The following is a 57,671-nucleotide window of genomic DNA, read 5'->3' as shown; positions in this document are numbered from 1 at the left end:
CCGATGGTAGTAATGAAGTGAATCTCAACTATACCCTACCTTTGACTCCTGAAGAAACAACCTTGGCTTTCAACTACGGGAGGGGTTGGAGCAATGTCATTGAAAAACCTTATGACAGGCTAGATATTTCTTCTAATTCTGAGAATTACCAACTGACACTGCGCCATCCAGTGTTTCGCAATCCTCGCCAAGAATTGGCCTTGGCAGTAGCCTTATCTTATCAACAAACTCAAACTTCTATCGGACTTGATAATATCGGCCCTTTTCCAATTTCACCAGGAGCCGATGATGACGGACGGACTCGTATTTCTGCACTGCGCTTTTTTCAGGAATGGACTGATCGTGGCGATCGCTCTGTTTTTGCACTGCGATCGCAGTTCAGTCTAGGACTTGATGTTTTGGGAGCCACAATTAATAACTATGAACCCGACAGCCGCTTTTTCGCTTGGAGAGGACAGGCTCAATGGGTACGTCTTTTAGCCAAAGATAAAAATACTTTGTTAGTACTTCGAGGGGACTTGCAATTAGCAGATCGACGACTTGTATCTCTAGAGCAATTTCGTCTTGGTGGTCAAGCAAGTGTTAGAGGCTTTCGTCAAGATGCTTTACTTGCAGATAACGGATTTTTTGGTTCTGCAGAAATCCGCTTACCAATTAAAACCTTTCCGGAAATTCAAGGCTTATTACAAATAATACCTTTTGTGGATGTAGGTACAGCCTGGAACAACTTTGAGGGTGAGGGTTCAGATCCCAAGCCAAATCCCCTGGGGTCGGCGGGTTTAGGTTTGCGTTTTCAGATGGGCGATCGCCTGGATGCCCGCTTAGATTGGGGTATCCCTCTAGTATCTGTTGATTCTGATAAAAAAGCTTTGCAAGAAGAAGGGATTTATTTTTCTTTACTATGGAGCCTCTTTTAATATTGAATTGAGTTAAGTATTTATTGCTAGAGCAGATGAGAAAGAGGACTAATCAACTAAATTGAACATAATATATCGTTTTCTTATGCAAAAGTTATACCAAAAAAGAATTTTCATAGTCTTATTAGCCCTTCTAGGACTACTTTCAGCCTTTATTATTCCTGGATTGACATCTTCAAAAGTGATAGGTATTCAATCACAAATAGTACAACATAAAAATCAGGAATTAAGTTGTTCAAAAACATGCTCTTTAGAATTCAGGTGCGGAGGACGTTGATCTGACGATGTTTGTAATAGTGGCTGCCACTTAAGAAGATAAGTACGCAAAGGACGCAAGGCATTATTCAACACTGCGATAGCTGATCGCAACTACTATCATAGTGAGCCAGTGGAACAGCCACAAAACTCTAATTCATCAATGTTTTTTTACTCTGCAATTCACTTGATGACTGTGCTTCATAAGTTTTCAGCCATTGCTCAATTAACTCTATTATGACTTGACTCATCTTCAGCCCTCGTAAAACGCAGGGTGCATGGAAGCGTTTCTTCAGTCCGTCTGCAATCCTAATGTGCATAGCTGCTACATAGAATGGTTTGATGAATGGTACTATTTACAATCTGTACAAAACTACAGATGCACAGAAGCGGATTTTAGAAAATCTTACCAGTTCAGCTAAATATTTGATCGCTTTTTTATCCTCTGTAAAAATAAAAAAAAGCTTTTATTGTAAATGCCTCTCCAATAGAAGATTTCGAGTTGGAGCTATACATCAATTTTATTTATTAAAATTTTTTACATGAATTGCGCTCGCTTCTTTTATGTTTAGCAAATCAGAAGCGAGCGCACTCAAAACCTGAGTTACATCTTACCATTTATCCAAGCGGTTGATTCTCATCACATTGACGTGAATACTGGAATTCCAACTCATTTTGCCGCTCCCTACCTCCTTTATACGCAACCGGACAAAACTTAGTGTTAGCGCTCATACAATCCATGTGTGGCGTTTTAGCACACACCACAAGTAGTCCACCCAGAACAAACAACAATCCACAAATTGCCAGCGTATTAACCCAATAAATTTCTAGCGCTCCGTGAACTACTATCTCTCGCAGTAGAGATACAATTGTTACCTCAACTGCCACTCCCACAGAGATACTATGTTCTTGCAAGTAGACCATTAATAGTCGGAATAACTCGACTAAAATCAACACAAATAGTATTTTTGCAGTCACATGTTTATAGTCTAGTGGCTGCGTGAGGGCGATAGCTATCCCCCACAATTGGATCAGCATGACGGCAAACAATCCCAAACACAAGACAATCACAATTAAGTCTTGGAAGGCTTCCATGTTGCGAACAATTGAGTGCCGATCAAGCCAGCGATCGCTAAATAAAAATCGACTCTTCAGGCGCTTTTGCATGTACGTTTTATTCCAATCGGGACTAGTTCAGACAACACCAGCGAGTCAACCCAATACTTTTATGTTATGCAATATTAAGATTTTGCGCCTCAGCGAGGTTGGTAATTTAAATTTTGTGCTTGTTGCAACAATTGCTCGGCATTTTTCGCCCACTGGGGATTCCCCTGAGCTTTGTATAAATCTCTAGCAAATTGCAATACTTGTACTGCATTTCCATATTGCTGTAACTGCATAAAAACTAACCCTGCACCATAATAAGCGTTGGGATAGTTAGAGTTAGCTTCGGCTGATTTTCTAAAAGCCTCTAAGGACTCCTCTAATTTGTGTTGAATAAACCAAATTGAACCGAGATTATAGTAAGCTTCTGGATACTTCGGATTAATTTTTACTGCCTTACGAAAGGCATCTTTTGCTTGATCTACTTTACCTTGTTGGAGATAACACATCCCCAGATGATAAGGAGGTTCTGGTGCATTTTTGCTATATTCTATGGCTTTTTTAAAAGATGCGATCGCTCGTTCACAATCTCGTTGCTGTTCTCGTACCAACCCCAAATTATAATGGGCAAATCCTAGTTTAGAATCAAGTTCTAACGCCCGTTGCAAATAATCGTTAGCTAACTCTAAATTATTACCTTCTAACAACGCACCACCTAAATTAGCAAAAGCTGGAGCAAATTTGGGATCGGCTTGGGTTGCTCGATAAAATGCATCCGCAGAGGGTTGTAATTTTCCCGTTTGTCGCAATGCTAGCCCTAGATTATAGTGTGCTGGTGCCAATGTCGGATCTAATTTAGTTGCCTGTTTAAAGGCGGCGATCGCATCTTGGACTTTTCCCGCCTGAATTGCCTGTAAACCTTGGTTTAACCAGTCTATGGCAGTTTTAGCATGAGATTGTGCCAACCTTGAGGCGACAGGAAGAGATAGAGAAAGAGAGGGGGAGGAAATAGTCACAACCAACAAAGTCAAACTTACTAACCCTGCTATGCGATATTTAAAGAATAATAATCCCATTAATTTTCTGACTCGGAACACTTTCAGTTAAATTTACTTCCTAAAAAGTTTTTACAAAAATTTTTAATTCGACATGAAAGTTTGTGATACTTAACTTTTCTTAAGCTAAATCTTACGACAGGCTACAATTTATTTAAATTTCGATTAAAAAGAGGATAATAACTAATTAAAGAAGGGGTAATTTTGACTCCAGAGAACCATTTTGTTATCCCTGATATATACAGCAGAATAATGCGGTTATAAAAGACTTACCGCAAGGGAGGTTTTATGAACGAAAAAGTAAAATTGGGTTTGCGGAATATTGCAATTGTCGGGACTTATTTAAGTGGAAAAACCACTTTACTAGAAAGTTTGTTATTTGTCACAGGGGGAATTTCTCGCAAAGGCAATGTTAAGGACAGCAATACAGTGGGAGATAGTGCTGCTGAGTCCCGCGATCGCCAGATGAGTGTAGAAGTAAGCGCCGCTAGCACTGAGTATAACGGCATTCGCTTCACTTTTATTGACTGTCCCGGAAGTGTAGAATTTGCCCAAGAAAGTTATAATGCTTTAATGGGAGTCGATGCGGCGATTGTAGTTTGCGAACCCATACGCGAGCGAGTCCTGACCTTTGCCCCTCTATTTAAATTCCTAGACGATTGGGAAATTCCCCACCTCGTCTTTGTCAACAAAATGGATCGGGCAAATATTCACGTTTTAGAAACCTTGCACGCCCTGAAAGCAGTATCTAGCCGTCCTTTGGTAGCGCATCAATATCCGATCATGAACGGGGAACAACTCACCGGTTTTATTGATATGGTTAGCGAACAGGCATATCAATATCATCCAGGCGCACCTGCTGACCCCATTCCTTTCCCGGAAAGTTTAAAAGAAGAAGAACATACAGCACGAGCCCAAATGCTCGAAGCCTTAGCAAATTTTGACGACCATTTACTCGAAGAACTTTTACAAGACATTGAGCCACCCCAAGAGGAAATCCTCAAAGATTTAAAAATGGAATTAGGGGCAGATTTGGTAGTGCCCGTTTTCTTTGGTGTGGCAGAACAAGATTATGGTGTTAGACCTCTATTAGAAGCCTTGTTACGGGAAGCCCCAGAACCAGAAACCACAGCAGAACGTCGCTTAAAAAACATAAAAGGTGATACACCTCTAGCGCAGGTATTAAAAACTTACTACACTCCCCAAGGTGGCAAACTCTCTCTGGTGCGTGTGTGGCGGGGCACATTAACTGATGGTATTGTTCTCAATGGCATTCGGACTGGTGGAATTTACCGCCTGATGGGACAACAACAGCAGTTCGTTAACCAAGTTAGTCCTGGTGAAATTGTTGCATTGAGCCGTTTAGAAGGAATCAAGACAGGCGATACAATCTCTATAGAACAGGAGTCGGCAATAAAATTACCCAAAGCTGTACAGTTGGAACCTGTGTATGCTTTGGCCATTACACCAGAAAAGCGCAACGATGAAGTTAAACTCAGCAGTGCGATTACCAAGCTATTAGAAGAAGACTCCTCACTTGCTTGGGAACAACACGGCGATACTCACGAAGTAATTCTTTGGGGTCAAGGCGAAATTCATTTGCAAGTCACCCTAGACAGACTGCGCCGCAAATATAACTTGCCGATGACAACCCACTCACCGCAAGTGCCTTACAAAGAAACCATCCGCAAAACAGTGGCTTCAGTTCATGGGCGCTACAAGCATCAAAGCGGTGGTCATGGACAGTTTGGTGACGTTTTTCTCGAAATTAAGCCTTTACCACGCGGTACAGGCTTTAACTTTAATGAAACTATTGTCGGGGGCGTGGTTCCTAAACAGTACATTTATGGCGTAGAAATGGGCGTGCGGGAATTTCTGACACATGGGCCTTTGGGCTTCCCAATAGTGGATTTGGCGGTAACTCTGACTAATGGTTCATATCACAACGTTGATAGTTCCGAACAAGCCTTTAAGCAAGCTGCTCGATTGGCAATGCAAACGGGAATACCCCAAGCGGAACCTACGCTGTTAGAACCAATTCTGCGGGTGGATGTTACTACACCTAGCGAATTTACCTCCAAAGTACTGCAACTGCTGAGTGGTAGACGGGGACAAATTTTAGGCTATGAGGGCAGAAATGATTGGCAAGGCTGGGATAATGTCTCTGCATACTTGCCACAAGCAGAGATGCAAAACTTTATTGTAGAGCTGCGATCGCTCACTCTTGGCGTTGGTTCCTTCCACTGGGAATATGACCATCTCCAAGAGGTGCCAGAAAAGCTTGCCGAACGTGTTATTCAAAGTAATGGTAACGGCAAATAATTTTAGATTTTGAATTTTAGATTTTGGTGAAGCAGCGCGGTCTTGGGGGTTTCCCCCATGAGCGACTGCTGAACCCGAAGGGATTAATCTGAAATCAACACTAGCCCGGAATTTTAAGTTTCGGGCTAATAACTAAAGTCAAATTTAATAGAGGTCTTCACGCTGCCAATCTCGACCTCCAAGTTGAGCAGGTCGAGTTTTGATTTGGTTAATAAATTCTCTTTCTGCTTCCCACATTGCAAGATTCGTTTGGGGTGCAGTTATTTCACCAATATGAAGGTCAATGGCTTGGCGAATAATCTCTATTTCACTTACACCCGTTTGTTGGGCGATCGCTTTTATCAGAAGCTCTTTACGTGGTTCCATGAACCTATCCCACTAATAATATTTGTGCTACAAAGCTTAAGCTTATTGAGAACGGAAAACGAAAAATTAAGGTTTTCAAGCACATTTTACGAAAAGAAGTAGGGATTTTTACAATAGTGGGATAGGTTCATATAAAGGCGGGGTTCTATGGGATCAATTTTTCTAAAATTTTTTCTAGAAAAGACTCTGCTTCTTTTAATAAAGAGCGATGTAGTTTACGAAAGTGTTCTTCTTTAATAGGTATATGATTTAGACCAAGCCATTTGAATTTATCTGACAAATCTTTCCAAGACTTTTTAATATCTGTTTCTTTTCCATGATCTGCATCATGACGTAGCCACTTGTTTCTTAAATGCTTGATACACCAAATAAAATCACAATCTACCTTTTCATCTAGTACACCACCGTGTTTAGTTAAAAAGCGTAAGTTATCTTTTCCTGCTGCCTCATAAAAAGTAAAGTAGAAATAATCTATAAAGTCTCCAAAACTACGTTTATCTTGAGGTATTATCCAAGGTAAATTTGTACAAGCATCTAAAAGTTTAGTTGTGGGTTTGAACATTTCTTTCTGTTCTTTAGTCTGCATTACCTCATTACATTGAAGAATTAAGTCCCAAATTCGTTTTACCTCTGCACATGCCTGAGCAGCAGGAGAAAGTAGTATTAGAGATCCTTCGTCCTCTTCTTCACATGATTCTACAATTGTTATTAATTCATCTTGTTGAACAATCGGTAGTAATAAATCTATCTCACAGAAAGCTAATTCATCATCTGCTGGTACTGTAATAATATTAATTAAAGTTTCAGTAGTAGTTAGTAATTGATCTTCTGCTAAATGTAAAGAAGTCTCTAAAGCCCGATAAACTTTTTCACTTGTACTTTGCTCAAGACGTTGATAGGTCTTTTCTACAAAATCTGTATAAACCCTTGAAGGTTTTAATAAATTTTGTACTAAAGCTGGATTTTTACTAAATAGATTGAGTTCTTGAATTTGACGTGTAACTTCTGTGAAACTCTTATCCCATACCCTTGACGCAAGTGCGATTTCCTTTAATTCACGAGACGTCTTAAAAATTTCCAGACTGGGCTGAACCAGTTTTTGCCAAGTAGAAATTTGTTTATTTAAATTTGTATACAATTTGTCTTGTGCAAATTCATATTCCTCTACTGGCCTAAGTCTTGATTTACCAGATAAATTTTCTAATAACTCAGAAGAGTGGGAGAATAGCCTTGATTTACCAGAAAGATTTTCTAATAACTCAGAAGAGTGGGAGAATAGCCTTGATTTACCAGATAGGTTTTCTAACAACTTAGAGTGGGAGAATAGTATTGCTTTGCCAGTAAAGCTCTCTTCTATCCCGCTAGTTTGCTCAGATATTTTTGAAAAAATAGATGTGTAAGAGCTATTTAAACTTCCAAGATTTTGTAATAGTTTTTTAAAGGAGCTATCGTTAAATTTTTCAAATGACATATAATTTTTCTATATAGTTTTGACAATATTTATTATAGTCTAAGAAATAGGAAGCTACAATAGCTTAATATTGGCTTTTGCAAGCTTAAACATGAAATTTTAATGGTAAATAATGGTAACACTTCAATTACGACAATTAAGTGTTCCGCCAGGACATAGAGTAATACTCCACGATGTTAGCTGGCAAGAATTTGAGGCGATTTTAGAAGAACTTGGCGACCATCGAGCCGCTCGATTGGCTTACAGCCACGGAACCTTGGAGATGAGAATGCCATTACCGAAGCATGAGAAAGCCAAAGTCATCATTGGGGATTTGGTGAAAATTCTGCTGGAGGAGTTAGAAATTGACTGTGAAACATTTGGCTCAACCATCTTTAAACGTGAAGATATGGCTTTTGGTGTAGAGCCTGATGATTCTTTTTACATTCAAAATCATGCTCAAATGATTGGTAAAGAGCGAATAGACTTGAGAATTGATCCGCCGCCTGATTTAGCAATTAAAGTTGATGTTACTTCCAAAACTCAACTAGATGCTTACGAACCATTAGGAGTTCCTGAACTGTGGCGATATGAAGATGGCAAGCTAGAAATTAATATTCTTCGGAATGGCAAATATATTAAATCTGAAATTAGCACTACTTTTCCCAACTTGGCCATTATTGAAGTAATTCCCCGGTTTGTCGAACAGAGCCGAACTTTAGGTAGAAGTCCAACGCTGAGAGCATTTCGTCAATGGCTTGGTTCAATATAAATCTACTTGCGAATTTTGCTCAACACAATTTAAATTATACATGATGTATAGATTATTTTTTAGTGGCGATCGCTCACCTCTGATATATTTTATATGTCAGCTCTGTAGGTTTCTAGTGGTCTGTCCCATTATTTTTGATGGGCTGCAAGATCCCCGACTTATTGAAGAAGTCGGGGATCTGACCACCGCTAATCACTTAGAACTAATGACATGAACCACTAGCTTCATGCGCTCACAGTTTAGCTTGTCTTTGGAAGCATTTACAGTTGTTTGAGCCTGCTTAACCATCTTCTATAAATTGTGTGAAATAGTGTTAGTTTCATAAAAGCATTTGGGAATTATGTGATTAAGTATATTCGTCTTAACCACACAGAAAAACTCATGGGCTTTATAGTCTCTCTTCTAACTAGCCTGATTGCAATTATCGTTTATCTCAATACAGGTAGGATATCTGGTGAAAGGTCACGTTTAGCAATACGCACATATTATGATATTGATTGGCAGTATTGCAGTACTGAATTCTATTTCTAGGCTTTTGGTGATTGTCCCACCCGGCAATGTCGGCGTCGTCAACTTATTTGGTGAGGTTTCCGAAACTCCTCTTAATTCTGGTGTTCACTTGCTTAACCCCTTTAGCAAGGTACTGAATTTTTCCACTCGCCTTAAGGATGTTAAGGAAAATGTAGATGCAACATCCCAAGAAGGTTTGAGCCTAAATCTTGATGTCAGTCTTCAGTACAAGCTCGATCCACAGAAGGCAGCTACAGTATATAAAACAATTGGAACTGATGAAACACAACTGGTGATTTCCAGATTCCGCTCTACTGTCCGCGCCATCACGGCAAACTACCCAGCCAGTGCTATTTACTCTACCAAACGCCAAGAAATCGCCCAAAAAATTGACCAACAACTCACCCAGGAGATACCCGCTTTGGGTTTCATCGTTGAGGAAGCTCTTTTACGAAACATTAAAATGCCTGATACTCTACAAGCTGCAATTCAAAACAAACTCAAGACAGAGCAAGAAAATCAGCAGATGAAATTTGTTTTAGAGAAAGAGCGTCAAGAGGCAGAACGAAAGCGTATCGAAGCGCGAGGCATAGCTGATTCCCAAAAAATTATCTCTGGTGGACTTACCAACCAACTGCTACAATTACGAGCGATTGTAGCCACAGAAAAGCTAGCTCAATCTAATAATTCTAAGCTTGTAATTATTGGTTCTGAAAAAGGCGGAGTGCCGATTCTGATCCAGCCAGAAACAGGAACCTCAAAGCCCTAAAGTTTTCTTGTCACCGATCGCTAAGATGTTTTCTAGATAAGGTAAAATTTTTACTATAAAAACCAAATTTTCGCTTAACAAGTGTCCTGGCGATCGCAACTGACTAATTGGTTGATTCATCTTCAGTTTCTCCATCAGCTTCTACTGTTTTTATCGCAGCATTCAGACGATAACCAGCTTCTTGGATATAGTATCCAGCAGCGCCAAGGTCTTCAAAGACATCATTAAATTGAGGATGATCTATTGTAAAAATCGCTCCTAACCTCTCACCAATTTGCTCAAGCTCTTGTTGAATTGCAAGTAGTTGTTGAGTATCGTTCATACTGTAACTCCGTGCTTTGAATATTCACCACAAAGACAACTGCCCTGGCGAAATATTTAATTTTTCACCCCTATGGTAATAAAGATGGCACTTTGGTTATAGTTAGCTAGTGGTAGTGCTGACGCGACTATTGATTTCCTAATAATAATAACTATTGGTGGTATTTTTTTGAGCATTACCAACTATGCCTAATATATTCAACCGAGAAATTTTCAGGTTATCTAAAGCTGCTTTTAGCATTGAGGAATTTGTTTTTTGAATCCTGACTACTATCAAAAGCCCATCAGTGTGGGGTACTATCAGGCTAGCGTCGGCTAATCCTACAAAAGGGGGGACATCATAAATCACTAGGTCAAAACTGTTATGTAAATCCGCCATTAGTTGCTTCATTTTTTGAGATGAGAGCAACTTTGTCGGATCGGGTGGTATTGGTCCAGAGGTGATTACAGATAATTGGTTCATCGAAGGTAGATGTCGGATTACTTCTCCCACTGGCAAGTTTGTAGAAATTAAATTACTTAATCCCCATAGATTATTTAAATCTGATAGGGTGTGAATTGTGGGTTTACGAAGATCAGCATCTACCAGTAGAACTCGTTGCCCCATTGCTGTAGCTATTTGAGCTAGATGCAAGGCAACCGTAGACTTCCCATCACCACTCATAGCTGAACTAATAACTATAGAGCGCATCGGGCGATCGGAACTGAGTAGTTGAATATTGGTATAAAGTACCCGTAGCGCTTCTGAAAAGTGGGTAGAAGAGTCACCATACTCTTTATCTGGTAAAACAGCCAACCCAGCAATTGTCTGAGAAGAAGAGTTTTGGATATTTGCTAAGGGACTTTTTTGATTAAAAGTGCGGTTTTTCTTAGTGTCAATTTGCTTTTCAAAAGGAATATTTCCTAACAATGGTTGTTTGAGCTTCTTTTTCAGTTCATCAACAGTATGGTAGGTATTATCTAGCTTTTCTACAAGTAAGACAACACCAATTGCTGCGAGGATGCTTGCAACCAATCCCAGTATAAAATTGCGTTGGGTAGAAAAAGCATCAATGGGAATATCTGGGGTAGTTGGTCTTTGAAGTAATTGCCAGCCAATATCCGCTTGGGATATTTCAATTTGGAGATTTTCGTGGGTTGATAGAAACCGATTTAAACTTTCAGTAGCAATTTGTAATTTGCGCTGTAATTCAGTGTACTGTCGTGCTAAAACTGGCAGTTGGTTGCGTCGTTGTGCAAAGTTCCGTTCTATTTTGGCAAGTTCTTGGCTTTGTACTTCTAAGGTCTGAAACTGTGTCGCTACTTCGGCAAACTTTACACTCAATAAGCGCTCTGACTCTTGACGTAACAAAGGTAAAAGACTAGCTCGTTTCTCTTTCAATGTTTGCATGCTGGGATTGTCTTCTTGCAAACGAGTTGATTCTGTAGCAATCTGAACATCAAGTTGGCGTATTTGAATAATTAATTGTTGATATAAAGAAGCATAATTCAATATTGTCGTTGCTCCATTTCTTCCTTGTAGGATAGCAAAATTAGCACGAACTTGGGCTAACTGTAAATCAATTGCTTGTTTTTGTCGAGAGAATTCAGCCGTTTGTAAAGCAATTTGCGTTACTTGGGTTTCTGGGTCATTAAAATTGTACTTTTGCCGAAAAAGTTGTAATTCTTTTTGGATCTGATCGACGCGATTTTGGATAAATGGCAGTTGTTTTTCAACAAACTGAAGCCCCTGACGTAACTTGGTTTGCCTCCTTACTTGACTATAGTCTAAGTAATTCTGTGCTATTCGCTCTAATACAACTTGAATCTGCTTTAGATTGCTACTTTGATAACGAACTTCTATAATCTTGGTTTCTCCTAACCGATTAATCTTCAGAGATTTTAGAAGAGAATAATAGTCGATTTCTGGATAGTAGACTTGCAACTGTTTAAGAGTGCTTTTCATCAGTTCAGGACTCTTAAGAACCTGAATTTGGCTTTCATAATCTAGACTAGACTTCTGTGAGTTCAAGTCTTTGACAACATCCACAACTTTGGGGTCATCATTTACAGGTTCTACTAATAGTTGAAAACTGCCTTCATATTCTGGAGACTTCTGTTTTATCACCAAGTTAATCACTACAAGTGTCATCACAGCAATCGTTACACTTGTCATGAGTAGCGATCGTCGCCGTAAAATACTTAGAAATTCTTGAAAGCTCCAGTCCTCTTCTTGTTCTTCAGCCCAGCGAACAGGTTGATTTTGAGGAAATGAAGCCACAGAGTTATGACTGCCATTAGAACTTGAATTTTGAGAAGGATAATTCTCTATCATGTGTTTAATAGTTGGTAATGCACTGAACAGAAGCAGTAGAAAAGCTTTTGAAAGTTTCGGTTAGCTAGTTGGAATATAAGTAATAATATATACTGAATACAATATGTGTTTGATATTCTCTTTGATCAAAGCTCGGTATTTGTTATTGAGTGTACTACTTAGTATATAAGTCTTAAATATGACTATGTGTATCTGCTCGGTATCTGCTTGCTCAAAGTATAACAATAGAATTTCAACATTGACAAAAAATACCAAATATCCAATACGAGTTTTATCGATTCAAACTTGATTTTTTGACGTTTTTTCAGCGATAACAGGCTTGGACTCTGCCTGAGCGACTGATCAAAGGATGATTGAGAAAAGCCTGAAACGCCCTGTTTTCGTTGTAAACAGTACAAAAATACTATCAAGTTTAGACAGTACATAAGTCTAAAAAATGTTATTTTTATAAAAATTAGGCTAGGATATCTTTTTAAATATAAAGTTTTGATGAGGTTTTGGTCTACCAAATTGAAACATGATAAGGTGGGGCGTAACAGATATTACACGTAAAAAATCAAACTCGATGATATATCTTTAAATCTATTTAAGGATGTTTCAACAGTGAGTTGTGTATCATTATGGTTCTAGTTTAAGTAGTTTTTCGTATAAAAGCCTTGCCACAGGGTGCGTAGTGTCCTAAGAAGAATTTAGAAGTCAGGAGTCAGAATGAAGACGTTCGCGGACTGATTACCGCTGCGTTATCAGTGGGGGATTCAAGCCCACCACTTTATTGTTGACCACTAAATATACAGATTTAGTGGCGGTCTTAAACCCCTTTATTCAGACGCTTGCGGTATCCGCCAGTCGGACAAAATTCAGGGCTTTGTTGTGATGAATGACGCCTTTATTCTTTGTTGGTAAAGCATCTCAGTCCTAAAGAGAGATTAGGTTTTTTGCTTTAACTCGTTCCCCTCAGGCAGACTTTAATATATAGCTTGAATCTTTCAAACATTGAAGGAATAAACAAGCATTTTTCTACTCTAGACTAGGAGCATAGCTGATGAGACTTAATGAACTTAATGAATGGATTAATCAACAATTATTGCCATCGATTTCTCCTGAGTTAGATGCAAGGAATAAAGCTTCTGTAAAAACTCAAAAATCAATTAAATTATCTGTGCTGACCCAATTTTTTCCCCCCGATTATGCTGCTACAGGGCAGTTGATCGAAGAACTAGTGAAACAGTTAAGGAAACAAGGCGTGGATATTGAAGTCTTTACAAGTCAGCCAGGATATGCATTTAGCTCTCATACGGCACCAGCAGTTGAATGGGCCGACCAAATCAGAATTCAGCGATCGCGCACTGCCCAAATTTGGCCGGGAAGAATTCGTGGTAAAGCTGTTAATGGGGTACTATATACTTTACGTGCTATGCTCTATCTACTCAGAGCTTGGCGTCGCAACAATATATTACTAATAACTACAGCTCCCCCATTTTTGCCAGTTATCGGATATCTGGGTTATTTATTGTTCCGATTGCCCTATGTGTGTGTACTCTACGATCTATACCCTGACATTGCGATCGCATTAGGCGTAGTTTCCAAGCGTCACTGGCTAGTACGCTTGTGGCGTGGGATCAACAAACAGGTTTGGTTAAAGGCTAAGGGGATTATAGTACTTAGTCCGGTGATGAAACAACAGTTAGTAGCGCATTGTCCGGAAGTAGCTGATAAGATTTCTATAATTCATAGTTGGGCTAACCCAGAAGCGATCGTGCCGATTGCCAAACAAGAAAACTGGTTTGCTTGGAAGTATAATTTAGTTAACAAATTTACCGTACTTTATTCTGGCAATATGGGTCGCTGCCATGACATCGACACCATGTTAGAAGCTGCAAAGCAACTACAAGATGAGCCAATTCAGTTTGTCTGCATTGGTGGTGGTGCCAAACGCGAAGAATTAATCACGGAAGTAAATCGGTTAGGGCTGAACAATTTTACGTTTTTACCTTATCAAGATCAACAAGTGTTACCCTATTCTTTAACAGCTTGCGATCTATCACTAGTGAGTGTGGATGCAACTACAGAGGGTTTAATTGTTCCCAGCAAATTTTATTCAGCTTTAGCCTCTGGGCGACCAATAGCAGTAATTTGCTCACAGATTTCATATCTCAGGGAACTGATGGCTGAAGCCAAATGTGGTGGGACATTTGACAATGGGGATAGTCAAGGTCTAGCGCAATTTATTCGCTTTCTGAATCGAGATCCACAAATAGGAGAGCAGATGGGCAAAGCAGGTCGCCAGTATTTGCGATCGTCGCACTTTACACCGAAAGTTATCTCTCAACAATACTTAGATATTTTGCGGCAGGCACTATTGTCTGATGAGATAATAACCATATCTCAAAGCGATGTCTAGTAAGTATATTGGAATTAATTGAATATTTTTGGAGTATTTTTTTAGGAGTTGGACTTCGATGGTCTTATTGATCTCAGTCCCTCCAACATAGCCTTCCTTGCTCATAGTTGTTGTCTATACAGGAGGTGAAATTGCAGAAAAGGTGTGACCGAAATCGGAAACGTTCCCAGCGACGGGCTATTTATTGCCCCATTCATCGCTGCTATATCGATAGCGTCAGTCAGAAATATAAAATGTTTGCAGACCAAGCAGGTCAATTACAGCAACGAGGCATGAGTCGGCGGAATGCGTTGATGTTAGTAGCGAACCAAACCGCAGTGCCTATAGAAGGGGAATGGTTAGAAGCTTTTTGGTGTGACGAGTGTCAGCAAACAACTTGGTATCATATCCACAAGTGTAGCGATCGCAGTTATGAAATTTCGGTAGCACCACAAGAACTATGGCAGCAAGTAAGCGGAGTGATTGATGCTTTGGGGAATCCTTCTGTTGGGGAGTTTACGCGTAAGAGTGCCAGACAGGTTGGTTATCAAGGTGTTAAAGGTTTCCAGTTTGTGAGTTAAGTGTTATTTTGTAGACTTCCTGATTTCCGGGATTATATTCGCCCAATAGTTTTAAAATATTCTCTAAAATAAGCTGATGAAGAAAGCTCTCATTTGTGAAATATCGGGTCAGGATGGAGCTTACCTGGCACAGTTACTTCTTAATCAAGGCTATACCATCTGTGGTACTTCACGAGATGCCCAGATTTCTTCTTTCAAAAATTTGCTTCACTTAGCTATCCGTGACCAGATAAAGTTAGAGTCAATGGCCTTGAATGACTTTCGGAGTGTATTGCAAGTGCTGACAAAAATCCAGCCAGATGAAATCTACAATTTGGCAGGACAAAGTTCAGTTGGTTTGTCTTTTGAACAACCAGTAGAAACTTTAGAAAGTATCACTACTGGTACTCTGAATTTATTAGAAGCTATTCGCTTTTTAGGTATGCCAATCAAACTCTATAATGCTGGTTCTAGTGAATGTTTTGGGGATACTGGCCAAACTGCTGCTGATGAAACAACGCCATTCCGCCCCAGAAGCCCCTATGCTGTGGCTAAAGCTGCTGCTTTTTGGGAAGTTGCTAACTACCGAGAAGCTTATGGTTTGTTTGCCTGTTCTGGGATTTTATTTAATCATGAATCTCCCTTGCGACCAGAAAGATTTGTGACTCAAAAGATTGTTGCGGCTGCTTGTCGCATTGCTCAAGGTAGTAATGAAAAGCTCTATTTAGGCAATATACAGATTCAGCGTGACTGGGGTTGGGCACCAGAATATGTTGAGGCGATGTATTTGATGCTGCAACAGGAACAGCCGGATGATTATGTAATTGCTACGGGAGAAAGTAGTTCGTTAGAGGAATTTGTAGCAGCAGCATTTGCATCAGTGGATTTAGATTGGCGTGAACATGTCGTTATAGATAATAGCCTACTGCGACCTACAGATTTGGCAGTGGGTAGGGGTAATCCAGCTAAGGCAAATAACAAGTTGGGTTGGCAGGCGAAATATAAGATGAAGGATGTGGTGCGGATGATGGTGGAAGCAAGGCGAGTTAATTAAAGCAAATTTCCAATATTTAACAACTTATATTACTGGTATTGCTAAATGAGTTTACCATCCTTTTTTTACAGACGTTTAGCTCGTTGGATTACTTGCGAGTTTAATTTGCAAAATCAATCCAAAGTTACACTTAAAAATAAATATGAAGTAGCTAGCTTTAAAGATGTTTTTTGTCATCCATTTTACTGGCAAGTATTTCAATGGGTTAATATCTCTCCAAAATTAGTAGTGGACTGTGGTGCACATTGCGGCCATTTCAGTATTTTGGCAGACATTTGTTTTCAGAGTAAGTTTGGTACTTCAGATACTAAATATATTCTTATTGAACCCAATCCATATCTTTTACCAATTGTTCAAAAAAATATATCAAATGCTGGTCTAAGCCACCGAGTTGAACTTAAGCAAGGTCTTCTAGGAGAAAAAGATGGTAGCGCAACACTTTGGATTAAGCCACAGAATTATTTGGCTACGAATATGCAGTACAGCCAAGGAACAAAACCTTTCAATATTTCTTTCATTGATTTACAAGAAGTAGTGGGTAAAAGAGTGATTGACCTAATGAAGATAGATATTGAGGGAGGTGAGTTTGCCTTTGTACGTTCCCATCTAGATATCTTCAAGCAGGTAAATTTAATTTTTATGGAATTGCATAATGCTCCTGAAGAACTTCATTATGAAATCTTCGATTCTTTGAAGTCAGTAGGACTAAACTTGGCATCTGAGCCTATAGAGGCTAATGGACAGAAGCTTCTAGTCTTGCAACGCTTATAGCTAAAAAATTTCAGACTTTAGGCACAAGCTATCTAACTCCCTAGAGCAAACAAAAAAAATTATTGAACTTTACAAATAAAATATCGCTAGCAAGCAATGCTGCAAAATAAAGCTATCAGTATACTTGTAAAATTAACTATTACTCAGCGATATCTGGCAATTATATCTTTGATATTAGCATTGTTTACCTCTGTTTTAGAGGGAATTTCTACTCCTCTTGTAATGCTAATTCTTCAAGAATTGGGGGGTGGTTTATCTAATAGCGGTCAATCACCAAGAATTGTCAAAAACATAGTTGAGCTATATGCCATTTTTCCTAAAAGTTGGCATCTGCCAATATTGGTCATTAGTTTACTAAGCTTAACAATTATTAAAAATATATTTTTATATTTTTCAAATATTAATATTAATAATTTACAACTCAAAATTGGATTTTTACTTCGTAAACTTTGCATTGAACGCTTTTTAAAACTAGAAGTATCATTTTATAATCGATCAAATATAGGTACTTTATTAAGTTACGTAAATGAACAAGCCCAACGTAGTGAAATTTTATCTTCTCAACTGATAGAAATCATTAGAGAAATACTAATGATTTTTATACTTTTAACTGTATTAATTGCATTATCACCTGTATTAACAATAATTAGTGTAATCAGTTTATTATTAATATCTTTGCTGCTAAAAATAGTGCTAAGTTCTGTTAGAATTTATGGACGCGAAGCGGCTAAATCTATTGACAAATTTTCTTCATTTATTACAGAATTGCTAAGTGGAATTCGAGTAATTAAATCGTTTAATTTAGAATTTCGTGAGCTAGAACGTGCTGATAAATATCTAACAAACCGCTATGTGGCAGAGCTAGGAGCTTTGAAATATAATTCAGCAATAGTTCCTCTAACTGAAACAGCAGGAATTATCCTACTGTTGTTGCTTCTCGGTGTAGGTTCAAGCGTAGTTTCTGCCACAGGAAGTGGGGGTTTACCCTTATTGTTAGCCTATATCTATACCTTATTGCGAATGATACCGCGAATTAATCATCTTAATGGTTTACGCTCCCAACTAGCATTATTATCAGGTAGTTTAGAAGTAATTCATGATTTTTTGTCATCTACAGAGGAACTACATTTACCAGATGGTCAGAAGCCATACAGAGGTTTGATATCTGGAATAAATTTTGAAAATGTTATTTTTACTTTTGCTGCTAATTCAGAACCAACCCTGAAAAGTATAACTTTTCAAGTGAAAAAAGGCACAATAACCGCCATTATTGGTTCATCAGGTAGTGGCAAATCAACCCTAGCCGATTTAGTGATGAGATTTCATGATCCTGATTCTGGCAGTATCAAAATTGATGGAATTGATTTACGAGAATATCAAATTGCTTCTTGGCGAAACTCTATTGCAATGGTCAGTCAGGAAACATTCTTATTTCATACTTCAATTCGGCAAAATATTGCCTATGGTTGTCCAGATGCAACGGAGTTTCAAATTATTGAAGCTGCCAAAAAAGCTTATGCTTATGAGTTTATTGAAGAATTGCCAGAAGCTTTTGATACTATTGTGGGAGATCGTGGTGCAAGGCTATCTGGTGGACAAAGGCAGAGAATAGCGATCGCTAGGGCAATTTTGCGGGACCCGGATATCTTAATTCTGGATGAAGCAACTAGTGCATTAGATTCAAATTCTGAGCGGATTGTTCAGAGAGCGATTGAAGAAGTAAGCCGCGATCGCACCGTGATTGTAATTGCTCATCGCCTTTCTACCATTGAGAAAGCAGACAAGATTGTTGTTATGTATAAGGGTAGAGTCGCAGAGCAAGGAACGCATGAAGAACTACTAGCACTTCAGGGTGAGTATTGGTCTTTGTATAAATCTCAAGTATCTGTTAGAGAGCAAATTATTCAATCAAGTTGAAATCAAAAGTTTCTATGACATTTACTAGCCAGTCTTACAAAGCACGCTTAAACTCCATTGATGCTTTAAGAGGTTTAGCCGCCCTCACACTTGTTTTCTACCATGCTCGACCTATGTTTTGGGTTGGTTTCGGGAAGATATGGAAGCAATAAGGAAATAAATTTTGGGGTTGTGGACTAGGAAGTTTATTTACTAAAGTGGGTCTTTTCTCTTACTCGCTATACGCTATACATCGACCTATTTTATTATTTATTAAAGTCTCTGTAGCCCCTTTGTTAGAAAATTTTATAACCTTGATACCTGCGTTAAGTGCATCTTCACTGGCAGTATTAGTGGCGTGGTTTTTCTTTCTATTAATTGAAAAAAGAACTTTAAAACCGATTGGAGAAATGAAAGTAAAAAACTAAACAAAAGCTTAATTAATGAAAAATTTATTATTAACATAATTATATAAAATATGAAGATTTTGCTTGCTGGAAATCTTATAGGACAAGGCGGTATACAAAATCATCTTAGATGGCTATCTATAGCATTAGGAGAAGAAGGAATAGAGGTATTAGTTATTTCTTTCAATCCTCAGCAAAGCTCAATTGGTGATTCGCAGGATTTATACAAACCAACAAGTTCAAATATACAAGTCATCTACTGCAATTCTTCAAAATGGAGAAGACTATTAGAAATTACAGCTATTATTAACAAATTTTCCCCTGATGCTTATTTAGCAGTAGGTACAGGGTGGAATCTTTTTGTTCAGCCTCTTTTATCTGGAGTAAAAACAAGAAGGATATTTCATGAAGTCATGTCTGGTGTTTCTAATGGATGGCACGATTCTCGCTGGATTGTACGGTGGTGCTTTGATGAAGTTATAGGACAATCACCCACTGTTGCTAAAACTTTTACGGAATTCTTTGGCTGGAAGAAACCAGTCTCAGCAATACCCGCCATGCCAGAACCACTGGAGTTAACGGCATCTTTCCCTCAGGTTGTATCTAAAAAGGTTGAATTAGGTAAAGCTAAAGCTGCCCTTTTTAGTCGTTTAGTACCCCATAAGCAAGCCTTTTGGTTAGTGCAACAATGGGATTTACTCAAAGAAGTTTTAGGTGAGTTACATATTCACGGTAGTGGACCCGAAGAAGCACTGATTCGAGAATATATTGCTTCGCAAAATATAGGCGATCGCGTTAAGTGTTTTGGTCGCTATCCTGAGGGGCAAGCTTATGTTGACCTTCTTAGCAGCTATGATCTGACTTTGCTACCTACAGTTGGGGCTGAGGGAGCGCCCTTAGTTCTGTTAGAATCAATGGCTTGTGGAGTGCCTTTTGTAGCCTATGGAGTTGGTGGAATTCCTGGTTATGGAGTTGATAATCCGAATGTTTTAATAGTTGCGCCTGAACGTTGGAGAACAGATCAGGCAAGAGTTTATGCAGATATTGAGAATAAAGACAAATCATCTGAAGAAGGAAATCAATCTCCTGGCAAAATGCCCGTATTCGTCTCTGCTGTCAAACAGATGGCACATAAACTAGCCAAAAGTGAAATTAATCAAGCTCAGTTACAACAATTTTATCTAGAGCGATATTCTTATTCAGTATTAAAAAAGCTTTGGATCTCTTACTTATGCAATCAGTAATACAATCTATTTATCAATCTAAGGTTGGGCAAAATAAAGATAAGTTCACAGTAGCTCAACTAGGTGCTAGAGGGCACTACGCTATTCCACGTCTTTTAGATGAAGCCGGACAGTTAGAACACTTTTATACTGATATATGTGCTGTTAAAGGTTTTCCTAAATATTTGCGTTTGATTCCCCCAAAATTTCAGAGTAAGTCTTTAGCAAGGCTTACCGGTCGAATTCCCTATGGAATTAACCCCAACCTAATTACAGCTTTTTCTGGTTTTGGTTTTGAATATATTTCTCGCTTACGCAAAGCTAGTTCTGCCTTTGAGATTACAAAAACATTTTTATGGGCTGGAAAAACTTTTGGGCAGCTTGTTCTGCGTCAAGCATTACGTGGCAATGGCGTGTATGTTTTCAATACAGCAGGGCTGGAACTTCTACAGGCGGCAAAACAAACCGGATTGAAAACAGTGATGGAACAAACTATCGCCCCTTACCAAATAGAATACCAGCTTCTGCAAGAAGAACAAGCTTTGCATCCTGGTTGGGAAGAACCCCTACAGAAAAATGAATATCTAGCAGAGTATATTGAACGAGAACAACAAGAGTGGTCACTGGCTGATGTAATTCTATGCGGTTCAGACTTTGTGCGTGATACTATTCAAGAATGCCAAGGACCAAAAGAGCGCTGTGTCGTTCTTCCCTATGGTATTGATGCCAGTTTTCAGCTTTCTGCTAAAACCCCACACCAAGGATTGTTGCGAGTATTAACTATAGGTTCTGTAGGATTGCGTAAAGGAATACCTTACGTACTGGAAGCTGCTAAACAATTGAAAGGGAAAGCCATATTTCGTGTGGTGGGTCCAGTTCAAGTTTTGCCTGATGCAGTAGCAGCTTTGCACGAGAACCTGGAATTGGTGGGGCAAGTTCCCCGCTCTCAAATTATGGCTCATTATGATTGGGCAGACGTGTTTTTACTCCCTTCCATTTGCGAAGGTTCTGCTATTGCAACCTATGAGGCTTTAGCTTGCAGCTTACCTGTGATTGCAACACCAAACACTGGCTCCATCGTAGAAGATGGCATTAATGGATTTATCGTACCAATACGCGATGTAGATGCCATTGTTATGAAATTAGAGTCACTTTGTACTCAACCTGAATTACTAGTAACAATGAGCAAAATGGCTTTAGAAAAATCCATATTTAGTCACTTCACTCAGTATAAACAGCGACTACTTGAAATTGTTTAAAAAATTCATAATGGTCTTCAACATCAGGACTGGCATCTTTCTGATACCACCTTACAAAATGAAGTAAATTGTATGCTACCAAAAGCCACAATTGTGTTTACAACTCATAACCGACGTGAGTTTTTGCATCAGGCAATCAATGCAGCTCAGAATCAAAGTGTCACGGTGAAGATTTTAATTATGGATGATGCTTCTAATGATGGTACTCAGGAAATGATGTCTAAAGAATTTCCTGAAATTGAATATCATCGTTCCTCTGAAAACAGAGGCCCTTGTTATCACCGTAACCGAGGTGTAGAACTAGCTAACACTGAAGTAATTTTTCCCCTGGATGATGATTCTATTCTTCAATCTCCCTACACTGTTGAGCAAACCCTAGCAGAATTTGATCATAGTCGTATTGGAGCCGTTGCTATTCCCTTTTGCAACATTCTCCAAACTGAAAAAGTAAATACTCAGGCTCCAGATAAGTCTCAGGTGTATCTGACTCATGCTTTCGTTGCAGCTGCTCACGCTGTACTGAAATCAGCTTTCTTAAAAGCTGGGGGATACCGGGAGTTTTTCTTTTATATGGGAGAAGAAGGAGATTTATGTATTCGCCTCTTACAAAATAATTTCTTTGTCCGCTTAGGAACATCTGATCCTATTCATCATTTTCAACCTCCTAATAGAGTTTCGGTTAAAGCAGATATATTTGGCCGACAAAACGATATTCTTTTCCTTTATTGCAACGCATCATCACAGTATCTTTTATCCTATCTGCTGGGTACATCGGTTAAAGGAATACTTTATGGTATTAAGGTTAAACGCCCAATCAATATGCTCAAGGGATTGGTGCAAGGCTTTAAATTAGCTTTGACTGATTATACTATGCGCTCTCCTGTTAATTCAGACTGCTTCCAACTTTATAGGATGCTTAAACGGAGAGAATGTGTACCTTTAGTAGACGTCGAACATTATGTGCAATAAATTATGGAATTTTACGCTTTACTACCTGTACGTGACGAAGCAGATATTATTAAGCAGTGTTTAGAAAATCTGCTTAAATGGGCTGATGCTATCTATGTGTTTGATACTGGTAGCATTGATAATACATGGGAAATTGTTTTAGATGTTGCCTCCCATGACCAGCGTGTTAAGCCAATTCGTAAAGAACCAGTATATTTTTCTGAAAATAAATTGCGTGGCTATATGTTTCATATTGCTCGTGAGCAAATGCGAGATAGTGATTGGTTTCTAAGAGTTGATGCTGATGAATTTCACCACATTCCACCCCCTGAGTTTGTGAAAACTTACCTGCGCCTCAATGAAACAATTGTTTATCATCAATACTATGATTTTCAGTTCACTGAAACTGAATTAGCAGCATGGAAACAAGGTGAAGAAACTATTAATGATCGCCAACGCCCAATTGCGGAACGTCGGCGCTATTTTACACCTAGTTACTATAGCGAACCTCGCTTATGTCGCTATCGCAGCACTATGAAATGGCCTGAAACCTGCTCTTTTCCAATTAATGCAGGTTTTATAGCGAGGGAAAGACTACCAATTCGGCACTATCCGCATCGTGATCCGGTTCAGCTAGACCGTCGCTATCGTTTGCGATCAATTATGATGGCTGATCCAAATAATCGCAAGAATTGGTCAAGACCAGAGCAGCATCATTGGTCAGAAACTGATTGGCATAAGTTTATTGTTAGCAATGATGACCCTGAATTGCAATACTGGAAACCAGGGACAAATTTACCACGCTACCAGTTCACAAATCACTTAAGACCACCGCATATTCGGTTTGTACAGCGATTGGTTCATGCTTCACTTCTGCCGATTTTAGACCTTACTCGTCCCGCGTTTTCTGATTATACTCAACCACAACCCATTTCAGATGAAATCAATCAATTACTTATAAAAGCATTGAGTAACTTTACTTAGATTAAATATTTATATAATACCCCTAATAATGATAAAAAATAATATTTTTTATCTTAGTACTATCAGGGCAAACGCATCTAAAGTAGAATAATGCTTTCATACCAAGGATTTAGTTGTTTCATGATTTAGGCTATTTTTTCATTAATATCCTTATATAACAAGAGTTTCAGAAATTACGTGCGTTTGCTCTTTTACTATAGAACCATAAAAAACATGAAAAACTTTTTAAAAAATACTAAAACCATTCTCTCAAATCCAGAAATAGCTACTTTATATTCTAAATGGTCATTACAAAAGTTAATTGGATTAGATCCAAAAATTAAGATTCCTTCTGGGGGGTTATTAGGTAATTTGCGTCATTTTAGTAAATTTTATTATGTTAATAGTAGTATTAATAATATGACGTTGAAGCGTGAACAAAAACTTGTCCAGTCTCTTATACCTGATGGAGGTTGTGCTTTTGATATAAGAGCAAACGTAGGAGTTTTTAGCATTATGATGGCACTAAGTTGTAACAACATCGACATCCATGCCTTTGAACCAATTCCATCTATATTCTCTATTTTGCAGTCTAATATTCAAGACAATCATTTAGAAAATAATATTATTCAAAATAAATTAGCAGCATCAAATGTTTGTGGTTATATCAACTTGACTGATAGATTGGATAGTCCATGCCAAAACAAAATCCAAATTTCAGAAAATTACCAAAGTGGTAATGTATTCTCTGATTGTATAACAATTGATGTTTATTGTTATCAAAAGAATGTAGACTTTATCCATTTTGTAAAGATTGATGTTGAAGGAGCAGAATTGCTAGTTCTCCAAGGTGCTCAGACAATGCTGCTCAATAAAAAAATTGGTGCTTTACTTATAGAAGTGATTCCTCAAGCTGTGATAGATATGGGATTAAGCCTGGAAGACTTGGTAAATTATATTAATGGTATGGGCTATAAATGTTTTAAAGTTAATGAGGATGGAACAAAAGGTAAATCTTTTTCTCTTGAAGATTTGAGGCAATTTAAACTAGAAGAAAACGTACTACTGCTTCCTAGCAACTAGAGTATAAAACCTTTATTGGCGAAAGTAGATAGATTATGGGAATTCAAAAAAATATTCAGACATTCATTAGTAATCCAGGTATTCAAAAGAGATACCTAATCTGGCAAGCTACTCGATTAACCACAGGACATTTGCCATATATAGAGTTACCAAAAGGACAACGGCTATTTCCGGCAGATCGCTTCAACGACTTTCATGCTATTGCTACTCAGCATCCTGACATAAATGAATTTAACTTAGTAGACACTTTGCTATCCACATCAAGTAAAGGTGTGTTTGTTGATGTTGGAGCTAATGTAGGAGCTATGACACTTCTTGCTCATAGTACGGGACGTGTAGATACTATCTTGGCATTTGAACCTACTCACCGCTATTGTTCTGCTTGGCACTATAATGTCGCATATAACGGTATCAAAAATGCAACTTTAATCCAGACTGCTGTTGGAGATCGTATTGGCGAGGTAGATTTCAGGGTTGATCCTACTATGCCTCTTAATAACAAGATTAACAAAGGGCAAGTACACTTCAGTTCTCAAACCCAAAAAGTCAAAATTGTGACATTAGATTCTGTCTGCAACGCTCTTAATATAGACCGGATTACTTTGCTGAAAATTGATGTAGAAGGGGCAGAACCTTTAGTTATTAGAGGTGCAAAGCAATTATTAAAGGAGAGACGAATTCAGAATATACTTCTAGAATTTATTGTGGAGTTTATAGAAGATATGGATGAAGATCCATACAGCTTTGTTCAAATGCTCAATGAATTAGACTTTGATCTGTATGAGATTAATCCGAACGGTACACTAGGACAGACTTTGGATTACAAGGAAGTTGTAGATGCTCGTAGGGTATTACCAGATGCACCACTACGCCCATTTCATGGAATTAATTTAGTTGCACAATTGCAAACTTAACTTTTGAAATGAAAGTAAACCAATCGACAGAATACGAAACCCAAAATAGCAAAGTTTAAATTTTGTGGTTAAAAGACAAATATCAATCGAAATTACCAATACTTTTGAGAAAACATAAAGCCAAAAACTTTTGATTATGTGCTTTGTTTTTTTCAATTTAATAATTGCCCAATCATCTCAACATACCAAGGTAAATCAAAGCTATGCTATCAGCAAACCAACTCAAGAAGACTCTCAAGCGCATTCTGCCCGCTCCTCTGGTTGATATCGTGCAGTCTGCGCGTGCCCACCGCCACCCCCCTAATCCGCTTATGCTAAAAGCTAAGGATGATTTCGAGGCTCTTAACCGTGATTTACGCGCCGAGCAAATCGCCATGCGCCCAGACTTGATTTGGACTGTTGATCCTCAATCAAAAGACCCCTTTAGTTGGTTCTGCTACCGCTCTCCAGAAATGGTTAGTGAACTGGACTTTTTCCTTAAACTCCGTGTCAGCCGGAGTCGCTTCATCGACATTGGCGCGAACCATGGAGTTTATTCCTTGGCTTTTACTTTCGGTCGCCCTGGCACGAAAGCATTGGCACTCGATCCGTCGCCATTGGCTTTTCCTATACTCCAGCGTAATATTCAGTTGAACCCGGAGTGCGATATTACTCCTTTACAGATTGCCGCAGGTAGTGCTCCTGGCGACTTAAGAATGAAGCTGAACTGGCATCATTTAGAAGTTATCGCCGATCAAACCGCCGCAGAATCGGAGCAGGTGAAGATAGTGCCCGTTCGCACCGTAGATAGTTTATGTGAAGAATTGAACTTTCATCCCGACCTAATCAAGGTTGACGTTGAAGGACATGAGTTAGCTTGCCTACAGGGCATGGATAAGATTCTGCGACACCAAAGAACAGAGTTCTTTTTGGAGATTCACCCAGAGTTGATTGAACCGCTCGGATACCGATTAGATGATATCACAACCTATCTGCGCGGACTCGACTACAAATTCTGGAGTTTGGGAGGTGAGCAACGCAGCGCGTCTTGGATCAACGATCAAATTCATACCTTCTGGTTACTTTGCCGCCCAAGCAATTAACTAAGCTGAAAAACATCTAATTTTTTGTTCTTCATCGAATAGGAATTATGTTAGCCAATCTTGTGAGAAAAATTGTTCCAGAGAACTGGCGTCCAATTGGTTATTTAACCCATTTAACCCAAGCTAAGACTACTTATAAAGTGCAAGCTGGTCCCTTTGCTGGTATGCGATACATTGAAAAATCTATTGGGAGTGCTTATATCCCTAAGTTACTTGGCATCTATGAAAGGGAACTCAACCCTTTTATAGAAAAGGCTTGCCAGTTAGATGTTCAAAAGATAATCGATATTGGTGGGGGAGAAGGTTACTATGCAGTAGGAATGGCTTTGAAAAATCCATCAACACAAATTATTGTTTACGAAATGGAAGGCAAGGGACAGGATGCGATCGCTCAAATGGCAAAACTAAACTCTGTTTTTGACCAAATTAAAATTTGTGGTAAATGTGAACTAGAAGACTTAAAACAGGAGCTTTTAGGAAACAGTAAAAATTTAGTTATTTGTGATGTTGAAGGCTATGAGCTAAATCTACTTGATCCTGATAAAGTACCATCTTTGAAAAATACCTTTATTTTGGTTGAGTTACACGATTTTATTACTAGAGGTTTGGCTGAAGAAATCTACTCTAGATTTGAATCTACTCATCACATAGAGCGAATATGGCAAAAAGATCGATATAAAAATGATTTTCCTTACCATACCTTTTACACTCAACTTTTACCTAGTTCATACATTGACTGGGCAGTTAGTGAATGGCGACCAGAGCCGATGTCGTGGTTTTGGATGGAACCTTTAAAATAAAAATAATCAAATGAACATGACTATATAAAAATTAACTCATATTCCTGCACTAGATGGTCTAAGAGGAATTGCTGCATTAATGGTGATGTTTTTTCATTTCAACTGGCAGCCTCTAGGTATTTCAATGATAAATAAAATTGTAGTTTTTGGTCAAACAGGTGTAGAACTTTTTTTCGTACTTTCTGGTTTTTTGATCACTAGAATTCTAATATCTACAAAAAGTCAAAAAAAATATTTTACTAATTTTTATATCAGACGGGCATTAAGAATTTTTCCTTTATATTATGGATTCTTGATAGCAACGTACTTTATTTTACCACTATTGAAAATAGGTGATATACCACCGTTTAGTCATCAGATATGGTATTACCTATATATGCAAAATATTCCAGGTACATTTACGACTTTACAGAGTAATGGGCCTGGCGATTTTTGGTCGCTAGCAGTTGAAGAACACTTTTATCTTTTTTGGCCATTGTTGGTATATTTTTTATCAAGAAGGCATTTAATATGGGCATCGCTTGGAATTATTTTATTATCAATAGTCATTCGCATCATTCTGGTTAATTTTGATATAGGCGTGTTTTACTTCACTCCATGCAGATTTGATGCCTTAGCTATTGGTTCATTACTTGCGTATCTTGAATATAGGAATAAGCTTTTTGTGTACAGAAAATATTTCTTAAATGTTGGAATTTTTTCTTTTGTCTTACTATTGATTAGCTGGCTGTTTACTGGTGGTCAACATATGGATTCAGTACAGGTTATCAAATTTACGATTATAGCTGTCTTTTATGGTTGTGTTGTCGGCTATTTATCAATCCAAAATCATCAGAATTTTATGTCTCGAATTGTAGAAAATCGGTTTTTAGTATTTACGGGGAAAATAAGTTATGGACTCTACGTTTTTCATCCATTAATTTATAGTTTTACAGAGAAAAATGACTCTATTCATCCCATTGCTAATTTATTAATTTCTCTTTCTTTAACTTATTTGGTTGCATTTATTAGTTATGAAAAGTATGAAAAGTTATTTTTGAATTTCAAAAAATATTTTGAATACAAATAAATTATATCTAAATTAGATTTCTATGAACAAAACAATAAAAGTTTATCTTGCCTGCACAGGTGTAGGTATCATCAACCGAGGTATCGAAACCTTTGCCCGTGAATGTTTTAATGGGCTACATAGTACTGAAGGACTGCAAATTGAACTATTCAAGGGTGCAGGAGATGAAAAACTAGATGAACATCGATTGTGGAATTTGCCTCGCAATGGAAAACTAGCACCTTTTTTAGGCAAGTTTATCCGACGCAATCGCTATGTAGTTGAACAGTTATCTTCTTTTATTCCGTTTGTTTCCCATATTAAAAAGGGGAAGCCAGATATCATCTTCTACAGCGATTCTAACCTTGGTTTTCAACTCTACTGGTGGCGTAAGCAAATTGGTATACCTTATCAGTTGCTCTTTTCTAATGGAGGCCCTTGTAATCCACCTTTTACTAGAACTGACTATGTTCAACAAGTAGCACCATTTTACAGAGAACTGGCATTAAAAGCTGGAGAACCACCCTCAAAGCATTTTCTTGTTCCTTACGGCATTAACGTACCAGATGGAGATCCTTTGCTCAATCATGAAGAACGACAAAATATTAAACAACAGCTAGGCTTACCTAGCGATCGCCCAATTGCTATCAGTGTAGGTTGGATTAGTGCTACACATAAGCGTATGGACTATGTAGTCGATGAAGTAGCTGCTTTACCAGAACCTCGACCGTACTTAGTCATGTTAGGATACATGGACGCTAATAGCCCTCCCATTATTGATTTAGCATCTCAAAAGTTAGGCAAAGATGGGTTTACTGCTCGCTCAGTACCTTACGAGCAAGTTGCTAAATATTACCAAGCTGCTGATATATTTGTACTTGGTTCCCTCAAAGAAGGATTTGGAAGGGTCTATCTAGAGGCTATGATTCACGGTCTTCCCTGTATTGTGAATGATCACCCAGTAATGAGGTATGTTTTAGCAGAACAAGGAATATTTGCCGACTTGTCAAAGTCTGGTGCTATGAGTCAGGCTTTAGCTGATTTATTAGAGCGATCGCAATCAGTGGACAACAGAATTGAGCGCAGAGAGTTTGTACGTAAAAATTTTTCCTGGCAAAGTCTTGCTCCAAGTTACTTACAAATGTTTCATGACTGTCTCGCACATAACATTAATGTATAAACTTGATTTTATATCTACTTATTCATAAATCATTATGTATAAGACATGAGCAATTTATCTAACGTATTTTCTACTAGCCATAGCATATTTTATGATTGAAGTATATCGATATTTACTAATTATTATCTGTATATGCTTATTAGGTTGGGGAGTGATTCGCATAGAGCGAATCTACCAATATCCGTTTTTCATGGGCAGTATGTTTATTTCGTTTCTTCTGCCTCAAGTATTTGCATTAATTAATCATCCTGGTTTGGTAAGCCAAGACGCCCTAGAAAGGGTTTTGTTGATGTCATGTCTCTGTGCTGCTGCCTGTTGGATAGGGTATATAATAAAACCCAATACAAAATGGTTGAAGAAATTAGACGTTATGATCGATCAGAGGAAGTTGTTTAGAGCAGGAATAGCCCTTATGTTTCAGGGCTACTTGTTTAATTTTTTACTATCTATTACAACTATCCAAAGAAGTGATGTTGGTACGTGGACAGGTCCAGCTACTATATACGTCTTTTTCGCTCAAGTTATCAACATCGCTTTCGGAATTTTTCTTTTACAGACATTAAAACATCCCAAAGTTATTAATCTGATTTTGACAATTATTGCTGGCTGGCCTGTAGTGCAACCAATTTTTCAGGGACGACGGCAACCTACGATGACATTCATAATTATTGTAGGTCTTTCATTCTGGCTGGTTTTGCGCTATGTACCCCCAAGATTGGCAGTTATCACAGCTGTAGTGCTTCTAGCTTTTATCATTCCTGTAGTTGGTGCGTTACGGAGTCATTTTTGGGATTTAGTTTTTAGCGGGAAGTGGAAAGAAATATCATTTGCCTCTCAAAGAGCATTTGAAACACTGCAAACAGGTGACATATTGGAATTGAGGAATGCTGCATTATTAGCTGATGCGACCGAAAAGACAGGTTTATATGGATATGGAAGTGGTTGGTGGGATAGTATCGTATTTCAATATGTCCCTGGACAAATTCTAGGTTATGACTTTAAACAGTTTCTACAATTTCATTTAATAACAAGGGAGAAATTAGAAAATTTATATGGTTATACAATTCCCAACGGTAGTACGACTACTGGCATTGGAGATTCATTTACAGAATTTGGCTACTTAGGCTGCTTTTCTTTTGCTCTGATTGCATATTTATTTAAAAATCTTTGGATATCTGCTGTTTACCAAAAAAGCATTTTTAGTAGCCTACTTTATATAGGTCTAGCTAGTCCAGCAATGCTAGGATTAACACACGGCATAGGAAGATTTCTGCAAGAAGCAATATTTCAATTTATTTTTGTAAGTTTAACAGTTTATTATTGTAGAACCAAGTATAAATATTCACCATAAACTCACAAGTAGGAAATAATACTTGATAAATTATGGATATTACCATTGGAATTTTATTTTCTAACTATGGACCTTATCACATTGCTAGAATCGAGGGATTACTCGATTGCGCTCATAAGCTGCAAAACCAGGTAGTGGCTATAGAATTAGCACGTTCTGAAGACGAATATCCTTGGGAAATAAAAGTTGATAATCTACATTTCTCATTAATTTCAGTGAGTCAAGAGCAAGCTCTTGAAAAAACTAATAATTTTCAATTAGTGCAAAAGCTCAATTCTATTCTTAAAGAAGTAAATCCTAGTGTTATAGCAATTGCTGGTTATTTTAGACCTGCAATGCTTTTCGCACTAGCTTGGTGTTTATGGCATCGTAAGCCTGCTATTCTCCTATCAGAAACTACTGAAAATGATGCCCCTCGTTCCTGGTGGCGAGAGGTATTAAAAAGTATTATTATTACAAAATATAAATCTGCTCTGGTAGGAGGACAACCACATAAGAGATATTTAGTTAAATTAGGTATGCCCATAGAAGCAATCTTTATAGGATATGATGTAGTAGGAAATGAAGCCTTTCATCCAGACAGAATTAAACCTCTTCCTAGACCAATCAATAATCCTTACTTTTTAGCGGTTAATCGCTTCATTCCCAAAAAAAACCTTTCATTTCTCATCTCATCCTATGTAAATTATCATCAAATAATGGGTGATAATGCCTGGGATTTGGTTATATGTGGTGAGGGACAGATGCGGCTAAATCTTAAACAACAAATTCTCGAAGTTGGCTTAAAAAAGCATATTCATCTTCCTGGCTTTCTTCAGCAAGATGAACTCTTTCCCTATTTTGCTCATGCAACTTGCTTCATCCATGCAAGTATTCAAGAACAATGGGGATTAGTCGTTAACGAAGCAATGGCAGCAGGTTTACCTGTTATTGTTTCTAACCGTTGTGGTTGTTATGAAGATTTAGTTCTGGAAAGCATTAATGGGTTTGGTTTCGACCCTGAAAATCAGCAAGAATTGACACAACTCATGGTCAAAATTAGTTCAGGTGAACTGGACTTACAAGCAATGGGTCAAGCTTCCTTGGAACATATTCAAAAGTTCTCTCCAGATTATTTCGCTCAGGGCTTAATGCAGGCAGTTGAATACGCCTTACCAAATGGCTAATTCCTTATGAAAATACTAATAGTAATTCCTGCTCTAGGATCAGTTTATGGTGGTCCATCTAAAAGCGTAGTTGAACTAGCTCAGGCACTTGGTACTTTTGGTCTAAGTGTTGATCTGGTGACAACCAATGCCAATGGATCTACCAGCATAGATCTTCCACTTTATGTATGGCTCTCCAAAAAATTTTATCGAATTCAATACTTTCCCTACTGGGCTTTGAGTGACTACAAAATTAGTTTTTCTTTAACTATATGGCTATTCCAGCATGTAGCCGACTATGATTTAGTCCATACCAATGCTATTTTTTCCTATCCTATTTTGGCTGCTTATTGGGCTTGTCAGCAGCAGCGAGTTCCTTACGTTGTCACTCCCAGAGGGATGTTAGAACCTTGGGCGCTATCTTACAAACCTGGGAAAAAGCGTTTATATTACACCCTATTTGAAAAGTTAGCTCTTCAACGTGCTAGTGCTATTCAAATGCTGGCCTCAACTGAGGCAGAGGGTACTAAATCCCTTAATATCAAAACACCTCTGATTATTGTTCCTAATGGAATTAACTATCAAGAATTTGAAAATATACCAAACACAGAACTTTTTTATCAACAGTTTCCTTGCACTCGTAACAAAACACTAATTTTATTTTTGGGTCGCATTGATCCTAAAAAAGGATTGGATTTATTAGCCACTGCTTTTGCTAAAGCACATAAAGAATTTCCTGAAATTCACCTAGTTATTGCAGGACCGGACAACATAGGATTCCTAGCGACTGTTCAAAACTACTTTATGACAGCAGGATGTAGCGATGCTATCACATTCACTGGAATGCTCACAGGAGCAATGAAATACGCAGCTTTAGCAGCTGCTAATATCTATGTTGCTCCTTCCTATTCCGAAGGGTTTAGTATGTCGGTACTAGAGGGAATGGCGGCGGGATTACCCTGTGTGATTACTACTGGCTGTAATTTTCCTGAAGCGGCGGCGGCAGGGGTAGCTAGTGTTGTTGATATTAATAGTGATCAAATAGCCAATGCATTGATTGAGTTTCTGAAGCAACCTCTGCAAGCAAAAGATATGGGCGATCGCGCCCGTCAATTTATATTAGAAAATTATACTTGGGATAGTGTAGCCTTAAAATTGATTTCAGTATATCAAGATATTATAATAAAAAGGCATCAAAACCCCGTGTCTTTAGAGTTGGGAGGGTAAATATAGGAGTACTAGACACCTTTACGATCGCCTATAACCATGACAGATGGGGGCTAATCCAGAGGATATTTAGATAATCGCTCTTCTCAATTTATATTAAAAATTTTAGGATAGCATCAAAATTGATTTCAGTAATAACAGCCGTAATAAATTGCAAAATAGGGGATTATTTATGATTTAATCTACTAGCAAATACGAGTACTCTTATTCCGATACTAAACCAGGACACCATCATAGCTATCTCATTAAACCTCTAATGGAGATGATATCTAAATGTGTTAATATTTTTGAACATCAAGCAAAACTGCGGATATTAGATATTGGCTGGATCGAGAGCATATTCAAAAACTCTCTCCTGACTATTATGCTCAAGGACTAATGCAAGCAGTTGAATATGCTTTAGCAGTTCATGAAAATGCGAAAAAATAACAATGAAAATTTTAATGGTTATCGCTGCATTAGGAAATGTCTATGGTGGACCTACAAAAATTGTTCTTGATTTAGCAGAATCAGTTGTAAAATTAGGTGTCAGCGTTGATATCGTAGCTACTAATGCTAATGGTTATACAACTCTAGATGTACCTTTAAATAAATGGATTACGGAAAATAATTATAGATTACAGTATTTTTCCTATTTTAATTTTTTAGATTACAAGTTCACTGGATCAATGACAAAATGGTTATTTTATAATGTATCTGACTATGACATAGTACATACTAATGCCATCTTTTCTTATCCAGTTCTAGCTGCTCATTTGGCTTGTCAATTTCGCATAGTTCCATATATTGCAACTCCTCACGGAATGATGGAACCTTGGGCATTAGCTTATAAAGCTTGGAAGAAAAAATTTTACTTTACTTTTTTTGAAAAGCCATCATTACAAAAAGCTAATGCTATTCAAATGACAGCTTCTACTGAAGCTAGACAAATAAACACACTTGATTTAAAAACGCCTTTAGTTTTTGTTCCTAATGGTATCAATAGCACAGATTTTGAATCTCCACCTAGTGCGGAGCTTTTTTATGAACAGTTTCCCAATAGTCGCAATAAAACACTAATTATATTTCTAGGTCGCATTGATCCAAAAAAGGGATTGGATTTATTAGCCTCTGCTTTTGCTAAAGCACACGAAAAATTTCCTGAAACTCACCTAATTGTTGCTGGGCCAGACAATACAGGATTTTTACCCACTGCTGGAAGTTATTTTAGCAAAGCAGGCTGTAAGAATGCTGTCACCTTTACTGGAATGCTCACAGGTGCTATGAAATATGCAGCTTTAGCAGCCGCTAACATCTATGTTGCTCCTTCCTATTCTGAAGGATTTAGTATGTCAGTATTAGAGGGGATGGCGGCGGGATTACCTTGTGTGATTACTACTGGCTGTAATTTCCCTGAAGCGGCGGCGGCGGGGGTAGCTAGTGTTGTTGATATTAATGCTGACCAGATAGCTAATGCATTGATTGAGCTTCTGAAACAACCTCTGCAAGCAAAAGATATGGGCGATCGCGCCCGTCAATTTATATTAGAAAATTATACTTGGGATAGTGTAGCCTTTAAATTGATTTCAGTATATCAAGACATTATAAGTAAAACGCATGAAAACCCCGTGTCTTTAGAGAAGGGAGTGTCATGATAGGAGTACTAGACACCTTTCGCGATCGCTTATAACCATGACACCACCACAAGTTCAGGCGCGAAATACCTTACCCCCTAATTTATATTAAAAATTTTATTAAAAATTTTGGAATAGTATAGCCTCAGAAATTATCTCAGTAATAAATTTAAAAGAGGGCATTACTTATGATTTTATCTACTGAAAAATACGAGTACTCTTATTCCGATAGTAAACCAGGACACCATCATAGCTATCTCATTAAACCTCTAATGGAGATGATAATATCTGAATCTGTTGATATTCTTGAACATAAAACAAAACTGCGGATCTTAGATATTGGCTGCGGTAATGGCAGTTTGAGCAACTTAATTGCACACCAAGGCTATGAGGTTGTTGGTATTGAAGAATCTGAGTCAGGTGTTAAATTAGCTAATCAGACTTTCCCAAACTGCCGCTTTATTGAAGGCACTATCTACAATCTACCCTATGCACAACTGGGAGAAAAGTTCGATATTGTTATTGCGGCTGAGGTAATTGAGCATTTATTTTATCCCAAAGAATTGCTTAGAAATGCCAAAAAATGCCTGAAGCAAAATGGTCGTTTAATTATTACTACCCCTTATCATGGCTATCTCAAAAATCTCATGCTTGCTGTTTCCGGAAAAATGGATAAGCACTTTACTACTCTCTGGGATGGAGGTCACATAAAGTTTTTTTCTGTAGCAACTATGACTGCTTTACTCGAAACAGAGGATTATACAAACATCAAATTTAAGTTTGCAGGTAGATTTCCTTATCTTTGGAAATCTATGTTATGTTCTAGCACCCTAGTTTAATCAAAAATAATTTATTTAAATTTACTAATCAATGCTAGAAGAAATTACCCCTCTTATCCTTACCTACAACGAAGATCCCAATATTAATCGCACCCTTCAGTGTCTTGCATGGGCAAAGAAAATTATTGTCATTGACAGTTACAGCACAGATGAAACTTTAAAAATTTTGTATTCCTATCCTCAAATAGAAGTCTTTCAAAAAAAGTTTGATTCCTTTGCTTCTCAGTGTAACTATGGATTAGGGAAAATCTCATCTGAATGGGTACTATCCCTAGATTCAGATTATGTTTTAACTGATGAACTAATTCATGAAATTAATGCATTACAAGCTGAGACTGATACAAATAGCTACAGTGTTAGATTCAAGTACTGTGTCTTCGGTAAGCCTCTGCGTCGCACTCTACTTCCACCCCGAACAGTTCTTTACAAACGAGAAAAAGCGATTTACAAAGATGACGGACACGCTCATCGGGTTTGGGTAAAGGGTAACTCTGCAACCCTTACTGCCTATATTCACCACGACGATCGCAAACCTCTAAGCCGCTGGTTATGGGCACAAGATCGCTACATGGTGATTGAAGCTAAAAAACTACTAGAAACTCCAGAAAGTGAACTCAGCTTAGGCGATCGCATCCGCAGACAAAAAATATTTGCACCTTTGATAATTTTATTTTATTGCTTGATTATCAAAGGCGGTATTCTAGATGGTTGGCATGGTTGGTACTATGCCTTTCAGCGTGTTCTGGCAGAAATACTCTTGAGCATTCGACTTATAGAAGCTGAGAAATTTAAAACCTAGTTATTGCATTATTTAGTTCTCAACCTAATTCATAGAAAATTGTATCTATGCTTGGCGTTGAGCAACGCACAGTGAACTACTCAGACTTGCCTACCCCATGCATCTAGATCAATACACAGTCGGAAATTACACTCCAGGCGCAACATATTGGAAGCAACTTTTTTGGTATTTTCTTGGGTCGCCCTTAGTTGAAAGTTATTGGCTACCATTTTCAGCTTTTAAGATTTGGGTACTCCGCAGTTTTGGAGCTAAAATCGGTCAAGCTGTCCGCATTAAACCTGGAGTGCGGGTAAAATTTCCCTGGCGGTTATACATTGGTGATTTTGTTTGGATTGGGGAAAGTGTATGGATAGATAACCTCGCTTTTGTAACCATCGAAAGCCATGTTTGCCTATCTCAAATGGTCTATCTCTGCACTGGAAATCATGACTGGAATCATCCCGATTTTAAATTGATTGATGCTCCAATCCATATTCAAGAGAGTAGTTGGATTGCTGCCAAGTCGGTAATTGGCCCAGGAGTTACTGTTGGTCGGGGAGCAGTACTGACTTTAGGTGGTGTGACTGGAAGCTCACTAGAGCCGATGACTATTTATGCAGGTAATCCGGCTCAACCCATCAAGCAGAGAAAGCTTTGATATCCAATTTTTGCGATCGCATCTCATAGTTTAGTTTACTACAAATTGGGGTAGACCTACACACACTCCACATTTAGTAATTAGTCATTCAAAGGACGCTTTGGCTTAATATCTAAATTTCTGCTTGCAGCAACGGCTATTAAATTGGGAGCATCTCAGTTTTGCAAATACACCATAAGAGAAATAAGATTCCTGCTCCCTCTCCTTACTAAGGAGAGGGCTGGGGTGAGGTTTAGGCTTTCTACGAAAGTGAGATCCCCCCTATTGGATTTCCTGAAATTTCTCAATTGTGAGATATTTTTCTTCATCAGCTATCTGACTGTTGTAATCGATATCAATTTGCGTTGGATAGCCAAATCTAGCACTGTACCGTACATTCAGGCTGAAGGCTTGACGGTTGATAGCATCTTGAATCACATCAAATAGCTTAGGAATTGTGTTGTAGTTTTGAAAGAATTCTGGATTAACTGGTTTACCTGTAGCTACAGAAGTGATGGAAGTTGTTTGACCATTACGTACTTTAATGACTACTGGTCCCCTAGCGTCGGCTATACAAAAGCAACTATTGCTCAAAGTATAGTCATAGTTGGAAATATTTTGCCGATTCCAGAAACGACGATTAAATTCTAATCGCTTTTCTAATCGCTTTAAATTCAAGTTATTACTCGCTGGCGATTCTGCTATCTCTATGGGAGATTTGGACATTACTGGTAGGTTCAGACCAAAAGATAGCAATAATCCGGCACTGATAATAATAGGTAAACGCATATCAATCCATTTTATTTTAAAAATATTATATCTAATAATTTCTCTAAGTGAGTCGGCGCAAATATTTCAAGCTATGTTAAGAAATTTAAATGTAGGGTGTTTTAGCTGAAAACCTAACACAGCCTATCTTGACTTTATATTTGTTTACATAAATTGATTTTTTCTTGCCGACTGACTTATGTCGTAAAATCCTGACTGTAAAAAACAAATTTTTTATTTCAAGCATGAATGAACCACAAACTTGGTATATTGTCAAGCGTTCTGCTGGGAATTGCAAAATTGTCCCCAGCGACAAAGTTGGAGACGATAATCTAGAGATTATAGAACAGTGGGGGCCTTTTAGTTCGCCAGAAGATGCGATCGCTCGGCGTGTCGGACTTATTAGGGCTGGAAAGTGCCAACCAGTTTAAGTTAGGAGTCATTCAATTTGGGATTTTAGATTTTGGATTGAAGGAAAAATCTAAAATTGGCAGAGTTAGAAATTGTCAATGATGGTTTTTATTCCTAACTCCTCACTATTAACTCCTAACTTTATTCCTAACTCTTCATTTTTCTGCTGTGGGCGTGGCCTTAGCAGTAATTTGTTTACCTATGACTTCCACTGCTTTAGCGAATTGGGGGTCTGCTAGGGTAGCGAGTTTTTCACGTCCATGAAGCCACAACTCCTCGATTTGCGCTTTGGTCAAATCCACCTTCACATCTGGCTCAATGCCTTTATGATTGATATCTCTACCGCTGGGGGTATAGTAATGAGCAATTGTCACCGCCAATCCTGAACCATCTTCCAGGGGACGCACCGATTGCACCAGTCCCTTACCAAAGGTTTGAGTACCAACCAAAGTAGCACGCTTATTATCCTGCAAAGCCCCTGAGAGGATTTCACTTGCACTGGCTGAACCTTTATCTACCAGCACCACCAACGGTTTATTTGTCAAGGCTCGTCCGTTTGCTTCTTCCTTTTCTCCCTCTCCTTGGCGTTCAACGGTGGAGACAATCTTACCTTTATCTATCCACATCCGGGCAATATCCACACTTGAGAAGAGTAAGCCGCCTGGATTACCACGCAGATCCAGAATATATCCAGCTACCCGTTTGGTTTCTAAATTTTTGATGGCGATTTGCATTTCTTTACCAGCATTGGCGCTGAACTGGTTCAAGCGAATGTAGCCAAGATTCCCTGCTGGAGTTTGCTTCTGGGAAAACTTAACTGCATGGATTTCAATCCGCGCCCGTTTGATGTCAAACTGTTTTATCTGAGCGTCGCGCCTAATTGTCAGGCTGACTTGGGTTCCTGCTTGACCCCTAATCAAGGATACTGCCTGATTGCTATCCATCCCCTTAGTATCTTTGCCGTCGATTTTGAGGATGATATCTTTCGCCAAAACACCAGCTTTAAAGGCTGGTGTATCTTCAATTGGCGCAATTACAACCAGTTGCTTCGTTTTTTCATCCTGACTAATCGTGATCCCAATACCTATTAGTTCTCCAGAGGTGTCCACTTGCATATTCTTAAATTCCTCTGGGTCCATAAACCGGGTGTATGGGTCTTGTAGCTTTTTGAGCATTTCCCGAATGGACTTATACGCTTCCTGCGGATTACTGTAGGACTTACTCAAGTACTCTTTACGAACAGCCTGCCAATCTAGCTGATTAAAAGTACCGTCTACATATTGGCGGTCAATTGTTTGCCAAACTTCATCTACCAATTCTTTGGGACTTGCTTTAAATAAAGCCTGACCTCGCGAGTGAATGCCAAGGCTAATAACAGCGATCGTGGAGAGTGTCACTGCCGTAGCACCCAAAACAAGCCTACTTTTTGTAATCACCATAATCACAGCTGGGTCAGAGGGAATATATATATATCAGTATGCTCAATCTAACACAGGCTACCACTGTACAGACCAAATATATATCCTTAATTTAAACAAAATACTTGACAATTTAGCGAATTTGGGAATGGGGAATGGGGCATTGGCCAATTCAATTTTGGATTTTGGATTGACGATAGCGGAGCGTTAGCGAGTCCGCGTTAGCGAGTATTCGAGCGTCGCGTCTTTTGGATTAAATTTCAATCTAAAATCTAAAATCTAAAATCTAAAATTCCTACTCCCCACTCCCCTAGCCCCTTTATGGTTCTACCCAGCGTTCATCTGCCTTAATCAGGTTAATTAATTCCTCTACACCTTTATCTTCTAGGACTTTTTTAATTTCCTCTCTGCCACGATACAAAGAAATGTAACCAGGTGTTTTGCCAACATAACCATAGTCGGCATCCGCCATTTCTCCCGGACCATTGACAATGCAACCCATAACCGCTATGTCAAGACCAGTTAAGTGTTTAGTGGCTTCGCGGACTTTGTGCAGCACTTCCTCTAGGTTAAACAAAGTGCGTCCACAGGAAGGACAAGCGACGTATTCCACCATCGTTTTTCGCAATCCCAAAGCTTGGAGAATGCTGTAACAGACGGGAATTTCTTTTTCTGGTGCTTCTGTAAGTGAGACGCGAATTGTATCCCCAATGCCATCAGCAAGTAAGGTAGCAATACCAGCCGTGGATTTAATTCGCCCGTATTCACCATCACCGGCTTCGGTAACGCCTAAATGTAGCGGATAATCCATACCTAGATCATCCATGCGCTTGGCTATCAGGCGATAGGCGGCTAGCATCACTGGCACTCGTGAGGCTTTCATGGAAATAACCAAGTTGCGGAAATCCAAAGATTCACAGATGCGAATGAATTCTATGGCAGATTCTACCATTCCTTCGGGGGTGTCACCGTAGGTAAATAGCATCCTTTCAGCGAGGGAACCGTGATTTACCCCAATTCGCATCGATTTTCCTTGATCTCGCAAAGAAACTACTAGAGGTTCTAAGGTTTCGCGGATTTTATCGCCAATTTCGTCAAATTCGGTTTTAGTATACTCGGTTCGATTGACGTTTGGCTTTTCAAACACATACAAGCCTGGATTAATCCGCACTTTTTCTATGTGCTTGGCGACTTCCACAGCGATTTTTAGCCCGTTGTGATGGACATCAGCCACAATTGGCACGTCTTGGTAAGTTTTAATTAATTTTTGTTTAATTTCTGCTAATGCTTTAGCATGAGCCATACTCGGCACTGTGACGCGGACAATTTCGCAGCCAATTTCGTGCAGACGACGAATACCAGCCACGGAACCATCAATATCAAGAGTGTCTTCGTTAATCATTGACTGCACCACAACGGGGTAGACGCCGCCAATGGTGACATTTCCCACCTTTACGGGACGGGTTTTACGCCGCTTGATAGTTGTATCAAAGGTAGGTTGACTTAATGTTGTATTTGAAGTTTCTAGTGTGGGCAGAGTTTGCATAACCTGATTAGGTAAATTTGCTGTAGCTAAAATATCAGATTTAATAAATCTCTGTCTCTCAGATTGCCACAGCTAGGGCTTTTTTGGACGATTAAGTAGAAAAAAAATGGAGAATAAGACAGCAGAAGAAATTAACGGTTTTTTCTCATCTCTTAAAATGTGTAGCTGAGTAGCGTAGGCATAGCCCGCCGCAGGCATAGCCCTATTACTGAGTTATAAAGAATACTACTACTATCACAGTAGTTCTATGACCCAACCTGCAATATCTGTAATTCACTCGATTCCTGATGGTGCGGTTTTAATTACAACTATACTCTGTGAGTATCCAATTCCTAAGCCTCATAGATGTAAGTGATGGCAATTAATACAAATAGTGAATAAATTATTGATCGTCATCATCAAAAGTTAATTCGTCATTATCTAAATCTAATATATAATCAATCTCTTCAGGATCTTCAACCTCACGTAGTTGATTTTCTTCAATTCTCTTTTCTGGCATCATAGTGTTGCATAAGATAGCGCCCTGCAAGTCTGTATATCTCAAATAAGTATCTCGCAAGTCTGTATTTGTGAGGTTAGCATTCCTTAAATCCGTGTGTATTAAGTTAGCACCTCTTAAATGACTGCCACTCAGATTTACGCGTTCCAAGTCAAGATTGCTGAGATTACAACCGCTAAAATCTAGTCCACTTAAGTCAGCACCGGGATATATGCGAATTACACCTGGCGGATCATTTGCTGCTGTGTCTTTAAAACCATCAGAATTGTAGTAAATAGCGTCAGTTAAATTTGCTTCACAGTTATTTATTTCATTGGTATCGTCAACATATAAAACAGTACGCTTAAGATAAACTTTTTTCAAGTAATGCTTAAATTTGACTACAAACCAACTATCAATATTTGCTTTTTCCCAGTTAGTATCACTGAGATTTACACTCTGTAAAGCGATTTCTGTTAATAGAGCCTGACTCAAATCAGCACCAGTTAAATTAGAACCTTCAAAAGATGACTGAAATGCATTCATGCCTCTCAAGTTAACACCTGTTAAATTGCATCCATCAATTCGAGTATGATCTAGGTTTACTCCACTCAGGTTAGCTTCTTGCAAGTTGCTAGAAATGATGTCAGCATAGCCTAAATCGACATTACTTAAATTTGCCTTGCTGAGGTTGACACCATACAACTCAACACCTTTTAGTTTGACACCACTTAGGTCAACTCCTGAAAAGTCTCTCTCACCTGCGGCATAGTGTTTGAGTAATTCATCTCGGTTCATAAGAGCGATCGCTAAATTTGTGTTTTCATAATACAAATATACTATAAGGAAAGAGCATGAGGAGCGATTGCACCTAACACCAGCTAAATTAGACTTATCACCAAATGCTTTAATTACTATGCTAGAAAAAACATCTACATTCCAGAAAGCCATAATCGATTACTTTCATTGACTTTACGGCAGTCAGTGTTAATGCTGACTGTTTTTTTCTGGTCTTTTAGTCCAAAGTCCAGTAATAAAATTTGGGGATTGAAATTATAGATGTTATTAAAGAATAAAAGCGACTGTAATTATGAACACCCAAATAACACCCCAACTATCTATTCCTCCGCACTTTAACTCCGCTAAGGTGAGCGAAGTCTGGCGCGTACCTTACCAAGAACGTGCCGCCGAAGCTGAAATCTGGGCAAAACAACACGATATCAAACCTGCATCTTTAGATAAAACCAGCATTTGCTTACTATTAATTGATGTCCAAAATACCTTCTGCATTCCTGGATTTGAATTATTTGTAGGTGGAAAATCCGGTACTGCGGCGGTGGATGATAACGTCAAATTGTGTGATTTTATCTATCGCAACTTGGGAGTAATTACAAAAATTGTACCTACTTTAGACACCCACACAGCAACACAAATCTTCCATCCAATCTTTTGGGTGAACGCCGCCGGAGAACATCCTACCCCAGCAGCGACTAGCATCACCTCAGGAGATATTGAACAAGGTATTTGGAAAGTTAACCCAGCAGTTGCTAATAGTGTTACTAATGGGGATTATGAATTATTAGAAAAACACGCTTATTATTACGTTAAGCAACTAAGTCAAGACGGTAAATATCCCCTCACTGTTTGGCCTTATCATTCTATGTTGGGTGGTATTGGTCATGCTTTAGTTCCATCAGTAGAAGAAGCGATATTTTTCCACTGCATTGCGCGTCAGAGTCAGACACAATTTGAAATCAAAGGTGAAAATCCCTTAACAGAAAACTATTCCATATTACGTCCAGAAATGTTGGAAGATTTTGAGAAACGTCCACTTGCTCAAAAAAATATGCGCCTGATAAAACAACTTTTAGAATTTGATGCTGTCATTATCGGCGGTCAAGCTAAAAGTCACTGTGTCGCCTGGACAATTGACGATTTATTAACAGAAATTAAACAGGTAGATGCTGCCCTTGCTAAAAAAGTTTATCTGCTAGAAGATTGCACTTCACCTGTTGTTGTTCCCGGTGTTGTGGACTACACAGAACAGGCAGATGCGGCATTTACAAGGTTTGCAGAGGCAGGAATGCATATTGTAAAGTCTAGCGAACACATAGCATTTTTTTAACGCATAGGCGCTTCGCCTTCCCGCAGGGTAGGAACGCAGAGGAAAGCGCAAAGGCTCGCGGAGGGAATCTCTGTCTTCTTCTGCGAAACCTTTGCGATCCTATGCGTTTTAAAACGAACCTCATTTTTTCAAATAACCCTTTGGATCTTCGGCTACCCAACCCAGAGATGAGCTAGAACGCACTTCAAAATGGAGATGGGGTTGAGTGGAACTTGGTTGTCCACTGGTACCTACAGTTCCCAATATGTCTCCTTTTTTCAGTTGCTGACCAACACTAACTTTGATACTGTCAAGTTGAGCATAACGGCTTTGGAGTCCGCCACTGTGGTTGATGATGACCAACTTTCCATAAGTACCTTGGTCATTAGCAAAGGCTACAGTTCCAGGCGCGATCGCTAGCACATCATTACCCACTGGTGCTAATAAGTCAACACCACTATGAAAGAAAACTTGACCTGTTGCCGGATTAATTTGCCAGCCGTAAGCTAATCCGATTGTTGCCACTTGTGCCAAAGGATATCCAGACAGGGATGCACGGTTTGGCGTACCTGTATTAGTAGGTAAAGGGGACTTAGTTACAACACCATTCGGCGACCAATTTACCCCCGGAAGAAACACAATTCTAGGGTCTTGTTGGCAGCCATTCACCTCAAAAAGGCTATCAGCACGAACTTTGTATTTTGCCGCCACTTGTCGCCAAGTTTCACCGCGAGGCACTTCGACTACAACCCCATTGTAGGGAGGAATTTGAAGTACACTACCAACCGTGGCGTTCGCACCGTTCTGCAAAGCTGGATTCATGCCAATAATAGTTGTAGGTATGAGATTGTAGCGCTGCGCTATGCTCTCCAAAGTTTCGCCACGAACAACTTTATGGCGTTGGAAGCGAGATAAGGCTGGAGTTGGGCAACCACTGACAACAGCCTTGGCGCTGTTGGTGTTTGGCAGTATGCTTACTAGGCCCAAGGCGCTAATTAAGCTACAGAGAAACAGTTGACGAAAAGGTAAAGTCATGTATGTACGTCAAGAGCGCATTAACTTTAGATTTTAGATGGGAAGAGTGGGGAGTGGGGGAGATGACGGAGATGAGGGAGACAAGGGGGACAAGGAGAATAACCAATGCCCAATGCCCAATCCCCAATCCCCAATTTCTAGTAAATTGATCTGTCCACTTGCCGTTCGCTTGACTACACTTAGAAATTAGCAACTGCATTGCTGTCCTTAAGCAAAATGATTATGAAGTTATCTTTAAAGCAAGTGGCGGTTTATGTGTTTTTACTGGTGTTCGGCGGTGGTGCAGGTTTGTTTGGCAGTCGCTATCTGCTGCCACAAAATTCCTCATTCCAACAGTTAAAAAATGTAACAATGGCTTCGCCTCCAGAATCCATAGTTCCGAATTCTCCTAACGGAACGATTGGGGCTACTGGGGGCGATAATGTGAATTTTATTGCGACGGCTGTGCAAAAAGTTGGCCCGGCTGTGGTGCGAATTAATGCCACTCGCAAAGTCGCCAATCCCATCTCTGACGCTTTAAAAAATCCCCTCTTGCGGCGATTCTTTGGAGAGGATGAGGAACCAATTCCGCAAGAACGCATTGAGCGCGGTACAGGATCGGGATTTATTTTGAGCGAAGATGGAGAATTACTCACTAACGCTCATGTGGTAGCCGACACGGATACAGTACAAGTCACCCTCAAGGATGGTCGCAGTCTAGAAGGCAAGGTGGTAGGAGTTGATTCTATAACAGATGTGGCGGTGGTGAAAATAAAAGCGAATCATTTACCAACAGTGAAACTGGGCAATTCGCAAAACTTGGTGCAGGGACAATGGGCGATCGCTATTGGCAATCCTCTGGGTTTAGATAATACTGTCACTATTGGCATCATCAGCGCCACCGATCGCACCAGCGCTCAAGTTGGTGTCCCAGATAAGCGAGTCACCTTTATCCAAACTGATGCCGCAATTAACCCTGGTAATTCCGGGGGACCTTTGTTAAACGCCCAAGGCGAAGTGATTGGTGTTAACACTGCCATCCGCGCTGATGCTCAAGGACTTGGTTTCGCCATCCCCATTGAAACCGCCGCCCGCATCGCCAATGAACTTTTTACCAAAGGGCATGTAGAACATCCCTTCTTGGGTATTGAAATGGCAGACCTTTCTCCCATCAGAAAACAGCAGATTAATCAAGAAAATCAGCTCAACATTCAGCAGGATGCTGGGATTGTCATTAGAGGAGTTACGGACAATTCTCCAGCCAAGCAAGTAGCACTTCTTCCTGGAGACGTGATTCAAAAAGTTAACGGTAAACCTGTCAAAACCTCAGCCCAAGTGCAGAAGTTGGTAGAGGCCAGCAAAGTTGGGGACATATTAGCGATCGAAGTCAACCGCAGCAATAAAATTCAAACCTTCAAAGTGCAATTAGGAGCTTATCCTGAAAGGAAGTAGTCAAAATAATTCATAATTAATAATTCATAATTACAAGACGCGAGCGGACACGGCTTAGGTACGCTATCAGTGGTAGCTCTGTACTCTCCACTGTCTTGTTGACCACTAAATCAAAAATTTAGTGTTGGCTCTGTAGCCGTTCTCTAATTATGAATTAGTAATTATTTGGTCAATAGTCCGAGAATGTTTGACTACTGACTATTGATTATTGACCATTAGACAAATGCTCTAACTGCATTCTTTGTTCCATCTGGCGCAGAAAATACCCCGTCATCATGGCCGACGCTAGAAGCCCAGCTAAGTTCTCCCGATCTGTTGTGATTTGGACGTTGAAATTCTCCGCAGGCAGCATTCCCACTAGCCCTTGGACATTTTGCGAGATGATTTGTTTAATTTCCGGGCTAGCGGACTGAGCAATCCTAGCTAAAACATCAGGAGACTGATGCTGTAGATATTTGAGTAACTGATTAGGGTATTCCTCAGAGTGGTCGGAAAGAAGTTGATTTGGGTGTTCCTCTGAGTTGTCATTCAAAAAGTCACGATTAAACACCATTGGCAGTTTTATTTAGCTTAATTGCTAATTCTACTCTAAACCATAGTACAAGGGTAGCGCATTCACCACGGGCATTGGGCATTGGGCATTGGGCATTGGGCATTGGGCATTGGGCATTGGGCATTGGGCATGGGGCATTGGGCATTAATCACTTGACTCCTAACTACTAATTCCCAACTTCTAATTCCCAACAGACGCGATTAATCGCGTCTCTACTCCTAACTCCTAACTCACCACTCACCACTCCCTACTCACCACTCCCCACTCCCTCTAGTTCTAGTTCTAGTTCTAGTTGTTCTTCCTTTTGGCTGGTAGAAAGTATTTGCGGGAGTTCTTCGATTTGAAAATACTGATGAAATTTTGGGGTTACTTGCAGTGAATAGGAGCGAGAATCGTTGTCTCGGCGCTTTCGGATGAAACCAAGTTCTACGAGTTCTGGAACGTGCTGATATACTCCTGAACCGCGCAGGTTAATCAAGTCGCTCTGGAGTATGGGACTATTAAGGGCGATCGCTGCCAAAGTCCGCAATGCACCAACACCCAATTCTACTGGTATCATAGTTTGCACTAAATCATGAAAGTCAGAGCGGAGTTGCAAACTGTAACCATCTGGGGTTTCTATTACCTCTAGGGCGCTATCTCGGTGGGCATAGTTGTCCATTAGTTCAATTATGCCTTCTTTGACAGTGGCGCGATCGCACGCGGCATACTCGGCGATTTCGCCGAGCGACAAGGGTTTACCCTTTAAATAGAGAATTGCTTCTATCTTCGTCGCTGTGGCTGTAATCATTTAGTTATTGGGCATTGGGCATTGGGCATTGGGCATTGGGCAATGGGCATTGGGCATTGGGCATTGGGCATTGGGCATTGGGCATTGGGCATTGGGCATTAGCAACTGAATAATGGACGCCTGATAATCAACAGGTGTTGGGACTTGATCCTAATAAGCGAAATATGTCAAAAATATACCGAGATTTAGAAGCTTCTAGTTGTGAGAATAAATTCTGCGATCGCTAAATCTTGTGGAGTAGTCACTTTTAAATTTGTCTCTTCTCCCTCGACAATTCGCACTTCAATACCACATCTTTCAAATAAAGCGGCGTCGTCAGTTACTTCCCAACCCTGACAGACACCTTCAGCATGGCACTGTTTCAACAACTTGACATCAAATCCTTGAGGAGTTTGTGCCGCCCAGAGTTGTCGTCTGTCGGGTGTTTTTTGAATTATGCCTTGTTCATCGACAATTTTGATCGTGTCTTTGACGGGTACACCTGCAATTAAACCGGGACAGTGGCGAATCGCCTCGGCACAAGAGTTAAATAAATCTGGTGTGACAAGACATCTAGCCCCATCGTGAATCAACACTTGTTCTGCGGCTACTGGTAGCGCCTGCAAGCCATTGTAAACAGATTCTTGCCGGGTGGAGCCACCTTGGATCAATTCCACTGGTTTAGTCAGCTTCAGATTGGCGATAATTGCTTTCAAGTCAGACCAGTCACTAGGTTGAGAAATAATTCCGATCCAACTGATTGTAGTGGCGGCTTCGGCGGCTAATAGAGTCCAAGCAATAATTGGTTGCGATCGCACCAGGAGCAAGAGTTTATTGCGGTTACTCCCCATTCTTTTTCCCATTCCCGCAGCTGGAATTAATAAATACACAGAATTCCTCTATCTTTAAGCTATATATTTTCCCCTAAAATAGGGAGCGAGTAAGCGTCAATAAATATTATGCGAGTAGTAGCCCTTGTACCTGGCGGAATTGGCGACCAAATTCTCTTCTTTCCGACTCTAGATGACTTGAAGCGCCATTACCCTAACGCTCAGATAGATGTCGTTGTTGAACCCCAGTCAAAGGCTGCTTACCAAGTGAGCAAGTCAGTTCACGAAGTACTGGCCTTTGATTTTAAAGACCGTAACAGTCTGGCAGATTGGGGCAACCTGGTGGGCACAATTCGCGATCGCGAATACGATGTTGCCATTGCTGTTAAGCAAAATTGGTTGATGGGTCTTTTACTCTGGTTGACAGGAATTCCCATACGCATTGGCTACCAAGGCAAAGGCTCGGTTTTTCTTACCGACACTGTGCCGTTCAAACCATCTCAGTATGTGGCGGAACTATATCATGATTTGCTGCAACCATTGGGCATAAAAAGCCCTGTCCCAGAGTTAGCAGTAAATGTGCAAAAACCAGATATTGACTGGGCACAGAAGGAACAAAAACGCTTAGGGGTTCATGAAACAGGCTATATCTTGATTCATGCCGGTTCTGGCCAATTATCCCAGGCTAAAGAACTGGATAAAATCTACCCTGTCGAAAAGTGGCAGCAAATTATTCAAAGCTTCCAAGACAAACAGCCGGATCTGCCTGTAGTGGTGATTAAGGGGTCTGAAGATCAGCTGTTTGTGCGATCGCTTCTGGAGTCTTCTCCAGATATCAAGGTGACTGCCCCAGATGATATTGGTAAGTTAACTGCCATAATTGCTGGAGCAAATTTGATGTTGTCTACTGATAGTGCGGCATTACAACTGAGTGTTGCAGTCCAAACCTATACCATTGCCCTATTTGGGCCAACCGATCCAGCTAAGTTATTGCCGAAAAACGATAAATTCTTGGCCATTGAATCCCCCACAGGAAAAACGTCGGATGTTTCACCAAACGCAGTTTTAGAGAAAATTTGGGGTGGCTAAACCAGCAGTTTGTCCCCATTTCTACAATTAGTCTATTGGATATCCAATGTAATTATGCGTTTGTTGAATGACCGCAAAACCTAGATGTGACAACTAGATTTTGCGGTTATTTGAGTATTAAAATATCTCAAAAAAAGCATCATCTAATTCATAACCCAGCATTTGGGACATAGACTTCAGCCGTGAGAGGCTGGGGATATCCTGCTGTTTAAGCCATTCACCTAAAATAAAGATTTTGTGCATCAAAAATATTTCTAAGGCTTCAGGATTATACTGAATGCCTTCTTGAGAACTGAATTGGTGCGGTACAAGCATTGCGGCATAACGAGCAAATTCTCCAGCTTTCCAATCTAGTAAAAATGGCAACCAGGGGAATTTGGCATCTAGGCGCACAAACCACAGCCGCACTTCTGGAATTTCTGATAATTCTCGTGGATCGCCAGGTTGCAGATTATAATTGATATCAAAGCGTAGCTGCTGTTCATGGGATGCAACCCCATCTGGCAGCAGTTGTTCAATCACCGTTGACGCAGGCGACAAATCCAGATTGTTAATAAAGTCATTATTGAGTGCGATCGCAATTGTCATAAAAAACTCGATACGTTTGGAAATTTGATACTTTTGCTTAGTTTTCGCTGGTTATAACAAATATACATCTAGTACTTTGTCAAGCTAGTAATCCACTCACGTACACCGGATTTTGCTACACTTAAATATTACTTTTATAATTGCGATAAATACTCACATTTAACTAACAAATTGTTACACAATTAATCGAATTAGCCTACTTAGCTAAGGCGTTGCTTTAGCCAAGGTGGACATTTACAGCAATTTTAAGTTAAAGTTGTAATGAGTTTGTTTTAGATTAAGGTCTGAGAAAGTAGCCGTCAACAAGCAAAAAAATCATTATCGCCACTTGTGACTTCCGCAGCATCAAAAGCCAAAACACAAGTACAGGTAAAAAGCGGTGTGCAATATTATTGCATATATGAAATAACCAATAAACATTTAGATGGGAAAATTCCCTCAACAGTTAACAAGCTGTAATATGCAAAAACAAACAATTTCTACAAAACCAATTCGTTCCTTAGAAGATGCGCTTGATCGCTGTCAAATCCTGGGTATGCGCGTCAGTCGTCAGCGTCGCTTTATTCTGGAACTACTTTGGCAAGCAAATGAACACCTTGCCGCTAGAGAGATTTACGATCGCTTGAACCAACAAGGCAAAGAAATCGGTCATACCTCTGTTTATCAAAATTTAGAAGCATTATCCAGTCAAGGCATCATTGAATGTATTGAACGCTGTGATGGGCGTTTGTACGGCAACATCAGTGACTCTCACAGTCATGTCAACTGTATAGATACAAATCAAATTCTCGATGTTCATGTGGAACTGCCAGAAGATTTTATCCGCAAAATTGAAGAACAAACAGGAGTGCGGATTACTGAATACAGTATTAACTTTTTTGGCTACCGCAACCCGCAAGAAAGCTGATGGGAGTTGGGAGTTAGGAGTTATATCATGTCCGCTTGATTACTTATTAAACCCGAAGAACCCCTCCCCGCTTGCAGGGAGGGGCTGGGGGTGGGGTGAAATGACTGTGGCAATTATAACTAATTATTCAGAGATGATATTGGAAGTTAGGAGTTATACCTTTTCTTTGTGAGGTTGCGCCAAAATTTTCTTTCTTTCTTTGTGTCCTTCTCTACGAGACGCTGCGCGTAGCTTGCTTCCACGTTCGCGGAGCGTCTCGTAGAGAAGTGGTATGCGCCCTTTGCGGTTCGTTCCTCATATAATTTGGCGCATCTTCATACAGAATTGGTATTAAGATTCTAGCTTTACTAAGCAATAAAACTTAATAACCATTACTATCATCAATGGAGTTATTGCCAAAAACTGTCTCATCATCCTCTTCATCATCATATAAATCTATTGGTAAAATCCTGCCTTCGGAGCTTTCAATTACTCCGAAGGCAGGCATAGTCCAATTAACATCTGTGTTTGACGGGATTTTTAGCGTGTTTGAGAAGGGCTGCTGCAATGCCTGCGGCGGTAAATTACGCAAATGTTTCAATCTGGGAAACGACTCTTTGGAGAACAAGGCACCATTATCAGCGGCCAATTTTTTGTCAGCATCAGCGATAATCGCATCAAATAACCAGGCGTTGTTGAAATTGGCAGAATTTAGATTTGTCCCCATAAGGTTCGCCTGTTGCAGGTTTGCGCCTGCAAGGTTCGCCTGTTGAAGGTTCGCGCCTGCAAGGTTCGCCTGTTGAAGGTTCGCGCCTGCAAGGTTTGCCTGTTGGAGGTTCGCGCCTGCAAGGTTCGCCTGTTGCAAATTCGCTCCCGCTAAATTCGCCCCGATTAACTCCGCATTGGAGAAGTTTATCTGCTCAAGATTTACCCCAGTTAACATCACTTGCAATAAAGAGGCTCCCGATAAGTTGAGTCCAGCCAAAGACTTGATTCGGGTTGCAAAGGCAGTTTTATGCAAAACCGTTGTCCTAGCAATTAGCGCACTCAGCGCATTAGGATTGAATTCTGCCAAATTCGCTGGATTACCGCCAGGCCAAAAAGGAACTTTTATTTCTCGGTAACAAGCACAAAGCAATAAAAACACATTCAGTCCTACCGCAGCATTCACCTGTTCAACGTTTACCGGGTTTTGCAGTGCGTGAAAATGAGTCAAAGCTTTGTGGGCTATCCCTTCATCTAGCCAACGGCCTTGACAGTAAGCACGCCAGAAAGACAAAAGACGTTGAAACAAAACTTCAAAGGAAAACTTGTGCTTTTGCTGGCGATGCAATCCGGCGTAGGCGCAGCCCGCCGCAGGCATCGCTAGTTCTTCAATTTCCTGGCTAATTATCCCATAACCTAATAAATTATAAAGGTGTTGGGCGACGCTACTGGGAGAATCAAGTACAAAAGTGAGTGTACCATAAGGCTCATCTTGGCATTGAGTCAGAAATTTAAGTTGGGTAGCAATCGCATCTGCACAAAGAAATTCTCCTAACTTAATATGCGAAAATTCAATTAAACTACTTTTTGCTGCGTCTTTGCCTGAGCTTTGTAAATCCCGAATTTTAAAGTAAAACGCTGGTAAAGTATTAGATTCCTCAGCTAGATTAATTTGATGACGTTGTGAGTGTAAAATTTTCAGAGCGATCGCTTGCATCTGCTTAAGTAAATCTTCGGGATGACGTCCAGCGAGTAAATTAGCGATCGCTTCTGGAGTTCGGTGGATATGAGCCGATCCTGAGCGCAGTAACATCGTCTTCATATCACCAATTAGCGGATAGCCCAACAACCATCGACTCAGGCGATGATGAATTTCCCATAACAGAGAAGACTTTTGAGTATTAGCAGCTAACTGCAATAGTTGATCATCTAGCAATCCGTCGCGGTGCAAAATGCCCAACAAATGCAGCATTAGGGGTTGACGGATCAGAGCAGATAATTCTGTTAACTTTGATTGGCTGGCAAATAAGCCAGACTGTTTTAAGAATGTAAAGAAATTTTGAGAGATCGCCAACGATTGCACTTTTATCCACTGCTGAAACCATTGTTTGAGCTCGTCCGCATCCAATGGCTGAATAATAATTCGCCTCAACAATAGCGGTAGTTCAGAGACGATTTCCGGTAACGTGGTTGAGCGACTCGTCAACACAATTTTGTGTCGGTGCTGAGATTGAAAGTTGAGTAATTGCTGAATAAAAATCGCTTGTCCCCTTATACCCTGAGCCGACGGGGGGAGTTCATCTAGACCATCCAGCAGCAACAGACAAGGGAGATTTTCTGGCTCTAACCAAGTTGAAAGATTAACAGGAAAAGCCGAATTTAGGGTTTCGGTGAAAGTTTTGCCGTATTTTACATCCCGCAACCTAATTAATATCGGCATCCAAGTAGGGTAAAATTCCTGTGCTACCTCTGCCGCCCAAAGTTGGCAAAAACTAGTTTTTCCATAACCAGGTTCCGACTCAATGATAGCGATCGTTTCTAAATCATCTAGCTGTTGCTGCGCCCATGTTTTTAAATCAACTGGTTTAATAGTTTTTTTATCCGGCTCAGAAATACTTTCCTCTATTGGTAAGCCTTTTTGTGGCACATAAATATCCTTAAGCGCAAAGGATTCCATGAGCAAAGGTATACTCAGGTTTTTAATCAAACTTGCACGGTAATGTTCTCGGTGCAAATCAATTTTCTCACCGACTATAGAACCAACTTCTGGGGTGATAAAATTTGGAGATAATGAAATCCCCAAACGGAAAAATTTTTGCAGCTGGGCTAAAGGTGCAGCATTCTCGGTAACGACTACCAGCATATTACCAGGAAGTGAGTTGACCAAACGCTGTGTTAGGAGTTTAGCTTCAGGTGACTCTGCACCATTGGCAACTAACCAAGCGATAACAGCGTTATTTATTTGTTGCACCAGTAATGAATCTGCAACTAAAGATAATGCTTGTTCCGCTTGAGTGTCAGTCAATTTACCTGGGCTGAGAGTTTTCAGCAAACCTTGTAGTTGCGGATCTTGGAGCGTGAATTTACCCACATCCTCTTTAAGTATATGTGATTGGATGGGTATACTTGCCCGATCTAGCCACGGTCTTTGCAAGCTTGCTTCCTGCTCTAGAATTGCTTGCAAAGCCTGGAGATAGGCAATTTGAAACGCTAGCCATGTGCCTTCGTTACGTTTTAATGGTTTTTTTTGGCTGAGACTACGCAACAGGTTTTCTGTCAACTGGGAAATGACATTGATTTCTTCCCAAACAATACCTAAAGGCAGTTCTAAAACCTCTACCAAGGTACAGATATCAAAAGGCATGAGGCTTTTGACTTCCATATCCTGAACAATCCGGTAGGCAATACCTGCCAATTGCCCCGTTGAAAATCCTCTGATTTGATTGATTGCAATATAGCGTTCTGCCAACCAGTGCCGAATACTCAGGTTCATTTAATTACACAGTGAAGGCTGCTATGGCAATTATGCTCGATTTATCAGTTGGCGAAAACAGGTAACAATGGGGAAGACAAAGTTTTGTATCAAAACTGTTTTCTAATTCCTAAAAAACAGTGCTTGTGTAATTGAGTGGACTATGAGCGATCGCCCGATAAAATTATTGTTAATCGACCAAGACCCGATTTTTCGTCTGGGATTACGCGTAGCTCTGGAAGCAATTTCTAACCTGGAAGTAACAGCAGTGGTAGAAACTGACACCGTTGCCTTGCAGATTTTAGCAGAAATTGCCCAACAAGATCCTAACCAAGTAAATTTGGTAGTTTTAGAATTCGGTAATGGTCGCTCCACCACCAGTCAACAGCTAGGATTACAATTCTGTCGGCAACTCAGAGCCTTATATCCCAACCTGCCACTTTTGCTCCTCAGTTCTATTCAAGAACAAGGACTACTATTAGCTGCGAAATCTGTTGGTATTAATGGTTACTGCCCCAAAGGTACACCACTTTCTGAGTTAATCGCCGCTATGCAAGAAGTTGCAGATGGTGGTTCCTATTGGTTTCAGGACACAGAAGCAATAATAACTCCTAACTCCTGTACAGACGCGATTAATCGCGTCTCTCCTAACTCCCAACTCCCTTTCTCTAGACTGCGAAATAATTTACGTTTGTCAGGAATTGCTAACATTGACGCTACCCTAGCCGCAATAACAGCACAATTACAAGTTCCCGGACTACCAGTACTAGATCGAGCAATTCTAGCTGGACATCGGCGAGAACTGCTAGCGGCTCGTTGGTTGCTAAATCGGTTGTTGGTTTCATCACAAGAAAGGCAAGAGGAAGATATTCCGGTTGCTGATGTGCCTCTGGCTTCTTCATTGAGTAGCGCCATTCAACAAAAGCAAATTGTGCCACCTTTACTTAGTCCGGGAACACTACAATCTGACTTGTTTTCATCTTGTGTTACCAAACTTCAATTTTCTTTACAAAATATTACAGATGTACCTTTAGAAATTGACATCTTTCGTGAAGATAAAAAACGGGAATTACTTTATCTAATACTGCAAAAATTGGCTGAACAGTTGGATGAACTGCGTGCTGCTCAAATAGAGATCAATCAATTATATGAAGTAAAAAATACCTTAATATATGACTTATGGCAAGTAGCAATTACATATTTTTTTGGAAAATTTTCTCGGATAAAATTAGGATATCAAAACATAGAAATCGTTAATTTTTTGTTACAAAATACAGAGGTCGTGCAAAGAGATATTCTAAATAAAATTCCGCTAGTTTGCGAGTTGTATTCTTATTTACTATTTCAAACAGAATTGAACATTGATAATACCTCTTATCCAGTAGTAAGCGTTGAAGCCAAGTCCCAAGCATTAATGATTTTAGAGAACTTGTTGATTCAGGTAGCGAATGGGGTTGTGCAACCACTATTAAATTCTTTAGCAGATGTAGAAGTAATTAAGCAAAGTTTTTATGGACGGCAATTGATTTCCACAAGAGAGATTGAACGATTTAGAAATGATTTGTCGTGGAAATATCGAATAAAAAATTATATAAATGAGCCAAAAGCAGTTTTTGAAAGTCGCTACGAACTCTTTGTAATTGCGCCTCGTGGCATTGCCAATACTTCAGTTTATGCTCCTCGAAATCAGGAGTTAGAAAAACTTTCTAATATTCCTTTAGTAGTGACATTGCTCCTAGAATTTAGTGATGCGATCGCACCGCGTTTAAAATCACTATTAGCTTTTGTAGGTAGCGGTATAGTCTTCATTCTTACCCAAATAGTTGGTCGAGGTTTAGGTTTAATCGGTCGTGGTATTCTTCAAGGTATTGGCAGCGTATCGTTAGTAGAAAAAAACCTGAGACGAAATAGCGATCGATCTAAATGAGCGACAGAACGCGGGGACACGGAGAATGACAAATGATTTTATCGGGCTAGCAATTTCTTATACTTATGCAACTAGTCTGCTTGTCATAGGTGAGGGACTGCGTAGGCTGTTTGGTGTGAAGCCGGATTTGACTCGCAAAGTGATCCATATTGGTGCAGGAATGTGGGTTTTTGGCGTCCTGCTGCTGTTTAAGCACTGGGAAATTGGAATTATCCCTTTTGCTACCTTTATCGGACTTAACTACCTGTTGTACCGCTACCGAATCATTGGCGCAATGGATACCCAGGATAGCTCACCTGGTACAGTTTATTTCGCTATTTCAGTCACACTGCTGTTCGGACTCCTGTGGCGGCCAGACGGGCCAATAGATGGCGCTGCGATCGCTGTTGCTGGGATAATGGCGATGACTTGGGGTGATGCACTGGCAGCATTAATCGGCAGACGCTTCGGACAGCATAAATACCAAGTGGGAAATTCTGTACGTTCCTGGGAGGGTTCAGCAGCAATGTTTGCAGCGAGTACAGTGGTGATTTTCTTAGTGCTGTTGCTACTACCTGGTTCGTCGCTGAGTCCCCTGGCAACACCTTTAAGTTTAGGATGGGCATTGCTGACGGCGGTGGTAACTGCTACTTTCGCCACCCTAGCAGAGGCAGTCTCACCCCACGGCACAGATAACCTCAGCGTACCTCTAGTAGCGGCTGGGGTAGTGTGGGTAGCAATGCAGGCGTTTTAAACCAAAATTTAATATTCCCTCGTTCCCAGTCGATAAGAGATCCCCCAAACCCCTTAAAAAGTTGGCTCTTTAAGATACCCCGCTTTTTAAGGGGGGCTAGGGGGGATCGAAGCTTCAGGTTTTGAGTGCGTAAGTTCTGAGAGTTTTAGAATTTTCAAAATTTCGAGTTCAAAGGTGCAACTTCCGAGTTCAAAGGCTCAACTTCCGAGTTCAAAGGTGCAACTTCCGAGTTCAAAGGCTCAACTTCCGAGTTCAAAGGCTCAACTTCCGAGTTCAAAGGCTCAACTTCCGAGTTCAAAGGCTCAACTTCCGAGTTCAAAGGCTCAACTTCCGAG

The 57,671-nt window shown here is 39.7% G+C and carries 50 protein-coding genes and 2 pseudogenes (1 of these 52 running past the window's edge); 33 read left to right on the top strand and 19 right to left on the bottom strand.

Annotated elements, in window-relative coordinates:
* A protein-coding gene (locus V7K15_RS16750) for a ShlB/FhaC/HecB family hemolysin secretion/activation protein (RefSeq protein WP_334906840.1) crosses the window boundary here: on the top strand, positions 1–917 show its 3' portion. 202 nt of this gene lie to the left of the window's left edge; the window shows 917 of its 1,119 coding nt (coding positions 203–1,119); its start codon lies off the left edge, out of view; its stop codon occupies positions 915–917.
* An 873-nt stretch (positions 918–1,790) separates the two neighbouring features.
* Here the strand turns inward: V7K15_RS16750 and V7K15_RS16745 are convergent.
* Positions 1,791–2,339: a phosphate-starvation-inducible PsiE family protein gene (locus V7K15_RS16745; RefSeq protein WP_334906838.1), complete on the bottom strand. Its 549-nt coding sequence runs from the start codon at positions 2,337–2,339 to the stop codon at positions 1,791–1,793.
* Positions 2,340–2,428: 89 nt separating this feature from the next.
* On the bottom strand, positions 2,429–3,352 hold the full coding sequence (locus tag V7K15_RS16740) for a tetratricopeptide repeat protein (RefSeq protein ID WP_334906836.1): 924 nt from the start codon (positions 3,350–3,352) through the stop codon (positions 2,429–2,431).
* Between the two features lie 267 nt (positions 3,353–3,619).
* On the opposite strand from V7K15_RS16740, the gene V7K15_RS16735 reads away from it, so the two are divergent.
* Positions 3,620–5,653 carry an elongation factor G gene (locus V7K15_RS16735; RefSeq protein ID WP_334906834.1) on the top strand — a complete coding sequence of 678 codons (2,034 nt, stop codon included), beginning with the start codon at positions 3,620–3,622 and terminating at the stop codon, positions 5,651–5,653.
* Between the two features lie 144 nt (positions 5,654–5,797).
* On the opposite strand, the gene V7K15_RS16730 is transcribed toward V7K15_RS16735, so the two are convergent.
* Positions 5,798–6,019 (bottom strand): hypothetical protein, encoded by a 222-nt coding sequence (locus V7K15_RS16730; RefSeq protein WP_334906832.1) that lies wholly within the window; start codon positions 6,017–6,019, stop codon positions 5,798–5,800.
* 145 nt (positions 6,020–6,164) lie between these two features.
* Positions 6,165–7,490 carry a hypothetical protein gene (locus tag V7K15_RS16725; protein ID WP_334906830.1) on the bottom strand — a complete coding sequence of 442 codons (1,326 nt, stop codon included), beginning with the start codon at positions 7,488–7,490 and terminating at the stop codon, positions 6,165–6,167.
* Between the two features lie 112 nt (positions 7,491–7,602).
* Here V7K15_RS16725 and V7K15_RS16720 point away from each other — a divergent pair, with 112 nt between their 5' ends.
* On the top strand, positions 7,603–8,241 hold the full coding sequence (locus V7K15_RS16720; RefSeq protein ID WP_334906828.1) for a Uma2 family endonuclease: 639 nt from the start codon (positions 7,603–7,605) through the stop codon (positions 8,239–8,241).
* A gap of 381 nt (positions 8,242–8,622) precedes the next feature.
* Positions 8,623–9,520: pseudogene (locus tag V7K15_RS16715) on the top strand (SPFH domain-containing protein).
* Here V7K15_RS16715 and V7K15_RS16710 read toward each other — a convergent pair.
* The 3 genes from V7K15_RS16710 to V7K15_RS16700 all read right to left on the bottom strand — a co-directional run bounded on the left by V7K15_RS16710 (position 9,509) and on the right by V7K15_RS16700 (position 12,155).
* Positions 9,509–9,640 carry a hypothetical protein gene (locus V7K15_RS16710; protein ID WP_334906826.1) on the bottom strand — a complete coding sequence of 44 codons (132 nt, stop codon included), beginning with the start codon at positions 9,638–9,640 and terminating at the stop codon, positions 9,509–9,511. The pseudogene V7K15_RS16715 and the gene V7K15_RS16710 sit on opposite strands and share 12 nt — an antisense overlap.
* A complete protein-coding gene (locus tag V7K15_RS16705; protein WP_334906824.1) occupies positions 9,624–9,842 on the bottom strand; it encodes a hypothetical protein in 219 nt (72 codons plus the stop codon). Before V7K15_RS16705 ends, V7K15_RS16710 begins: the two co-directional genes overlap by 17 nt.
* A gap of 138 nt (positions 9,843–9,980) precedes the next feature.
* Positions 9,981–12,155 carry a GumC family protein gene (locus V7K15_RS16700; protein ID WP_334906822.1) on the bottom strand — a complete coding sequence of 725 codons (2,175 nt, stop codon included), beginning with the start codon at positions 12,153–12,155 and terminating at the stop codon, positions 9,981–9,983.
* A 1,042-nt stretch (positions 12,156–13,197) separates the two neighbouring features.
* On the opposite strand from V7K15_RS16700, the gene V7K15_RS16695 reads away from it, so the two are divergent.
* From V7K15_RS16695 to V7K15_RS16590, 22 genes are all read left to right on the top strand, one after another.
* Positions 13,198–14,556 carry a glycosyltransferase family 4 protein gene (locus V7K15_RS16695; RefSeq protein ID WP_334906820.1) on the top strand — a complete coding sequence of 453 codons (1,359 nt, stop codon included), beginning with the start codon at positions 13,198–13,200 and terminating at the stop codon, positions 14,554–14,556.
* 131 nt (positions 14,557–14,687) lie between these two features.
* A complete protein-coding gene (locus V7K15_RS16690) occupies positions 14,688–15,116 on the top strand; it encodes a hypothetical protein (RefSeq protein ID WP_334906818.1) in 429 nt (142 codons plus the stop codon).
* A 76-nt stretch (positions 15,117–15,192) separates the two neighbouring features.
* Positions 15,193–16,149, top strand: a complete 957-nt coding sequence (locus V7K15_RS16685) for a GDP-mannose 4,6-dehydratase (RefSeq protein ID WP_334906816.1) — start codon at positions 15,193–15,195, stop codon at positions 16,147–16,149.
* Positions 16,150–16,194: 45 nt separating this feature from the next.
* Positions 16,195–16,920, top strand: coding sequence for an FkbM family methyltransferase (locus V7K15_RS16680; RefSeq protein WP_334906814.1), 726 nt, complete (start codon positions 16,195–16,197; stop codon positions 16,918–16,920).
* A 96-nt stretch (positions 16,921–17,016) separates the two neighbouring features.
* The gene (locus tag V7K15_RS16675) at positions 17,017–18,837 is read left to right on the top strand and encodes an ABC transporter ATP-binding protein (RefSeq protein WP_334906812.1); all 1,821 of its coding nucleotides are present in this window, start codon (positions 17,017–17,019) and stop codon (positions 18,835–18,837) included.
* A 457-nt stretch (positions 18,838–19,294) separates the two neighbouring features.
* Entirely contained in the window at positions 19,295–20,467 is a 1,173-nt protein-coding gene (locus V7K15_RS16670) for a glycosyltransferase family 4 protein (protein ID WP_334906810.1), read from the top strand.
* A complete protein-coding gene (locus V7K15_RS16665) occupies positions 20,455–21,705 on the top strand; it encodes a glycosyltransferase family 4 protein (protein WP_334906808.1) in 1,251 nt (416 codons plus the stop codon). Before V7K15_RS16670 ends, V7K15_RS16665 begins: the two co-directional genes overlap by 13 nt.
* 72 nt (positions 21,706–21,777) lie before the next feature.
* A complete protein-coding gene (locus tag V7K15_RS16660; protein WP_334906806.1) occupies positions 21,778–22,674 on the top strand; it encodes a glycosyltransferase family 2 protein in 897 nt (298 codons plus the stop codon).
* A 3-nt stretch (positions 22,675–22,677) separates the two neighbouring features.
* The gene (locus V7K15_RS16655; RefSeq protein ID WP_334906804.1) at positions 22,678–23,637 is read left to right on the top strand and encodes a glycosyltransferase family 2 protein; all 960 of its coding nucleotides are present in this window, start codon (positions 22,678–22,680) and stop codon (positions 23,635–23,637) included.
* A 213-nt stretch (positions 23,638–23,850) separates the two neighbouring features.
* A complete protein-coding gene (locus V7K15_RS16650) occupies positions 23,851–24,699 on the top strand; it encodes an FkbM family methyltransferase (protein ID WP_334906802.1) in 849 nt (282 codons plus the stop codon).
* Between the two features lie 35 nt (positions 24,700–24,734).
* Positions 24,735–25,613, top strand: coding sequence for an FkbM family methyltransferase (locus V7K15_RS16645; RefSeq protein ID WP_334906801.1), 879 nt, complete (start codon positions 24,735–24,737; stop codon positions 25,611–25,613).
* 374 nt (positions 25,614–25,987) lie between these two features.
* Positions 25,988–26,695: an FkbM family methyltransferase gene (locus tag V7K15_RS16640; RefSeq protein WP_334906799.1), complete on the top strand. Its 708-nt coding sequence runs from the start codon at positions 25,988–25,990 to the stop codon at positions 26,693–26,695.
* A 47-nt stretch (positions 26,696–26,742) separates the two neighbouring features.
* The gene (locus V7K15_RS16635) at positions 26,743–27,495 is read left to right on the top strand and encodes a hypothetical protein (protein ID WP_334906797.1); all 753 of its coding nucleotides are present in this window, start codon (positions 26,743–26,745) and stop codon (positions 27,493–27,495) included.
* A gap of 40 nt (positions 27,496–27,535) precedes the next feature.
* Positions 27,536–28,564: an acyltransferase family protein gene (locus V7K15_RS16630; protein WP_334906867.1), complete on the top strand. Its 1,029-nt coding sequence runs from the start codon at positions 27,536–27,538 to the stop codon at positions 28,562–28,564.
* Positions 28,565–28,586: 22 nt separating this feature from the next.
* Complete coding sequence (locus tag V7K15_RS16625) at positions 28,587–29,723, top strand: glycosyltransferase family 4 protein (RefSeq protein ID WP_334906795.1); 1,137 nt, start codon at positions 28,587–28,589, stop codon at positions 29,721–29,723.
* Positions 29,724–29,814: 91 nt separating this feature from the next.
* Complete coding sequence (locus V7K15_RS16620; RefSeq protein WP_334906792.1) at positions 29,815–31,074, top strand: hypothetical protein; 1,260 nt, start codon at positions 29,815–29,817, stop codon at positions 31,072–31,074.
* Between the two features lie 32 nt (positions 31,075–31,106).
* Complete coding sequence (locus tag V7K15_RS16615; RefSeq protein WP_334906790.1) at positions 31,107–32,240, top strand: glycosyltransferase family 4 protein; 1,134 nt, start codon at positions 31,107–31,109, stop codon at positions 32,238–32,240.
* A gap of 6 nt (positions 32,241–32,246) precedes the next feature.
* Entirely contained in the window at positions 32,247–33,446 is a 1,200-nt protein-coding gene (locus V7K15_RS16610; RefSeq protein ID WP_334906788.1) for a glycosyltransferase, read from the top strand.
* Positions 33,447–33,877: 431 nt separating this feature from the next.
* The gene (locus tag V7K15_RS16605) at positions 33,878–35,080 is read left to right on the top strand and encodes a glycosyltransferase (protein WP_334906786.1); all 1,203 of its coding nucleotides are present in this window, start codon (positions 33,878–33,880) and stop codon (positions 35,078–35,080) included.
* 167 nt (positions 35,081–35,247) lie between these two features.
* The gene (locus tag V7K15_RS16600) at positions 35,248–35,898 is read left to right on the top strand and encodes a class I SAM-dependent methyltransferase (RefSeq protein ID WP_334906784.1); all 651 of its coding nucleotides are present in this window, start codon (positions 35,248–35,250) and stop codon (positions 35,896–35,898) included.
* Between the two features lie 31 nt (positions 35,899–35,929).
* Complete coding sequence (locus V7K15_RS16595; RefSeq protein WP_334906782.1) at positions 35,930–36,697, top strand: glycosyltransferase family 2 protein; 768 nt, start codon at positions 35,930–35,932, stop codon at positions 36,695–36,697.
* A gap of 97 nt (positions 36,698–36,794) precedes the next feature.
* Positions 36,795–37,334, top strand: coding sequence for a WcaF family extracellular polysaccharide biosynthesis acetyltransferase (locus V7K15_RS16590; RefSeq protein WP_334906780.1), 540 nt, complete (start codon positions 36,795–36,797; stop codon positions 37,332–37,334).
* 261 nt (positions 37,335–37,595) lie between these two features.
* Here the strand turns inward: V7K15_RS16590 and V7K15_RS16585 are convergent, their stop codons facing one another.
* Entirely contained in the window at positions 37,596–38,102 is a 507-nt protein-coding gene (locus tag V7K15_RS16585; RefSeq protein ID WP_334906778.1) for a DUF6174 domain-containing protein, read from the bottom strand.
* Positions 38,103–38,326: 224 nt separating this feature from the next.
* Here V7K15_RS16585 and V7K15_RS16580 point away from each other — a divergent pair, with 224 nt between their 5' ends.
* A complete protein-coding gene (locus V7K15_RS16580) occupies positions 38,327–38,512 on the top strand; it encodes a DDE transposase family protein (protein ID WP_334906776.1) in 186 nt (61 codons plus the stop codon).
* A gap of 135 nt (positions 38,513–38,647) precedes the next feature.
* Here V7K15_RS16580 and ctpC read toward each other — a convergent pair whose 3' ends face one another.
* The 3 genes from ctpC to V7K15_RS16565 all read right to left on the bottom strand — a co-directional run bounded on the left by ctpC (position 38,648) and on the right by V7K15_RS16565 (position 42,885).
* Complete coding sequence (gene ctpC, locus V7K15_RS16575; protein WP_334906774.1) at positions 38,648–39,931, bottom strand: carboxyl-terminal processing protease CtpC; 1,284 nt, start codon at positions 39,929–39,931, stop codon at positions 38,648–38,650.
* Between the two features lie 298 nt (positions 39,932–40,229).
* Positions 40,230–41,456, bottom strand: coding sequence for a (E)-4-hydroxy-3-methylbut-2-enyl-diphosphate synthase (gene ispG / locus V7K15_RS16570; protein ID WP_334906773.1), 1,227 nt, complete (start codon positions 41,454–41,456; stop codon positions 40,230–40,232).
* Positions 41,457–41,838: 382 nt separating this feature from the next.
* The gene (locus V7K15_RS16565; RefSeq protein WP_334906771.1) at positions 41,839–42,885 is read right to left on the bottom strand and encodes a pentapeptide repeat-containing protein; all 1,047 of its coding nucleotides are present in this window, start codon (positions 42,883–42,885) and stop codon (positions 41,839–41,841) included.
* Between the two features lie 139 nt (positions 42,886–43,024).
* On the opposite strand from V7K15_RS16565, the gene V7K15_RS16560 reads away from it, so the two are divergent.
* Positions 43,025–44,059 (top strand): isochorismatase, encoded by a 1,035-nt coding sequence (locus tag V7K15_RS16560; RefSeq protein WP_334906769.1) that lies wholly within the window; start codon positions 43,025–43,027, stop codon positions 44,057–44,059.
* 120 nt (positions 44,060–44,179) lie between these two features.
* On the opposite strand, the gene V7K15_RS16555 is transcribed toward V7K15_RS16560, so the two are convergent.
* Positions 44,180–45,073, bottom strand: coding sequence for a LysM peptidoglycan-binding domain-containing M23 family metallopeptidase (locus tag V7K15_RS16555; RefSeq protein ID WP_334906767.1), 894 nt, complete (start codon positions 45,071–45,073; stop codon positions 44,180–44,182).
* Positions 45,074–45,295: 222 nt separating this feature from the next.
* On the opposite strand from V7K15_RS16555, the gene V7K15_RS16550 reads away from it, so the two are divergent.
* Positions 45,296–46,504, top strand: coding sequence for an HhoA/HhoB/HtrA family serine endopeptidase (locus tag V7K15_RS16550; RefSeq protein WP_334906764.1), 1,209 nt, complete (start codon positions 45,296–45,298; stop codon positions 46,502–46,504).
* 205 nt (positions 46,505–46,709) lie between these two features.
* Here V7K15_RS16550 and V7K15_RS16545 read toward each other — a convergent pair whose 3' ends face one another.
* The 4 genes from V7K15_RS16545 to ispD all read right to left on the bottom strand — a co-directional run bounded on the left by V7K15_RS16545 (position 46,710) and on the right by ispD (position 48,716).
* Positions 46,710–47,057: a DUF760 domain-containing protein gene (locus V7K15_RS16545; RefSeq protein WP_334906762.1), complete on the bottom strand. Its 348-nt coding sequence runs from the start codon at positions 47,055–47,057 to the stop codon at positions 46,710–46,712.
* Positions 47,047–47,202 (bottom strand): hypothetical protein, encoded by a 156-nt coding sequence (locus V7K15_RS16540; protein ID WP_334906760.1) that lies wholly within the window; start codon positions 47,200–47,202, stop codon positions 47,047–47,049. Before V7K15_RS16540 ends, V7K15_RS16545 begins: the two co-directional genes overlap by 11 nt.
* 102 nt (positions 47,203–47,304) lie before the next feature.
* A complete protein-coding gene (gene scpB / locus V7K15_RS16535) occupies positions 47,305–47,847 on the bottom strand; it encodes an SMC-Scp complex subunit ScpB (RefSeq protein ID WP_334906758.1) in 543 nt (180 codons plus the stop codon).
* A 185-nt stretch (positions 47,848–48,032) separates the two neighbouring features.
* Positions 48,033–48,716, bottom strand: coding sequence for a 2-C-methyl-D-erythritol 4-phosphate cytidylyltransferase (ispD, locus tag V7K15_RS16530; RefSeq protein ID WP_334906756.1), 684 nt, complete (start codon positions 48,714–48,716; stop codon positions 48,033–48,035).
* Between the two features lie 69 nt (positions 48,717–48,785).
* Here ispD and V7K15_RS16525 point away from each other — a divergent pair, with 69 nt between their 5' ends.
* Positions 48,786–49,745 (top strand): glycosyltransferase family 9 protein, encoded by a 960-nt coding sequence (locus V7K15_RS16525; RefSeq protein WP_334906754.1) that lies wholly within the window; start codon positions 48,786–48,788, stop codon positions 49,743–49,745.
* Between the two features lie 117 nt (positions 49,746–49,862).
* Here V7K15_RS16525 and V7K15_RS16520 read toward each other — a convergent pair whose 3' ends face one another.
* Positions 49,863–50,333: a CRR6 family NdhI maturation factor gene (locus V7K15_RS16520; protein WP_334906752.1), complete on the bottom strand. Its 471-nt coding sequence runs from the start codon at positions 50,331–50,333 to the stop codon at positions 49,863–49,865.
* A 460-nt stretch (positions 50,334–50,793) separates the two neighbouring features.
* Here V7K15_RS16520 and V7K15_RS16515 point away from each other — a divergent pair, with 460 nt between their 5' ends.
* Positions 50,794–51,240, top strand: a complete 447-nt coding sequence (locus V7K15_RS16515) for a Fur family transcriptional regulator (RefSeq protein ID WP_334906750.1) — start codon at positions 50,794–50,796, stop codon at positions 51,238–51,240.
* 361 nt (positions 51,241–51,601) lie between these two features.
* Here V7K15_RS16515 and V7K15_RS16510 read toward each other — a convergent pair whose 3' ends face one another.
* Positions 51,602–54,697 carry a pentapeptide repeat-containing protein gene (locus V7K15_RS16510; protein ID WP_334906748.1) on the bottom strand — a complete coding sequence of 1,032 codons (3,096 nt, stop codon included), beginning with the start codon at positions 54,695–54,697 and terminating at the stop codon, positions 51,602–51,604.
* Positions 54,698–54,839: 142 nt separating this feature from the next.
* Here V7K15_RS16510 and V7K15_RS16505 point away from each other — a divergent pair, with 142 nt between their 5' ends.
* The gene (locus V7K15_RS16505) at positions 54,840–56,603 is read left to right on the top strand and encodes a DUF3685 domain-containing protein (RefSeq protein WP_334906746.1); all 1,764 of its coding nucleotides are present in this window, start codon (positions 54,840–54,842) and stop codon (positions 56,601–56,603) included.
* Between the two features lie 25 nt (positions 56,604–56,628).
* Complete coding sequence (locus V7K15_RS16500; protein ID WP_334906745.1) at positions 56,629–57,336, top strand: diacylglycerol/polyprenol kinase family protein; 708 nt, start codon at positions 56,629–56,631, stop codon at positions 57,334–57,336.
* 154 nt (positions 57,337–57,490) lie between these two features.
* Here V7K15_RS16500 and V7K15_RS16495 read toward each other — a convergent pair.
* Positions 57,491–57,671 (bottom strand): annotated as a pseudogene (locus V7K15_RS16495) (hypothetical protein); the annotation flags it as partial.

Origin of the sequence: Nostoc sp. (assembly GCF_036919815.1) — a bacterium.
GTDB lineage: Bacteria > Cyanobacteriota > Cyanobacteriia > Cyanobacteriales > Nostocaceae > Nostoc.
The sequence above is the reverse complement of the archived record's forward strand: the minus strand, read 5'-3'. Positions and strand labels throughout refer to the sequence as shown.

Excerpts from the sequence above, each read along its gene's own strand:
- V7K15_RS16745 (WP_334906838.1), bottom strand. The coding sequence starts at position 2,339 with ATGCAAAAGCGCCTGAAGAGTCGATTTTTATTTAGCGATCGCTGGCTT.
- V7K15_RS16740 (WP_334906836.1), bottom strand. The coding sequence starts at position 3,352 with ATGGGATTATTATTCTTTAAATATCGCATAGCAGGGTTAGTAAGTTTG.
- V7K15_RS16735 (WP_334906834.1), top strand. The coding sequence starts at position 3,620 with ATGAACGAAAAAGTAAAATTGGGTTTGCGGAATATTGCAATTGTCGGG.
- V7K15_RS16730 (WP_334906832.1), bottom strand. The coding sequence starts at position 6,019 with ATGGAACCACGTAAAGAGCTTCTGATAAAAGCGATCGCCCAACAAACG.
- V7K15_RS16725 (WP_334906830.1), bottom strand. The coding sequence starts at position 7,490 with ATGTCATTTGAAAAATTTAACGATAGCTCCTTTAAAAAACTATTACAA.
- V7K15_RS16720 (WP_334906828.1), top strand. The coding sequence starts at position 7,603 with ATGGTAACACTTCAATTACGACAATTAAGTGTTCCGCCAGGACATAGA.
- V7K15_RS16710 (WP_334906826.1), bottom strand. The coding sequence starts at position 9,640 with ATGAATCAACCAATTAGTCAGTTGCGATCGCCAGGACACTTGTTAAGC.
- V7K15_RS16705 (WP_334906824.1), bottom strand. The coding sequence starts at position 9,842 with ATGAACGATACTCAACAACTACTTGCAATTCAACAAGAGCTTGAGCAA.
- V7K15_RS16700 (WP_334906822.1), bottom strand. The coding sequence starts at position 12,155 with ATGATAGAGAATTATCCTTCTCAAAATTCAAGTTCTAATGGCAGTCAT.
- V7K15_RS16695 (WP_334906820.1), top strand. The coding sequence starts at position 13,198 with ATGAGACTTAATGAACTTAATGAATGGATTAATCAACAATTATTGCCA.
- V7K15_RS16685 (WP_334906816.1), top strand. The coding sequence starts at position 15,193 with ATGAAGAAAGCTCTCATTTGTGAAATATCGGGTCAGGATGGAGCTTAC.
- V7K15_RS16680 (WP_334906814.1), top strand. The coding sequence starts at position 16,195 with ATGAGTTTACCATCCTTTTTTTACAGACGTTTAGCTCGTTGGATTACT.
- V7K15_RS16675 (WP_334906812.1), top strand. The coding sequence starts at position 17,017 with ATGCTGCAAAATAAAGCTATCAGTATACTTGTAAAATTAACTATTACT.
- V7K15_RS16670 (WP_334906810.1), top strand. The coding sequence starts at position 19,295 with ATGAAGATTTTGCTTGCTGGAAATCTTATAGGACAAGGCGGTATACAA.
- V7K15_RS16665 (WP_334906808.1), top strand. The coding sequence starts at position 20,455 with ATGCAATCAGTAATACAATCTATTTATCAATCTAAGGTTGGGCAAAAT.
- V7K15_RS16660 (WP_334906806.1), top strand. The coding sequence starts at position 21,778 with ATGCTACCAAAAGCCACAATTGTGTTTACAACTCATAACCGACGTGAG.
- V7K15_RS16655 (WP_334906804.1), top strand. The coding sequence starts at position 22,678 with ATGGAATTTTACGCTTTACTACCTGTACGTGACGAAGCAGATATTATT.
- V7K15_RS16650 (WP_334906802.1), top strand. The coding sequence starts at position 23,851 with ATGAAAAACTTTTTAAAAAATACTAAAACCATTCTCTCAAATCCAGAA.
- V7K15_RS16645 (WP_334906801.1), top strand. The coding sequence starts at position 24,735 with ATGGGAATTCAAAAAAATATTCAGACATTCATTAGTAATCCAGGTATT.
- V7K15_RS16640 (WP_334906799.1), top strand. The coding sequence starts at position 25,988 with ATGCGCCCAGACTTGATTTGGACTGTTGATCCTCAATCAAAAGACCCC.
- V7K15_RS16635 (WP_334906797.1), top strand. The coding sequence starts at position 26,743 with ATGTTAGCCAATCTTGTGAGAAAAATTGTTCCAGAGAACTGGCGTCCA.
- V7K15_RS16625 (WP_334906795.1), top strand. The coding sequence starts at position 28,587 with ATGAACAAAACAATAAAAGTTTATCTTGCCTGCACAGGTGTAGGTATC.
- V7K15_RS16620 (WP_334906792.1), top strand. The coding sequence starts at position 29,815 with ATGATTGAAGTATATCGATATTTACTAATTATTATCTGTATATGCTTA.
- V7K15_RS16615 (WP_334906790.1), top strand. The coding sequence starts at position 31,107 with ATGGATATTACCATTGGAATTTTATTTTCTAACTATGGACCTTATCAC.
- V7K15_RS16610 (WP_334906788.1), top strand. The coding sequence starts at position 32,247 with ATGAAAATACTAATAGTAATTCCTGCTCTAGGATCAGTTTATGGTGGT.
- V7K15_RS16605 (WP_334906786.1), top strand. The coding sequence starts at position 33,878 with ATGAAAATTTTAATGGTTATCGCTGCATTAGGAAATGTCTATGGTGGA.
- V7K15_RS16600 (WP_334906784.1), top strand. The coding sequence starts at position 35,248 with ATGATTTTATCTACTGAAAAATACGAGTACTCTTATTCCGATAGTAAA.
- V7K15_RS16595 (WP_334906782.1), top strand. The coding sequence starts at position 35,930 with ATGCTAGAAGAAATTACCCCTCTTATCCTTACCTACAACGAAGATCCC.
- V7K15_RS16590 (WP_334906780.1), top strand. The coding sequence starts at position 36,795 with ATGCATCTAGATCAATACACAGTCGGAAATTACACTCCAGGCGCAACA.
- V7K15_RS16585 (WP_334906778.1), bottom strand. The coding sequence starts at position 38,102 with ATGCGTTTACCTATTATTATCAGTGCCGGATTATTGCTATCTTTTGGT.
- V7K15_RS16580 (WP_334906776.1), top strand. The coding sequence starts at position 38,327 with ATGAATGAACCACAAACTTGGTATATTGTCAAGCGTTCTGCTGGGAAT.
- ctpC (WP_334906774.1), bottom strand. The coding sequence starts at position 39,931 with ATGGTGATTACAAAAAGTAGGCTTGTTTTGGGTGCTACGGCAGTGACA.
- ispG (WP_334906773.1), bottom strand. The coding sequence starts at position 41,456 with ATGCAAACTCTGCCCACACTAGAAACTTCAAATACAACATTAAGTCAA.
- V7K15_RS16565 (WP_334906771.1), bottom strand. The coding sequence starts at position 42,885 with ATGGCTTTCTGGAATGTAGATGTTTTTTCTAGCATAGTAATTAAAGCA.
- V7K15_RS16560 (WP_334906769.1), top strand. The coding sequence starts at position 43,025 with ATGAACACCCAAATAACACCCCAACTATCTATTCCTCCGCACTTTAAC.
- V7K15_RS16555 (WP_334906767.1), bottom strand. The coding sequence starts at position 45,073 with ATGACTTTACCTTTTCGTCAACTGTTTCTCTGTAGCTTAATTAGCGCC.
- V7K15_RS16550 (WP_334906764.1), top strand. The coding sequence starts at position 45,296 with ATGAAGTTATCTTTAAAGCAAGTGGCGGTTTATGTGTTTTTACTGGTG.
- V7K15_RS16545 (WP_334906762.1), bottom strand. The coding sequence starts at position 47,057 with ATGGTGTTTAATCGTGACTTTTTGAATGACAACTCAGAGGAACACCCA.
- V7K15_RS16540 (WP_334906760.1), bottom strand. The coding sequence starts at position 47,202 with ATGCCCAATGCCCCATGCCCAATGCCCAATGCCCAATGCCCAATGCCC.
- scpB (WP_334906758.1), bottom strand. The coding sequence starts at position 47,847 with ATGATTACAGCCACAGCGACGAAGATAGAAGCAATTCTCTATTTAAAG.
- V7K15_RS16525 (WP_334906754.1), top strand. The coding sequence starts at position 48,786 with ATGCGAGTAGTAGCCCTTGTACCTGGCGGAATTGGCGACCAAATTCTC.
- V7K15_RS16520 (WP_334906752.1), bottom strand. The coding sequence starts at position 50,333 with ATGACAATTGCGATCGCACTCAATAATGACTTTATTAACAATCTGGAT.
- V7K15_RS16515 (WP_334906750.1), top strand. The coding sequence starts at position 50,794 with ATGCAAAAACAAACAATTTCTACAAAACCAATTCGTTCCTTAGAAGAT.
- V7K15_RS16510 (WP_334906748.1), bottom strand. The coding sequence starts at position 54,697 with ATGAACCTGAGTATTCGGCACTGGTTGGCAGAACGCTATATTGCAATC.
- V7K15_RS16505 (WP_334906746.1), top strand. The coding sequence starts at position 54,840 with ATGAGCGATCGCCCGATAAAATTATTGTTAATCGACCAAGACCCGATT.
- V7K15_RS16500 (WP_334906745.1), top strand. The coding sequence starts at position 56,629 with ATGACAAATGATTTTATCGGGCTAGCAATTTCTTATACTTATGCAACT.